The sequence below is a fragment of the Marichromatium gracile genome (assembly GCF_004343155.1).
GTDB classification, from domain to species: domain Bacteria; phylum Pseudomonadota; class Gammaproteobacteria; order Chromatiales; family Chromatiaceae; genus Marichromatium; species Marichromatium gracile.
In genome coordinates, this window is sequence record NZ_SMDC01000003.1 from 333,375 (window position 1) to 388,152 (window position 54,778).

A 54,778-nucleotide genomic window follows, 5' to 3' on the forward strand; every position below is an offset into this window, starting at 1 on the left:
GCTCACCACCGAGTCTGCGGCGCGTCTGCGCCAGCAGTTGTTGGAGGGGGCGATGCGGGTCGCCGCCGGGGACCACGAGGGGCTGTTCGCTCTCACCGAGATCGAGCAGCCGTGCAAGGGGGGCGGATCGGTACAGACGGAGGTGGTGACCTCGCTGTTGATCGATGGCTCCGGGCGGCCCTCCAAGGTGCTCGGGATCACGCGTGACATCACCGTGCGCAAGGCATTGGAGGCCAAGCTGCGGATCCGCGCCGCTGCGATCGAGGCCGCCGCCGATGCCATCATCATCACCGATGTCGAGGGCTACCTGCTCTATGCCAACCCGGCCTTCACCCGTCAGACCGGCTATCGGTTGGAACCGGGGCGACGGTTGCACTCGCGGGTGCTCAAGAGCGGTCGCCACGACAGCCATTTCTATGCCGAGATGTGGCAGACCATCCTCGCCGGTCGGGTGTGGCGCGGCGAGCTGGTCAACCGTCGTCGCGACGGCGAGTTCTACGAAGAGGAGATGACCATCTCGCCGGTGGCCAACGAGCGCGGCGAGATCGAGCGTTTCATCGCCATCAAGCGCGACATCAGCGTGCAGCGGGCGATGGAGCGGGCGTTGCGCACGGCCAACCAGCGTCTGCGCGAGAACCTCGACGAGATCAGCGAGCTGCAACAGGAGCTGGCCGAGCAGGCGGTGCGCGACCCGCTCACCGGACTCTACAACAGACGTCATCTCGACGATGCGCTGGCCCGCGAGCTGGCGCGGATGCGGCGCGAGGCATCCACGCTGGTGGTGCTGATGGCCGATATCGACCACTTCAAGCGCATCAACGATGGTTGGGGCCATCCGGTCGGCGACGGAGTGCTGCGCTCGCTCGCCGCCACGCTGCGCGATCACTTCCGCGAGTTCGATCTGATCTGTCGCTATGGTGGGGAGGAGTTCCTGGTGGTGCTGCCGGGGACCGATCTCGAGCAGGGCCTGGCCCGGGCCGAGTCGGTGCGCCGCTATTTTGCCGCGCAGCGCATCGCTCTGGGCGAGCAGCGCGAGCAGATCACCATCTCGATCGGTCTCGCCGTCTTCCCGCTCCATGCCACCGATCAGATGGCGCTGATCGCCCAGGCCGACGCCGCCCTCTATCGGGCCAAGCACGCCGGCCGCGACCGGGTGATGGTCGCCGACCCCGAGGTCGAGCCCGAGGGGCTGGTCGGCTGAGTCCCGACCACGACTCAGCCCCCGGTGTGGTTCATGTGACGCCGGATGCGCGGTGGCGCGACCAGCGAGAAGTCGTGGCCGCGCGGTTTGAGCGCCATCGCCGCGACGATCGCGCGCCTGACCGGCTGGTCGTCGTCGGGGTGGGCACGCAGTACCCGGCGCAGGTCGACCGAGTGCTCCTGGCCGAGACAGAGCAGCAGCCGGCCCTCGGTGGTGACGCGTACGCGGTTGCAGTCGGCGCAGAAGTTGTGGCTGTGCGGCGAGATGAAGCCGACCCGGGTGGCGGTGCCGGGAATGATGAAATAGCGCGCCGGACCGCCTTCGTGGGCGGTGCTGGGGATCAACTCGTGGTGTCGCGCCAGGTCGGCGCGGATCGCCTCGCTCGGATAATAGAGCGCGGCGCGATCGTGCTCGGTGATCGCGCCGAGCGGCATCTCCTCGATGAAGCGGATATCGAGGCCTCGTTCGATGGCGAAGGCGACCAGGTCGCAGACCTCGTCGTCGTTACGCCCCTTGAGGATCACGCTGTTGAGGCTCACCCGGCGAAAGCCGGCGGCAAGTGCGGCCTCGATCCCGGCCAGCGTGGGGGCGAGTTCGCCGCGCCGGGTGAGTGCGCGAAAGCGCGCCGGGCGCAGGGTGTCGAGGCTGATGTTGACCCGGTGCACCCCGGCGCCCACCAGCGCCGGGGCGAGGCGTGCGAGCTGGCTGGCGTTGGTGGTTAAGGTGAGATCGTTGAGGCCGGGCAGGGTGCCGAGACGCTCGAACAGCCACAGCGCGTTGCGTCGCATCAGCGGCTCGCCGCCGGTGATGCGCAGCCGGCTCACCCCCAGCGCGCTGAAGCAGCGTCCGAGCCGGGCGATCTCCTCGAGGGTGAGCAGCTGCGCGCGCGGCAGGAACTGCTGACGCTCGGGCATGCAGTAGACACAGCGCAGGTCGCAGCGGTCGGTGATCGAGATCCGCACATAATCGATACGTCGACCGAAGGGATCGACGAGTATGGCGCGGTCGGCAGCCTGGGGCGAGTGCGATCGGGTCATGCAGGCCCTCCTCGTGGATGCGGTCGCCCGGGTTGGGGCAGTCAACACTGTCTCAGCCCGTGGCGTGTACGGCAACCCGGCCCTTTGGGGTATTGAAAACCGGCGTGGCCTCTCGCCGGTTCTGTCGGTCGTCCCGCTGCCGTGCCCTGGCTGGGCCGGACCGCGTTGACGGCCACGCCGGCCTTACTCTAGCCTCGATCCTTTGGTGCGCCCCGGACAGGGGCCGTATCCGTCCACGATAAAGGCGCATCGATCGCGGTAGACAGGGGACCTTATGGCAGATTTCTTCAAGTCGGCGATGCAAGAGGCCGCGCGGCTCACCCAGGCCGGGCGCGTGGCCGAGGCAACCGCGCTGGTGCAGCGCGCCATGGGGTTGAGCGGGGCTGCCGACGGCGATGCCGCGGTGATCGAGGGTGAGTGCCGGCGGGTCGACCCCGCCGCCGCCTCTGGTGGCGAGATCGCGCACGGGCGCTGGATCGAGGACAGCTTTGCCAATACCGCCGGCGTGCGCCGCTATCGGCTCTATCTGCCCGAGCGTGCCGATGGGCTGGTGGTGATGCTGCACGGCTGCGGCCAGGGGCCGGAGGACTTCGCCACCGCGACGCGGATGCACCTGTGCGCCGCCGCCCAGGGACTGGCTACGCTCTATCCGGCACAGTCATCCGAGGCCAATGGCGCCAGCTGCTGGAACTGGTACGAGCCGGCCGACCAGGGACGCGATCGCGGCGAGTGCGCCATCCTCGCCGGCATGACCGAGGCGGTGATGATGGCCCATGGACTGGACGATCGGCGCATCTACATCGCCGGGCTCTCGGCCGGTGGGGCGATGGCCGCGACCCTGGCGGCGGCCTATCCCGAGCGCTATGTCGCGCTCGGGGTGCACTCAGGGCTGCCCGCCGGCTGCGCCCACGACCTGATCTCGGCGATGACGGTGATGCGCCAGGGCGCCTCGCCGCCAGCGCATGGACCGCTGCCGGCCTGTCCGACCATCGTCTTCCACGGGGATCGCGACACCCGGGTCAATCCGAGCAATGCGCTGGCGCTGATCGCCCAGGCGCGTGCCGGGGCGATGCAGGGCGCCGTCGAGATCGAACGTGGGTGCGCGCCGGCCGGACTGGCCTTCAGCCGTACCTGTTATCCCCAGGTCGCCGGGCGTGCCGAGGCCGAGCTGTGGCTGGTGCATGGTGCCGGGCACGGCTGGTCGGGTGGTGCCGCCGAGGCGAGCTATACCGAGCCGCGCGGTCCGGACGCATCCAGTGAGATGCTGCGCTTCTTTCTCCGACACGCGCGCTGAACCGTGCTCTGGCGTGATTCCATTGTGTTTGCATGGTCTCATGCCGCCGGGCGTGCCAGAATTCCTCGCGCCGGTCCCCGCCCGCGGCGGTACGCCGGTCACAGCCAGGTCGGCGCCGGCTCATCCCGGTGCTACCCCCGCAACCCCGCAAGAGGATCTCGACCTTGACCCAATCATCCGATTTCAAGCGCTATGGCCTGATTGCCCAGGCCTTCCACTGGACCATCGCCATCCTGCTGCTCGGTCTCTTTCTCAGCAATGCCATGCGCGAGATCACCCCGCGCGAGTCCGAGCTGCGGATGATGTGGCTGAACCTGCACATGTCGCTCGGCTTCCTGGTCTTCGGCCTGACCCTGGCGCGCATCGCCTGGCGTCGACTGGTGCCGCCGCCCGCGCTGCTCGATGCCCCGGCCTGGAGCCGCTTCGCCGCCAATCTCGGTCACGTGCTGCTCAACCTCGCCACCCTGCTGGTGCCGATCTCGGGCTATCTGCGCATCGCCTCCAAGGACATCCCCGCCGATTTCTTCGGCACCCAGGTGCCCTCGATCATCGGTGAGATGCCGGCGCTGCACGCGTTCGTCAAGGCGTGGCCGCACGGCGAGCCGATGGAGCTGTTCTTCTACGCCCTCATCGGCGTGCATGTGCTCGCCGCGCTCTGGCACCAGTACATCCGTCGCGACAACGGTCTGCACCGCATGCTGCCCTGGTAAGGGCGCGCGTTACGCCGACAGGAGGGACCCCGCGATGTCTCATCTCGCCGCCGTCATGGCGACGGTGCTCTTGACCGTGTCCGCGACCGTCTCCGGCGCCACACCACTCGAGCATGGTCGAACGCTCGCCGAGCAGGGCGATGCCGCGCGCGGCATCGTCGCCTGCGCCGGGTGTCATCGCGCCGACGGCGGCGGCGACGAGGCTCTGGGCGCGGCACGCCTGGCCGGTCTGGAACCGGCCTATCTCGCCACCCAGATCGAGCGCTTTCGCGCCGGCCAGCGCAGCCACCCGGTGATGAGCCCCTGGGCCGAGCGGCTGGAACCGGCCGACATCACCGCGGTGAGCGCCTATTACGGTGCGCTGGCGCCGGCCTCCAACGCCAGGGCGCCGAGCGATGTCGATGCCGTCGCCGGCCGGGCGCTGGCCGAGACCGGCGACTGGTCGGGGCGCGACCTGCCGGCCTGCGTACGCTGTCACGGCCCCGGTGGGACGGGTGCGGGCACGGTCTTCCCGCCATTGGCGGGGCAGCCCTACAGCTATCTGCTCGCCCAGCTCGAGGCCTGGGCGTCGGGGCGGCGCCACGGCGAGCCGATGGCGCTGATGGGCGCCGTCGCCGGGCGACTCGACGCCGACGAGCAGCGCGCGCTCGCGGCCTATTTCGCGACCCGCCCGCTGGCCGTCGCCGATCCCGTCGACGATCTCCCCGATCCGGCGCCGGCGCCGGCGCCCGTGACCGCCAGCGCCAGCACGCCCGCGACTGCGGTGGCTGGCGCGGACGCCGCCGTGCCCGAACACCTCGGCTCGGTGCCCGCCGGGCGCGCCGAGGCCGCGTCGCGCTTCACCCCGCCGGGCCGTGATGCGCTGCCCGAGGGGCCGTTCGGCGAGATGGTGCGACTCGGCGCGCGACTGTTCCGTCATACCAACACCGATCCGCGCTCGGCGTCCCATGTCGGCAACGACCAGACCTGCGCCGGTTGTCATCTCGACAATGGCCGTCGCGCCGACGCCTCGCCGATGTGGGCCGCCTGGGTGGCCTATCCGGCCTATCGCGGCAAGAACCAGCGGGTCGACACCATGGCCGAGCGCATCCAGGGTTGCTTCCGTTATTCGATGAACGCGCAGGACAGCGCCAGCGGCCAGGTGCCGGAGACCAACAGTGTGGTGATCGACGCCCTGCAGACCTACATCTACTGGCTCGCCACTGGCGCCCCGACCGGCGACACCGCGATGTCCGGGCGCGGCTATCCGCGTCTGCAGCCGCCCGCCGAGGGCTTCGACCGCACCCGTGGCGCGGCGCTCTACGCCGAGCACTGTGCGCTCTGTCACGGCGCCGAGGGCGAGGGGCTGCTGGTCGAGGGCGAGGTGGTGTTCCCGCCGTTGTGGGGGCCACGCTCCTACAACTGGGGTGCCGGCATGCATCGCGTCGATACCGCCGCGGCCTTCATCGCCGCCAACATGCCGCTGCTCGATACGGTGCGACTCACTCCCCAGGAGGCCTGGGACGTCGCCGCCTACATCAATGCTCACGAGCGGCCGCAGGACCCGCGCTTCGACGGCTCGGTGGAGCGGACCGCCGCGCGTTTCCACACCAGTCCCTTCGACCTCTACGGCGAGCCGCTCGGTGACGGTGGCGCCGTGCTCGGTCAGGGCACCACCGCGGACTGAGGACCGCTCGCGCGCCCGGGCGTGCGGCGGCGGGTTCGATTCCCGCGGCCGCCGTCGGTTCAGCCGCGCTCGCGCAGCAGGGCGTCGAGCGCGGCGAGACGCTCCGGGGTGCCGATGTCGAACCAGCGTCCGCGATGGTGCAGTCCGCCCACCCGGTCGTCGGCCATCGCCGCGCGCAGCAGGGGCGCGAGCCGGAAGGCGCCCTCGGGCTGCTCGGCGAACAGCGCCGGGTGATAGAGCCCGATCCCGGCGAAGGTCAGGCGCGGCGCGTCGCCATCGCGCACCCGTCCGTCATCCAGCGAGAAATCGCCCTCGGGGTGGTGCAGCGGGTTGTCGACCAGCGCGAGCTGCGCCAGATCGCCCGGGGCGAGGCGCAGTGCGCCCGGGTCGAGGTCGCACCAGACATCGCCGTTGACCACCAGGAAGGGCGCGTCGCCGAGCAGCGGCAGGGCGCGGCGGATGCCGCCGCCGGTCTCCAGCGCGCGCTCCTCGGGCGAGTAGCGGATCTCCACTCCGAGGCCCGAGCCGTCGCCGAGCGCGCGCTCGATCTGTGCGCCGAGATGGGCGTGGTTGATCACCAGCTCGCGGATACCCGCCGTGGCCAGACGCTCGATGTGATGGACGATCAGCGACCGGCCGCCGGCCTCGAGCAACGGCTTGGGGGTGTGGTCGGTCAACGGGCGCATGCGGGTGCCGCGCCCGGCGGCGAGGATCATCGCCTTCATGATGGATGACACTCCTGGAAGATACGTTGCTCGCAGCCGGCGCAGACCCGTTTGTCGAGCTTCTGGTAGATGGCGCGGATGGCCGCGGTCTTGGACTGGAAGACGTTGCGCGCCTCGGTCTCCTCGAAACAGCCGTAGCGCTCGAGCGCGTCCCACAGCCCCTGCTTGACGTGGATCAGATACATGCCGCCGCCATCGAGGCGTCGGCGCCGCTCCTCCTGCAGCAGCGCCTGGCCGCCCTGGTAGTCGACGAAGTTGATGCCGCTGCACACCAGCGCCAGATGCTTGCGCTCCGGGTGCTGGCTGCGCAGCTGGTCGAAGGCCTGCTCGACATGGGGCACCGAGCCGAAGAACAGCGAGCCATCGACCCGCATGATGTGCAGCTGCGGGCACTGCGGCAGCTCCGGGTCGCTGGAGAAGGCGCGATGGGCCAGACGCGGGTCGGGCGCGCGGGTATGGATCCGCGGCTTGGAGGTGCGATCGAGATAGAGCACCAGCGACAGCAGCACCCCGGCGAAGATCGCGAACTCCAGCTCGAGGAGGATCGCCGAGAAGAAGGTGACGGCGAGCACCGCGGTCTCGCGCTTGGAGGCGTGGAGGATATGGCGGATCTCGGCGCGATCGATCAGCCCCCAGGCGACCAGGAACAGCACCCCGGCCATCGCCGCCTTGGGCAGATAGCTCGCCAGCGGCGCGACCAGCAACACGATCACCATCAGCAGCACGCCGGCGAGGATCGCCGCCAGCGGGGTGCGGGCGCCGGCCTCGTAGTTGACCCCGCTGCGGTTGAACGAACCGGTGGCGACATAGCCCGAGAAGAAGGAGCCGGCGAGGTTCGACAGCCCCTGGCCGATGAACTCCTGGTTGCCGTCGATGCGGTAGCCGCCGCGCGCGGCCAGCGCGCGCCCGATCGACACCGCCTCGGTGAGCGCGAACAGGGTCACCGCCAGCGCCACCGGGGCGAGTTCGCGGATGTGGTCGAGGGTGAGCGAGGGCGCCGAGAGTGGCGGCAGGGTCGAGGGCAGGGCGCCGACGGTGACGATGCCGGTGCGCGCCGCCCCGAACAGCTGATCGAGCCCCAGCGCCACCAGGCTGCCACCGAGCATGGCGACGATCATGAAGGGGATGCGCGGCACCCAACGCCGACAGGCGAGTCCGATCAGCACGGTGGCGAGCCCGACCAGGGCCGCGGCCGGGTTGATCTCGGGGAGATGCTTGAGGAACTCGAAGAGGATCTCGTGGAGGTGGCCGCTGCTGTCCATCTCGACGCCGAAGAAGTGCTTGAGCTGCTTGGCGGCGATCAGTACCGCGGCGGCGGCGGTGAAGCCGACCACCACGGCATGCGAGATGAAGTTGACCAGCGCACCCATGCGCGCCAGCCCGAGCGCCAGTTCCAGCACCCCGACCATGAAGGTCAGGGTCAGCGCCAGGGCGACATAGTCCGGCGTGCCCGGCACCGCCATCACCGAGAGCGATGAGAACACCACCACCGAGGCGGCGGTGGTCGGCCCCGAGACCAGGTGGCGCGAGGAGCCGAACAGTGCGGCGATGATTGCCGGCACCATGCCGGCATAGAGCCCGTATTCGGGCGGCATCCCGGCGATGGTGGCGAAGGCCACGCCCTGGGGCAGCACGACGATGGCGCCGGTGAGCGCGGCGACGAGATCGGCGCGAAGTTCGGCGGGGCCGACGCCGGGGAGCCAGGCCATGAAGGGCGTCAACCAGGACCAGCGGGAGGGCGGGGACGACTGCATCGGCGAGACCTCGGGTGATGGTTGGCGGAGCGGGGCGGGTGCGGGCGGCCCCGTTGGCGGGCATCGAGCGCTGCATTCTAAGTGAGCGACGGGACGATGAAAAATCCTCTCCCGGCGCGGCGGGCATCGGTGCGGCGCTTGGGTGCCCGGTCGACACATGCTAGCCTCGCGGCGATGGCACCCGGCCAGCGTCTTCCGTCACCACCGATCAACGAGCGTCCCCGATCCCATGTCCAGTCCAGCCACCGCCCTGCCGCCCGATCAGCTCCTCGACCGTCTGTTGGCGTTGCTCGAACGGCTCTATCGCGACACCGCCGACTATCGCGCGCGTTGCGACGAGGCCCAGTGCTGGTACGACCGTGGCTATGCCGACGGCATGCGCGCGGCGCTCGCCGCACTCGGTCACGGTGCGGCGCTCGCCGCCCGCCCGTTGCCCGAGATCGAGCCGCTGGCGCCGACCGAGCGGGTGACGCCCTGGGGGCGGGCCCATGCCCATGGGGTCGAGGTCGGCGGGCGCGAGACCCGCGACGTGCTGGGAGGTGCCTGAGATGTTCAAGATCGTCTCCTTCAACATCAATGGTATCCGTGCTCGCCAGCATCAGCTCGAGGCGCTCAGGGAGGCGCACGACCCCGACATCGTCGGGGTGCAGGAGTGCAAGGTCGCCGACGAGCAGTTCCCGCGCGCGGCGGTCGAGGGGCTGGGGTATCACGCCCGCTTCCACGGTCAGAAGGGACACTATGGCGTCGCCCTGCTCAGCAAGGCCGAGCCGCTGGCGGTGGTCAGGGGGCTGCCGGGCGATGCGCCGGACGCCCAGCGGCGGCTCATCACCGGGCGCTATGCGCTGTCCGACGGCACGCCGATCACGGTCATCAACGGCTACTTCCCCCAGGGCGAGTCGCGCGATCACCCGCTGAAGTTCCCCGCCAAGCAGCGCTTCTATGCCGGACTGCTCGAGTATCTGCGCGGTCAGTTCTCGCCCGCCGATCTGTTGGTGGTGCTCGGCGACATGAACGTCGCCCCCTCGGACCTCGACATCGGCATCGGCGCCGACAACGCCAAGCGTTGGCTGCGCAGCGGCAAGTGCAGCTTCCTCCCCGAGGAGCGCGAGTGGCACCGCGCGCTGACCGACTGGGGGCTCTGTGACGCCCATCGCGAGCTGCATCCCGACAACGCCGAGACCTTCAGCTGGTTCGACTACCGCTCACGCGGCTTCGAGCGCGAGCCCAGGCGCGGACTGCGCATCGACCAGCTACTGGTGACCGCGCCCTTGCGCGAACGCCTGATCGAGACCGGCATCGACTACGAGATCCGCGCCATGGAGAAGCCCTCCGACCACTGCCCGGTGTGGGCGAGCTTCGAGGGCTGAGGGGGCGGTCGGGCGCTTTCAGCCGCCAGTCGGCAGCCGCCAGGAATTTGAACCGCGAAGCCGCGAAGGGCGCCAAGGGGAATAAGCCGCCAGCCGTCAGAGATCAGCCACCAGAGGGTGCGGACTCGCGCCGTCTGTGGCCTCACGCCGACATCACACAGCATTCACTTTGCGCGCTTCGCGCCTTCGCGGTTCAATCTTGGCCGCTGGCCGCTGGCCGCTGGCCGCTGGCCGCTGGCCGCTGGCCGCTGGCCGCTGGCCGCTGGCCGCTGGCCGTCCCGGCGCGGTTCAATCCCCCGGCGGCCGGCGTCGCCACCGATTGTCAGGTCGTCGGGCGCGGCCTACACTCGTGCGGGTCTCGACCTACTCTTCGCTTCCTCAGGCCACTCCAGGATGATCCGACAGCAACCGATCGGCGTATTCGACTCCGGCGTCGGCGGGCTGTCGGTGCTGCGCGAGATCCGTCGCGAGCTGCCTGGCGAGGCCCTGCTCTATGTCGCCGACTCCGCCCACGCTCCCTATGGCGACAAGCCGACCGTGACGATCGAGGCGCGCTCGCTGGCGGTTGCCGAGTTTCTGATCGCTCAAGGGGCCAAGGCGATCGTGATCGCCTGCAACACCGCTACCGGGGTGGCGGCGCGAGTGCTGCGGGCGCGTCATGCGCTGCCGGTGGTGGCGATGGAGCCGGCGGTCAAGCCCGCCGCCGCGCGCACCCGCAGTGGTCGTGTCGGCGTGCTCGCTACTCGTCAGACGCTGGCCAGCGCCAACTTCGCGCGCCTGCGTACCCGTGTCGCCGGGCAGGCCGAGGTCCTTGCCCAGCCCTGTCCCGGACTGGTCGAGCGCATCGAGCAGGGGGATCTCGACGGCCCGCTGACCCACGCTCTGCTCGAGGGTTATCTGACGCCGCTGCTCGAACGAGGGGTCGATACCCTGGTGCTCGGCTGCACCCACTACCCGCACCTGCGCCCGCTGATCGAACGGCTCGCCGGGCCGGAGGTCGCGGTGCTCGACTCCGGGGCCGGCGTCGCCCGTCAGGTGCGCCGCCGGCTCGCCGAGGCCGGTCTGCTCGCCCCGCCCGGTCGGATCGGCGGCGAGCGCTTCTGGACCAGCGGCGAGCTGGAGCGCGTCGCGCCCCTGATCGCGCGCCTGTGGCCGGGGGCGCCGTCGTTGGCCGTGCTGCCGGAGCCGATCGAGTCGGGTGTCTCGCTGCTGCGCGAGGGGGCTTGAGCGCGACGAATCAACCAACCCCTTGTTTCAATCGGGGTTGTGTCGGGTTCTTCCTTTCTGGATGTTGATTCCTGCGCTTCTGGCCCTTCAGGTCGGGCCGTGGTCGATGGCGCGATGGATCGTCTCCAACACGACGTCGGTCTCGTTCAGGGCCTGACGGCTGTCGAATCGCAGCACGGTCAGACCGATATCGGCCAGCGCCTGATCGCGTCTCGCGTCCTTGGCCCTGTGCTCGGGGACTCGGTGCTGACCGCCGTCGATCCCGATCACCAGTGCGGCCTTGGGGCAGTAGAAATCGACGATGAAGCCGAGCAGCGGTTTTTGTCGGTAGAGCCGCGGACCGTGGACCTGTTTGCGACGCAACCGCTGCCAGAGCGCCTGTTCGGCCTCGGTCATGTTGCTGCGGAGGTGACGGGAGAAGGGCTTGAGCGACTTGTTGTAGGGTTGCAAGTTCGACCTTCCTGCCCCTTGGCTGAATCGGGCGTCAGTTCATGGCCTGTGGAGAAGGTGGTTGCTCGTCGCGTGAAGTCCGGTTTTGTGTTGATGCTCGAAGGCTGGGGGATGGTCGGGGGTCTCCTTTTACCTTGCTTTTTTGATGGGAAATCCCCCCTAGCCCCCCTTTTCCAAAGGGGGGTACCTCAGGGTGTTCAAAGGGGAAGCCTCAGGGGGGTGTCCCCGCAGTTGCTGCACTGGCTCATCGCGCAACGCATGGCGTAGCGGCGCAGGTTGCTGGAAGGCGCGGCTGGCGTACTGGTGAGTAACGTCTCCAACCCAGATCTTCCTCTGACGCAGGAGGGAGCATCCCCTCATTGACGTCTCCAACCCAGCTCCCCCTCCGGCGCAGGGGGCATCCCTCATTAAACGTGTCCAACGCAGTTCCCCTTTGACAAAGGGGGGTAGGGGGCTCGCTGAGCTGGGCGTCACCCGTCTGATCAACGCGCCCGGATCGCCCGCCCGAGCAGATGTTCTCCATCGTCGTCGACGCCGGTGATCTCGACCTCGACCAGGGTGTTGGTGTCGATCGGGTCGGGCAGGGCAGTGAAGCGGACCGGTAGGTAGTTGGGGGTGTAGCCCTGGCCCGGCAGGGCGCGTGCCGGGTCGGGGGGCTGCTCGCAGAGCACCTCGAGACGGGCGCTGCGCTGTTCGTGCAGCAGCTGGGCGCGGCTGGCGGCGGCCAACTGCTGCAGCGCCTGGCTGCGCGCGCGCTTGGTGGCGGTATCGACGCGTCCGGGCAGGGTGGCGGCCAGGGTGCCGGCGCGGGGCGAGTAGGCGAAGGCGTGGATGTGGCCGAAGCCGACGGTCTCGACCAGCGACAGGGTCTCGCGCCAGTCCTCCTCGTCCTCGCCGGGGAAGCCGACGATGACGTCGGTGGTGACGTTGAGCTCGGGGCGCGCCGCACGGCCCGCGGCGACCAGTTCGATGAAGGCCTCGCGCTTGCAGCGTCGGGCCATGCGGCGCAGCACCCGGTCCGAACCGCTCTGTACCGGCAGGTGCAGGTGCGGCATCAGTCGTGAATCGGCGAACAATTCCCAGAAGCCTTCCGGCAGGTCCCAGGGTTCGAGCGAGCCGAGCCGCAGGCGCTCGATGCCGGTATCGGCGAGCACTGCGGCGATCAGCTCGCCGAGGTCACTGCCCTGGTCATGACCGTAGCCGCCGAGGTGGACGCCGGTGAGCGCGACCTCGCGCACCCCCTGGCGCGTCAGACGGTTGATCACACTCACCACCTGAGCGATCGGACGGCTGCGCTCCTCGCCACGGGCGCGGGTGGTGATGCAGAAGGTGCAGTTGTAGCGACAGCCGTCCTGCACCTTGACGAAGGCGCGTTGGCGCCCACGCGCGAACAGCGCCTCGGCGCCGCCGGCGGTAGCGCTCTCGGGCATCAGCGGCAGCGTCAGGGTGGCGCGCGCGATCTCCACCAGCCGGTCCTTGTCGGCGTTGCTCACCACCAGATCGACGCCGGACTCGCCGGCCAGCGCCTCGGCCTCGAGCGCGGCCAGACAGCCGCTGACGATCAGCCGCGCGCGCGGGTTGTCGCGCTGGGCGCGACGCAGCAGCTTGCGCGACTTGCGCACCGCCTCCTGGGTGACGGCGCAGGTGTTGATCACCACCAGGTCGGCGCCCTGGTCGTCGTCGGCGAGCTGGATTCCGGCGCGGCGGAACTGCTCGGCCCATTCCTCGAGTTCGGCCTCGTTGAGACGGCAGCCGAGGCTGTGTAGGCGGATGGTGGGAGCGGGGGCATTGGTGCGGTGCATGATCGGCCGGGACTGCGGTGGAGCTGGTGTTGCGCGGAGCGGCAAGTATTATAGGGGGTTGTCGGGACGAGGGCATCCGCTCGGTCGTGCGCTGGGCCAGGATGCGACGAATCCCGGGCAGGGCGTAGCGCCGGCCTTCGGTCGATGATGCTGGGATTGGGGGTCTTGCGCGGATCGGACGATCCAGAAGGGAAGATGGCGGAGAGGGTGGGATTCGAACCCACGGACCCGCAAGCGAGTCACTTGATTTCGAGTCAAGCCCGTTCGACCACTCCGGCACCTCTCCAAGTGCTGGCGGTCCGCGCATGGCGCGGCAGCGAGTCGGCAATATTAATGGTGTCGTCCCGGCTTGTCTACCCCTGTTTTGCGGGTTGGTGTCTCCGTCCCGCGTCTCGGGGCGCGCCGGGACCGCTCAGGGCAGGATCTCGATCGGGGTGCCGTCGGCCACCAGCGACCAGATCTGCTCGATCGCGGCGTTGTCGACGGCGATGCAGCCGGCGGTCCAGTCGCCGTTGCGGCGGGTGTCGGGACCGGTGCCGTGGACCATGATGGCGCCGCCGGGGTCATCACCGTGGAGACGCGCGCGCAACCGGTCGCCGGGACCGGGGTAGGAGATGTGCAGGGCGCGGTGGAAACGGCTGGCGGGGTTGCGCCAGTCGATGCGATAGCGTCCCTCGGGGGTGCGCCCATCGCCCTCGCGGCGTTTGTGGCCGAGCGGCTGGAAGCCGAGCGCGATGGCGTAGCTTTGCAACACCGCGCCGTCACGCAGCAGATAGAGTCGGCGCTCGGCCTTGCGCACGAGGACGCGGTCGGCCATGTCGGGGCGCGGGGGGCGGAAGTCGTCGGGCGCGCTGGTCGGGCGCAGTGGCTGGGGGAGGGCGAGCAGCGACATCGCGCGAGCCGATGGCAGGAGCGTCAGCCCGAGCAGCGTGCCGAGCAGCGCCCGGCGCCCGGGGGTGGGCGATGGGCGTTGCTCGGCGGTGTGGATGACGCGGGACATGCGCGCATCCTCGCGATCGGATCAGCTCTTGCGATAGATGCGCAGGGTGTCGCCGATGTCGAGACGCGAGTCGGAGAGGGCGTTCCAGCGCTGGAGGTCGTCGACGGTGACGCCGTAGCGGCGGGCGATCACGCTCATCGAGTCGCCGCTGCGCACCCGATAGGTGACCAGCGCGTTGCTGCCGGGGATGCGCAGCTTCTGCCCCGGGCGCAGGGTGTCGTCGAGATCGAGATGATTGCTCTCGGCGAGTGCGCGTACCCCGAGGTCGTGACGGCGGGCGATGGCGCTGAGGGTCTCGCCGCGCTTGACCACGTGGACCAGTGCCTTGGGCGTCGTGCGCACGGGCTTGGCAACGGCGACCGCCGGGCGTGCCTGCGGGGTGGTGCGCTCGCGGATATGGACGCGGCTCGAGGCGCTGTAGGCCGCGGGCGTGACCACCTCGGCCTGGGCCAGCGCCTTGCGCAGCAGCGCACCGCTGCCGGCCGGCACCAGCAGGTTGGCCTGGGCGCCGGGGGCGGTACGCGCGCGCTTGAGACCGGGGTTGAGTCGCTTGAGGGTGGCCAGTTCGACGCCGCTGGCGCTGGCGAGCTTGGCCAGCTCAACCGCGCCCGGGGTGCGGATCAGCTCGAGCTGGGGGCGATCGGGGAGCGGCGGCAGGGCCAGGCCGTATTGCCCGGGGGTTGCCACCAGACGCGCGGTGGCGAGGATCTGCGGCACATAGTCGCGGGTCTCGGTGGGCAGTTGCAGCGACCAGAAGTCGGTCGGCTTGCCCTGGCGGCGATTGCGCTCAACGGCGTTGGCCACGCAGCCGGGGCCACAGTTGTAGGCGGCCATGGTGAGCGCCCAGTCGCCGTCGAACTGGGCGTTGAGCTGTTCGAGATAGTCGAGCGCGGCGCGGGTCGAGGCGAGCACGTCGCGCCGCTCGTCGTACCACTGGTCCTGGCGCAGTCCCATCGCACGTCCGGTATAGGGCATGAACTGCCAGATCCCGGCGGCGGCCTTGGACGAGGTGGCACCGGGGTTGTAGCGGCTCTCGACCTGGGGCAGCAGCGCCAGCTCCATCGGCAGGCCGCGCCGTGCGATCTCGTCGACGATCAGGCGCAGATAGGGGCGGGCGCGGTCATTGAGTCGGGTGAGATAGCGCGGATCGCGCTTGAAGCGTGCGATGACCGCCTCGACCCGCGGGTTGTGCTGGTCTTGCAGCCGCATGCCGGCGCGCACCCGCGTCCACAGGTTGCCACCGCCGCCGGTGGTCGCGAGACCCTTGCCGCTGTCGGTGGCCTCGAGGCTGCTGATATCGACCGCGGGTCGGACGAAGCCGTATTCGCGGGCCGAGACGATCTGGGGGCGTGCGTCCGAGTCCTGTTCGGCGCGGGTGAGTGGTGAGTCCTTGACGCAGCCCGAGAGGACGGGCGCGAGCAACAGGGGCAGCGCGCACAGCGTGCGTGCCAGACGTGAAACATCAGGCATTGAATCCCCGGGAGGCGTTAAGTGTTTGTAAAGAAGGATTTTTTGAATTTTCGCGCGTCATCATAAGCCAAACCCGGGGGGGATTTCCAGACCCGAGGTCGGGAATTGGGTGCGCCTGAGGAGACGACAGCGCGGGGCCGCTGCGGTTACCATGGCCGCCTCGAAGAGGCTGCCGCATGACTGCTTGCAAGGGGCCAGACTCCCCGCTCGCCCAACTCCAGCGCTGGTATCGCTCGCCGCTCGGCACCGAGCTGGCGCGGCTCGAGTGCGCCTGCGTACAGCAGTTGCTGCATGACACCTTCGGCTATTATCTGGTGCAGGTCGGCGTCACCGAGAGCTTCCGCGACGCACTCGCCACCAGCCGGATCCGGCATCGCATCGCCATGCCCTGCGATCCGCCGCCGCTGGCCCGGGCCCCGGCGATCGTCGGACTGGCCTCGCAGTTGCCGTTGGCCTCCGACAGCATCGACGCGCTCTTCCTGCCCCATACCCTCGATTTCTCGCCCGACCCGCAGGCGGTGCTGCGCGAGGCCGAGCGCACCCTGATCCCCGAGGGACGACTCATTGTCATCGGTTTCAACGCCCTCAGCACCTGGGGTCTGCGCGCTCTGCTGCGTGGCGCGCGAGGGCCGGCACCCTGGTGCGGTCGCTTTCGTACCCATTATCAGATGGAGGCCTGGTTGTCCGATCTCGGTTTTGCGCTCGAACGGCGCGAGTTCCTGATGTTCCGTCCGCCGCTGACCCGGGCGCTTGGCCCCGGCGGGCCGCGTATCGAGACCCTGGGGCGGCGTCTGCTGCCGGCGCTCGGCGGGGTCTATGTGCTGCGCGCGGTCAAGCGGGTGTCGACGCTCACCCCGCTGCGTCCGTCGTGGCGGGGTCGCCGACAATTGTTGCCGGGACGGGTTGAACCGACCGCACGGAGGAATCCACATGTCTGAGGCGGTGCACGCCTATACCGATGGCGCCTGCAAGGGCAATCCCGGCCCCGGCGGCTGGGGGGTGCTGCTGTGCTGGGGCGAGGCCGAGAAGAGCCTTTGCGGCGGCGAACGCGAGACCACCAACAACCGCATGGAGTTGATGGCGGTGATCATGGCGCTGGAGTCGCTCAAGCGGTCGAGCGAGATCGAGATCACCACCGACTCGCAGTACGTCAAGCGCGGGGTGGGCGAGTGGATGCCGCGTTGGAAGCGCAACGGCTGGCGGACCGCCAGTCGCCAGCCGGTGAAGAACCGTGACCTGTGGGAGCGGCTCGATGCCGCGCTCGCCGACCATCAGGTGCGTTGGCACTGGGTCAAGGGGCATGCCGGCCACCCCGGCAACGAACGCGCCGATCAGCTCGCCAATCAGGGTATCCCGAGGTAGATGGCCATGCAGCAGACACGTCAGATCGTGCTCGATACCGAGACCACGGGTCTCGACCCGCAGGACGGGCATCGCATCATCGAGATCGGCTGTGTGGAGCTGGTCGACCGACGCCTGACCCGCAACAACTTCCATTGCTATATCCAGCCCGATCGCGAGATCGATGCCGGCGCGGTCGAGGTGCACGGCATCACCAACGACTTTCTCGCCGACAAGCCGCGCTTCGGCGAGCTGGCCGAGGCCTTTCTCGACTATGTGCGCGGCGCCGAGCTGATCATCCATAACGCCGCGTTCGATGTCGGGTTCCTCGACCACGAGCTGCGGCTGTGGCAGCCGGAGGCGCCGCGTATCGAAGCGCTGTGCTCGGTCACCGATACCCTGATGATGGCGCGCCGCCTCCATCCGGGACAGCGCAACAGCCTCGATGCGCTGTGCAAGCGCTACGACGTCGACAACTCGCAGCGCGACCTGCACGGCGCCCTGCTCGACGCCGAGATCCTCGCCGATGTTTATCTGGCGATGACCGGTGGGCAGGTGAAGCTCGGGCTCGGCGAGGTCGAGACGGCGGGCGAGGGCGCTCAGGGCGCGACCGGGGAGCACGGCCGGATCAGCGCCGAGCGCCCGCCGTTGCGGGTGGTGCGGGCCGATGAGCGCGCGCTCGGGGCGCATGCGGCGCGGCTCGAGGCGATCGACAAGGCGAGTGCCGAGGGCTGTCTGTGGTTGCGCGAGCCGGGTTGAGCGGCGGTGTTCCGTGTGCCGGGGCGTGAGTTGCGCTCACCCCCGCTCGCGTCTCAGTGGAGCGGTCCGCGCGCGCCTGAGGGTAGGCGGACTCGGTCGCTCCAGTGCGCTCAGCGCTGCTGGTTCTGGCGTCGGCCCTGACCGTTGCCGCCGACCAGCGCCTCGAGCGCGGGCAGGTCGAGCAGTTCGATGTGCTTGCGGTCGACGCGCATCAGGCCGTCGTCCTGGAAGCGGGTGAACAGCCGGCTGACGGTCTCCACCGCGAGCCCGAGATAGTTGCCGATCTCGTGGCGCGACATGCTGAGATAGAAGTCGGAGGGCGAGAGCCCGCGTTTGTGCAGGCGCTGCGAGAGGCTGAGCAGGAAGGCGGCGAGACGCTCCTCGGCGTTCTTCTTGCCGAGCAGCAGCAGCATGTCGGTGTCGTGACCGATCTCCTTGCTCAGCAGCCGGTACATCTGATGCTGCAGACTGGGGATGGAGCAGGTGAGCTCCTCGAGTCGCTGGAAGGGGATCTCGCAGATCGCCGAGGTCTCGAGCACCTTGGCCGAACAGGCGTGCTCATCCTTGTCGATGGCGTCGAGACCGATGATCTCGCCGGGCAGGTGAAAACCGAGTACCTGCTCGCCGCCCTCGGGGCTGGGGGCGAAGGTCTTCACCGAGCCGGTCTTGACCACGTAGAGCGAACGGAAACGATCTCCGTCGCGAAACAGGAAATCCCCCCGATGGAGCGGTCGGGTGCGCTTGACGATGTCGTCGAGGCGCTCGACGTCCTCCTGTGTCAGCCCCATGGGCAGACACAGGGATGAGAGCGTGCAATTCTTGCATGCGACCCGAATCGTCTCTAACGAAACCACTTTTCGCTGGCTCACGACAACACACCTTTCCGCCGACTCACCCGGAATGAGTGGTCGTATTGATCTGGATCAAATATCTTCTTTTTTAACCGGAACCATCCTGGATTACAAGCCGGTTAACGTGTCGGCGTACTCGTCATGGCGACGATTACCCACAAAAAAACCGCGCCAGGACTGGCGCGGCTTCTTGTCGGCGCTGCGCTGAGCGCAGCTGCGGATTACTTGGAGCCGCTCTCCGCAGGGGCTGCCGGCGCGGCCGGTGCGCCGTAGGGCGCATAGGGGACGCCACCGTAGTAAGGCGCGCCGTAGCCGTAGGGTGCGCCGTAGCCGTAAGGTGCGCCATAGCCGTAGGGGCCGTAACCGCCGTAGTAGGGGTAGTCGTAGCCATAGCCGTAGCCACGGCCCCAGCCGCGCCCGCGGCCCCAGCCGCGCCCGCCGCCGCTCATGTTCATGTTGAAGTCGCCCCAGCCGTCTCCGAACATGTCGTTGAACCAGTCACCCCAGCCGGAGCCGTAGCCGGGGCCGTAGCCACCCCAGCCGGGGCCGCCCCACCATGCCTGGGCGGTGTTCATCGAGAAGGCAGCGGTACCGGTGATGGCAGCGATACCGATCACTTTCGCAAGCTTATGCATATTGCCACTCCTGACTATTGAAATGCTTCAGCCGTTGTGGTCCGCCCGCCGGGGCGGAGGGGCGCGTCGGTCTGCGAGACGAGGCGCAAGCGGAATATACGCGGCACGCCTGGCTTTGTGAAGGCGACGGGGTGGCGAATCGTGTACGTCGGGTCGGACTCGGCAACCCATGATGCGCCGCGGATTGAGCCGAGCACGCGATTTTGGTAGTTTGTCCGGGCATTCGGGCGACCGCCCTCGACTCCCTCCTGCTTCCATATGACAAAGTATATTTTCATCACCGGCGGTGTTGTCTCATCGCTGGGAAAAGGCATTTCCTCGGCATCGCTCGGCGCACTCCTCGAGGCGCGTGGCCTGAAGGTCACGATGATCAAGCTCGACCCCTACATCAACGTCGATCCGGGCACCATGAGCCCGTTTCAGCACGGTGAGGTCTACGTGACCGATGATGGGGCCGAGACCGATCTCGATCTGGGCCACTATGAGCGTTTCCTGCGCACCCGCATGGGTCGCAACAACAACTTCACCACCGGCCAGATCTACGAGAGCGTGCTGCGCAAGGAGCGCCGCGGCGAGTATCTGGGCCGCACCGTGCAGGTCATCCCGCACATCACCGACGAGATCAAGCAGAGCATCCGGCTCGGCGCCGAGGGCGCCGATATCGCGATGGTCGAGATCGGCGGCACCGTCGGCGACATCGAGTCGCTGCCCTTCCTCGAGGCGATCCGTCAGATGCGCGTCGAGGAGGGTCGCGAGAACGCGATGTTCATGCATCTCACCCTGGTGCCCTATATCCGCACCGCCGGCGAGATCAAGACCAAGCCGACCCAACACTCGGTCAAGGAGCTGCGCTCGATCGGCATCCAGCCCGACATCCTGCTGTGTCGCGCCGAGCATCTGCTGCCGGAGGACGAGCGGCGCAAGATCGCGCTGTTCACCAATGTCGACGTGGCGGCGGTGATCTCGGCGATCGACGCCGACAACATCTACCGCATCCCGCGTCTGCTCCACGCCCAGGAACTCGACGCCCTGGTGGTGCGCCAGTTCCAGCTCGACGTGCCCGAGGCCGACCTCAGCGAGTGGGATCGGGTACTCGACGGCTTCGACAAGCCCGAGCACGCGGTGCGCATCGGCATGGTCGGCAAGTACATGGACCTGACCGAGGCCTACAAGTCGCTCTCCGAGTCGCTGGCCCACGCCGGAGTGCACACCTCGACCAAGGTCGAGGTGGTCTATGTCGACTCCGAGCAGGTCGAGCGCGAGGGCACCGCCTGTCTCGAGGGGCTCGACGCCATCCTCGTCCCGGGCGGCTTCGGCGAGCGCGGCGTCGAGGGCAAGATCGCCACGGTGCGCTATGCCCGCGAGAACCGCGTGCCCTATCTCGGCATCTGTCTCGGCATGCAGGTGGCGGTGATCGAGTACGCCCGCGATCTGGTCGGTCTCGAGGGCGCGCACAGCACCGAGTTCGATCCCAAGACCCCGCATCCGGTGATCGGCCTGATCACCGAGTGGCGCGACGACCAGGGGCGGGTCGAGACCCGCGACGCCGACGGCGACCTCGGCGGTACCATGCGTCTCGGCGGTCAGAACTGCCGGCTCGAGCCGGGCAGCCTGGCGCGCAGCGTCTACGGCGAGCCGCAGGTGCGCGAGCGTCATCGTCACCGCTACGAGTTCAACAACCGCTACCTCAACCAGATGAAGGACGCGGGGATGCGTTTCTCCGGCTGGTCGCTCGACAACCGGCTGGTCGAGATCGTCGAGATCCCCGACCACCCCTGGTTCATCGCCTGCCAGTTCCACCCCGAGTTCACCTCGACCCCGCGTGACGGCCACCCGCTGTTCCGTGGCTTCGTCGAGGCGGCGCTCAAGCAGCGCCAGCTCACCGGCGGGCAGGACGACTGATGCGCCTGGCGCACTTCGAGGTCGGACTCGACCGGCCACTGTTCCTCATCGCCGGCCCCTGCGTGATCGAGAGCGCGGGGCTGGCCGAGGAGACGGCCGGACGGCTCAAGGAGATCACCGACGCGCTCGGCATCCCCTTCGTCTACAAGTCCTCCTTCGACAAGGCCAACCGCTCCTCGCTCGGCAGCTTCCGCGGCCCGGGCATCGAGCGTGGTCTGCAGATCCTCGAGGCGGTGCGCCAGCGCATCGGCGTGGCGGTGCTCACCGACGTGCACGAGGACACCCCGCTCGACGAGGTCGCGGCGGTGGTCGACGTGCTCCAGACCCCCGCCTTCCTCTGCCGTCAGACCAACTTCATCCGCGCCGTGGCCGCGCAGGGCAAGCCGGTCAATCTCAAGAAGGGGCAGTTCCTCGCCCCCTGGGACATGAAGCACGTGGTCGACAAGGCCCGTGACACCGGCAACCAGCAGATCATGGTCTGCGAGCGCGGCGTCTCCTTCGGCTACAACAACCTGGTCTCGGACATGCGCGCGCTGGCGGTGATGCGCGAGACCGGGTGCCCGGTGGTGTTCGACGCCACTCACTCGGTGCAGCTGCCCGGCGGCCAGGGCACGAGTTCGGGCGGTCAGCGCGAGTTCGTGCCGGTGCTGGCGCGCGCGGCGGTCGCCGCCGGCGTCTCCGGGCTGTTCATGGAGACCCACCCGGACCCCGATCAGGCGCTCAGTGACGGTCCCAACGCCTGGCCGCTGGGACGGATGCAGGCGCTGCTCGAGACCCTGGTCGAGCTCGACCGCACGGTCAAGCGCAGTGGTCTGATCGAGCAGAGCGGGTCCGAGTCGTCGAGTTGAAGGGGCCCGCGTCAGACCTGGCGCGCGCCAGACATCCCAGAATTCATCATCGACCCTAATTTCTGAGGAGAATCGAAGCATGTCCGAGATCGTCGACGTCCGTGCCCGCGAGGTACTGGACTCCCGGGGTAACCCGACCGTCGAGGCCGATGTGATCACCGCCGATGGTGCCATCGGTCGCGCCATCGTGCCCTCGGGCGCCTCCACCGGCTCGCGCGAGGCGCTGGAGCTGCGCGACGGCGAGGCCGAGCGCTTCTGCGGCAAGGGTGTGCGCACCGCGGTGGCCAACATCCAGGGCGAGTTGCGCGAGGCGCTGATCGGCATGGACGTGCTCGACCAGCAGGCGCTCGATCGCCGCATGATCGAGCTCGACGGTACCGACAACAAGGGCCGGCTCGGCGCCAACGCCCTGCTCGGGGTGTCGCTGGCCAACGCCCATGCCGCCGCGCAGGAGAAGGCCGTGGCGCTGTTCCGCTCGATCTCGAGCGGTCCCTACCGCCTGCCGGTGCCTATGATGAACATCATCAACGGCGGCGAGCACGCCGACAACAGCGTCGACTTCCAGGAGTTCATGATCATGCCGGTGGGTGCCACGAGCATCCGCGAGGCGGTGCGCTACGGCGCCGAGGTCTTCCACGCGCTCAAGTCGGTGCTGCACGCCCGTGGCCTGGCCACCAGCGTTGGCGACGAGGGTGGTTTCGCCCCCGACCTGGAGTCCAACGAGGCGGCCATCGAGGTCATCCTCGAGGCGATCGAGAAGGCCGGCTACAAGGCCGGTGAGGACATCTTCCTGGCGCTCGACGTCGCCGCCTCCGAGTTCTACGAGGACGGCCAGTACCACCTCAAGGGCGAGGGCCGCACCCTCGACGCCGAGGGCATGGTCGACCTGCTCGAGTCCTGGGTCGATCGCTACCCGATCCTCAGCATCGAGGACGGCCTGGCCGAGGGTGACTGGGACGGCTGGAAGACGCTCACCGAGCGTCTCGGTGCGCGGGTGCAGATCGTCGGCGACGACCTCTTCGTCACCAACACCAAGATCCTGCGCGAGGGCATCGACAAGGGCATCGCCAACTCGATCCTGATCAAGGTCAACCAGATCGGCACCCTCACCGAGACCCTCGAGGCGATCGCCATGGCGCACGCCGCCGGTTATACCGCGGTGGTCTCGCACCGCTCCGGCGAGACCGAGGACACCACCATCGCCGACCTGGTGGTCGCCGCCGGCACCGGTCAGATCAAGACCGGCTCGCTGTCGCGCTCCGATCGCATCGCCAAGTACAACCAGCTGATGCGCATCGAGGACCAGCTCGGCGACGAGGCCGTCTACGCCGGTCGCGACGCCTTCAAGTGGCTGTGAGCGACGATCCTGGTCGTCGCTGAGCCTGCTCCGGGCCACCGTTCTCGAGCACCTCATCCATGCGCCTGCTGATCGCGTTGCTGGTGTTCGTGCTGTTGGCGCTCCACTACCGGCTGTGGGTCGGTGAGGGGAGTCAGGCCGAACTCGCCGCGCTGCGCCAGGAGATCGCCGCGCAGCGCGGCGAGCTCGAGCGTCTCGGTGCGCGCAACGCCAAGCTGCGCGCCGAGGTGGTCGATCTCGGCAGCGGGCTCGAGGCGCTCGAGGAGCGTGCCCGCGCCGAGCTCGGCATGATCCGGCCCGGAGAGACCTTCCTGCAGGTGATCGAACCTCGCCGCTCCGAGGAGCCCCCGCATTGACCGCCACACCCGCCTTCTGGGCGGTGATCCCCGCCGCCGGCGTCGGCCGACGGATGGGGAGCGCCATCCCCAAGCAATACCTCGAACTCGCCGGCCGACCGGTGATCGAGCACACCCTCGAGTGCTTCATCGACCACCCCGCCATCGCCGGGGTGGTGGTCGCCGTCGACCCCGCCGACCCCTATTGGCCGGAGACCCGCTACGCCACCCATCCCCGGGTGATCCGCGCGCCGGGCGGCGCCGAACGCTGCAACTCGGTACTCAACGGGCTCGAGGCGCTGAGCGCGCACGCCGCCGCCGACGACTGGGCGTTGGTGCACGATGCCGCGCGCCCCTGCCTGCGTCGCTCGGATCTCGACGCCATGCTCGACGAGCTGGCCGATGATCCGGTCGGCGGCATCCTCGCGGTGCAGGTGCGCGACACCATGAAGCGTGCCGGGACCGAGGGACGGATCGAGACCACCGTCGAGCGCAGCGCCCTGTGGCACGCCTTCACCCCGCAGATGTTCCGCCTCGGGACGCTGCGTCAGGCGCTGCGCCAGGCGCTCGCCGAGGGCGCGCTGGTCACCGACGAGGCCTCGGCGATCGAGCGTCTGGGGCAGGCCCCGCGGCTGCTCGAGGGGCAGTCGGACAACCTCAAGATCACCCGTCCCGAGGATCTGGCGCTCGCCCGCTTCCATCTGCAGCAGCAGGGTCGCCTCGACTGAGGCCCGCCGCTGCACCGGGGCGAGGGACGCGTCCCGGTTTCCTTCAATCTGCCTTCGGAGAATGCGCTCCATGTTGATTGGTCAGGGTTTCGATGCCCATCGTTTCGCCCCCGGATGCCGACTGGTGCTCGGCGGTGTGGAGATCCCCCACGAGCTGGGACTGACCGCCCACTCCGACGGCGACGTGCTGATCCACGCGCTGTGCGACGCCCTGCTCGGCGCCGCCGGGCTCGGCGACATCGGCCGTCACTTCCCCGACAACGATCAGGCCTATGCCGGGATCGACAGCCGCATCCTGCTGCGTCGGGTGATCGCCAGCCTGCACGAGCGCGGCCTGCGGGTGCACAACGCCGACATGACGCTGATCGCCCAGCAGCCCAAGCTCGCCCCCTATATCGACACCATGCGCGAGGTGCTCGCCGGGGACCTGCAGTGCGATCCGGCGCGGGTCAACGTCAAGGCCACCACCATGGAACAGATGGGCTTCACCGGTCGCGGCGAGGGCATCGCCGCCTCGGCCTCGGTGCTGTTGGTCGAATGAACCAGCCGCCGCTGCCCGGGCACATCCCCTTCGCGCGGTTGCCGCGCGCCCATGGCGCGCCGCTCGGGCGCGGCCGGCTGCGGGTCGAGCCGGAGGACTTCCAGGTCGAGGAGCGGCTCGCCTTCGACCCCGACGACGACGGCGAGCACCTGCTGCTGTGGGTGCGCAAGCGCGAGGCCAATACCGAGTGGGCGGCGCGGCGGCTGGCCGCTTGCGCCGGGGTGGCGGTCTCGGCGGTCGGCTATGCCGGGCTCAAGGACCGTCACGCGGTCACCTGGCAGTGGTTCTCGCTGCCGCGCCCGCGTGCCGGCGAGCCCGACTGGTCGGTGCTCGCCGCCGACGGCATCGAGGTGCTTGAGGTCCACGCCCATCGGCGCAAGCTGCGTCGCGGCGCGCTGATCGGCAATCGCTTCCGTCTCCTGGTGCGCGACCTCGCCCCCGCCCCCGAGGCCCTGGCCGAGCGGATCGCGGTGATCGGTGCGCGCGGCGTGCCCAACTATTTCGGCGAGCAGCGCTTCGGGCGCGATGGCGGCAACCTCGTTCAGGCCCATGCGCTGTTCAGCGGGGCGCCGGTGCCCCGGGTCTCGCGTCATGTCCGCGGTCTGTGGCTGTCGGCGGCGCGCTCGCAGCTGTTCAACGAGGTGCTCGCCGGACGGGTGGCCGACGCCTGCTGGGATCGGCCGCTCGCCGGGGATCGCATGCAGCTCGACGGCTGTAACTCGCACTTCGCCGTCGAGGCCGTCGATGAAACGCTGCTGACGCGCTGTGCCCGACTCGACGTACACCCCACCGGCCCGCTGTGGGGCGAGGGTGCGCCGCCGAGCCGGGACGCGGTGCTGGCACGTGAGCAGGCGGTGGCCGCGGCCTTCCCCGGCTGGCCCGAGGGGCTGGCCGCGGCGGGGCTGGCGCAGGAGCGGCGCGCGCTGCGTCTGCCGGTGTTCGATCTCGTCGCCGAACAGGTCGACGGCGGCGTGCGCCTTGCCTTCGAGTTGCCCGCCGGGGCCTATGCCACCGCGGTGCTGCGCGAGCTGCTCGATGACTGGAACGACGCCGCTTAGCGCGGCCCGAAGCGTGCGACGAAGGCCTCCGGGGTGAGCGGCGGCGCGCACAGATAGCCTTGATAGGCCTCGCATCCCCGCTCGCGCAGGAACTCCAGCTGCGCCTCGGTCTCGACGCCCTCGGCGACCACGCGCAGTTTCAGGTTGCGCGCCATCGCGATGATGGTGGCGGCGATCTCCATGTCGTCGCGCTGTGCCGGGATGTCGCGCACGAAGCTGCGGTCGATCTTGAGTTCGTCGATGGCGAAGCGACGCAGATAGGCCAGCGACGAGTAGCCGGTGCCGAAGTCGTCGATCGACAGACGGATGCCGAGCGCGCGCAGTGCCTGGAGGCACTGCTCGGTCTCGTCGCCTCCCATCAGCATGCTCTCGGTGAGTTCGAGCTTGAGCCGGTGCGCCGGCCAGCCGGTCGCGCTGAGCGCCTGCTCGATGCGACCGACACAGTCGGGCTGCAGCAGCTGGCGCGCCGAGAGGTTGACCGCGATGGTCTCGAGCACCAGCCCGGCGTCGAGCCAGCGCATCCCCTGACGGCAGGCGGTGTGCAGCACCCAGTCGCCGAGTTGCAGGATCAGTCCGGTCTCCTCGGCCAGGGGGATGAAGCGCGTCGGCGCGATCAGCCCCTGGTCGGGCGTGTTCCACCGCACCAGTGCCTCGCAGCCGACCAGCGCGCCGCTGACACAGTCGAGCTGCGGCTGGAAGTGCAGCAGGAACTCCTCGTTTCCCAGTGCATGGTGCAGTCGCGCCTCCAACTCGAGTCGCTCGGCGGCCTGGGCGCTCAACTCCGGGGTATGGAAGCCATAGCTGCCGCGTCCCTGCGCCTTGACCTGATAGAGCGCGACCTCGGCGTGCTGGATCAGCTCGCTGGCCGAGCAGCCGTCCTGTGGATAGACCCCGATGCCGATGCTGGCGCCGACATGGACCTCGTGGTTGCCGGGCAGGGTGAGCGGCCGTCGCAACAGCTCGAGCAGGTCGCGGGCGACGCTCGCCGCCTGGCGCGGCTGGTGCAGCCGTTCGAGCACCAGCAGGAACTCGTCGCCGCCGAGCCGCCCGAGGGTGTCGCCCTCGCGCAGCCGGGTCGCGAAGCGTTGCGCCAGGCGTTCGAGCAGGTTGTCGCCGGCGGGATGGCCGAGGCTGTTGTTGATGTGCTTGAAGCGGTCGAGATCGATCAGCAGCACGGCGATGTGGTGACGATGACGCTGCGCGCGCTCGAGGGCGTGGCTGAGTCGTGATTGCAGCAGCAGCCGGTTGGGGAGCCCGGTGAGCGGGTCGAAGTGCGCCAGGCGTTCGCGTGCCGCCTCCGAGTGCCTGAGCTGGCTGAGATCGGTCATCACCCCGACATACCGCTCGGGGTTGCCGGCGGTGTCGGTGACCAGGCTGATCGACAGCAGCACGGGGCGCACCTCGCCGCTCTTGGTGCGGTTCCAGATCTCGCCTTGCCAGTGTCCGTGTTCGAGCAGGCTGGCCCACAGTTGTTGGTAGAAGGCGCGTCCCTGACGCTCGGAGCGCAACAGGCTGGGATTGCGACCGATGACCTCCGCGGCGCTGTAGCCGGTGATCTGGGTATAGGCCGGGTTGATCGACAGGATCCGGGGGCTGAGATCGGTGATCACCACGCCCTCGTGGGCGCTCGCCAGGACCGCGGCCGATTGGCGTAGCGCGTTGGCGGTGCGCGCACGGGTGACCGCCAGCGCGGCGAGCTGGGCGAACTCGGCGATATGCACCTGGGTGGCGGCATCGGGCAGGCCGGGGGTGGAGCGATAGACGGCGAGTATGCCCAGCGCCTCGCCGGTGTCGTCGTGAAAGGGGAAGGACCAGCAGGCGCGCAGCCCCGCCGCCTGGGCCTGTTCGAGGCAGCTTCGCCAACTGGGGTGCGTGCTGATGTCGGCGACCAGCGTCGGATGGGCGTCGTGGAGTGCCGTGGCGAAAGGCGCCTGCTCCGGGGCGCAGTCGTCGAGTGCTGCGTTGAACTGGGGGGCGAGCCGCGGCGCGGCACAGGTACGCAGGCGCGTGTCGAGCGGAGCGCGAACCAGTACCGAGACCCGCAGCCGGTGGTCGACCTGCTCGAGCCGGGTGGCGATCTCGCCGAGCAGCTCGGGCAGGCCGCGCTCGTTGAGCAGGCCATCGAGTACCGTCATGCGGGTCTCGCGGAAGTGTTCGGCGCGTTTGCTGTCGCTGATATCACGCCAGGCGCCGATCACCTCGGTGCGGGCTTCGTTGTCATGGCGTAGTACGCGCAGCTCATCCTCGATCCAGTGTACGTCTCCGGCATGATCGAAGAACCGGTACTGGTGCCGCAACTGCCCCAGGGTGACGAGTTGGTCCATCGCGCGACAGGCCTGCTCCCGGTCGTCGGGGTGGAGCTGGCCACGCCACCAGGCGGGGTGCAAGGCCTGGTGGCGGGTGAAGCCGAGCAGTGCGGTGACGTTGTCGCTGACCCAGGTCGGCTGTATCTGGTGCTGGTCGATGCCCAGGGTGTAGAGCACCACCGGACTGGCCTCGAGCATCAGCCCGAGATGGGTCGAGGTCTGGCGCAGTGCGGCACGCTCGCGGGCCAGTTCGGCCTGGTGGGCGATGCGTTCGAGCGTGGCGGTGAGCTGGTGGAGGTAGCCGGGCTGCTTGAGGACATAGGCGTCGACCCCGAGCTGGAGCGCGCGCGCGACCACGCGTTCGCCCCCTTGCCCGGAGACGATCACCACCGGCAGTGCGAAGTCGCGGTCGTCGCGCAGCTGCTTGAGCGCCTCCAGCGCATCCAGACCGGGGAGGCGGTAGTCGAGCAGCAGCACGTCGAAGATCGAGGTGTCCTCGGTGGTGCTCGGTAGCTGGTCGAGCGCCTCCTCGGCGCTGCCGACCAGGGTGAGGTGGATGTGGGGGGCGTGACGGGCGAGGTGGCGGGCGGTGAGGTCGGCGTCGTCGGCGTTGCGCTCGGCATAGAGGACGCGCAGCCTGAGTCCGTGACGCGCCTCGGCGTTGCGGAAGCGTCGCAAGGCGCGGGCGAGCCGACCGGGGAGTTCACGGGCCTCGATCTCATCCTTGATCAGGTAGTCGTCGGCGCCGGCCTGGAGCGCGCCGGCCGCACTGTCGGTATCACCCGCGCCGGTGAGCACGACCACGGCCAGGGGGAGGTGCTGCTCACGGATCCAGTCGAGTAGCTCCAGCCCCGAGCCATCCGGCAGCCCCAGATCGAGCAGCACCAGCTGGTAGCGCTCCGGGTGGCGCAGTCGCGCCCTGGCCTCGGCGAGCGTTGCCGCATGATCGACGCCGATCCGGGGTGCCGAATGGGCCAGCCGCTGGCGTGTCAGCTCGAGGTCGGTGACGTCGTCTTCGACGTAGAGGATGTCCATGGTCCTAGCTTGGGGGCCTGTTGATGCAGCACCAATAGCGATTGATCTGATGCAGACCTTCGAGAAAGCGCTCGTAGTTGATCGGCTTGACGACATAGGAATTGGCGCCGAGGTCATAGGCGGCCTGGATGTCGCGTGGCTCGTCCGACGAGGTCAGCACCACCACCGGGATCAGGCGCCCGGGCTCGCTGCGCCGCAGTCGTCTCAGAACCTCGAGCCCGTCGATCCCCGGCAGCTTGAGGTCGAGCAGGATCAGTTGCGGCGGGGGCTGGGTGCCGCGCTCCCAGTGCTCGACCCTGGCCAGGACCTCCTCGCCGTCGCGTGCGACGCTGATCCAGTCGGGGTCGATGTGGGGGGTGAGCGCGCGCAGTATGAAGTCGAGATCGACCGGGTCGTCCTCGACCAGCAGCATCGAGCAGTGCGGTCCGGCACTCATCGTGATAGCTCCAGATAGAAGGTTGCACCATGCCCGGGAGCGCTCTCGGCCCAGACCCGCGCCCCCATGCGTTGGGCGGCCTTGTGTACGATTCCCAGGCCGACTCCGGTGCCCGGATAGTCCTCGGCGCGGTGCAGGCGCTGGAAGACCTCGAACAGGCGGTCGTGGAAACGCATGTCGAAGCCGATACCGTTGTCCGAGATCGCCATCACCACCCGCCTGCCCTGATCCCGGGCGAGGATCCGGATGCGTGGTCGTGGGGTCGCGTCGCGGCTGAACTTGATGGCGTTGTCGACGAGGTTGCGGAGGATGATCTGCAGTCCGTCGGGGTCGGCCCTGACGGTGAGTTCGGAGACATCGACCTCGAGTTCGATGTCGCGCTCGACGATCAGCGCGTGTCGCTCGGCGAGCACCATCTCGATCACCCCGCCGAGTTCGACCCGGCGTCCGGTCAGCACCTGGCGCTCCATCCGCGAGTAGGTCAACAGGTCGTCGATCAGCGCGCGCATCTGCTCGACGCCACGGCGGATGTTGGCGATGAAGGTGGCGGCCTCGGGCGAGAGTTCGGCGCCATGCTGTTCAAGGAGTAGCTGGCTGTAGCCGTCGATGCCGCGCAGCGGCGCCTTGAGGTCGTGGGAGACGGAGTAGGTGAAGGTCTCGAGTTCGCGGTTGAGCGCGGCCAACTCCTCGGTGCGGGTCGCCACCCGTGACTCGAGCTCGGCGTTGAGCCGCCGGATCTCGTCCTGCTGGCGTTGGCGCTCGGTGATGTTGCGGGCGATGCCGAGGACGCCGGTGAGACGCCCGGCGCCATCGTAGACCGGGGTCTTGATGGTCTCGGCAAGCTCTTGGTGACCGTCGCTGGCGAAGGTGATCCACTCGTCGTTGCGTCTGGCGCGACCGGCGGCGAGTGCGGCCTGATCCTTCTCGCGGAAGAACCTTGCCTGTTCCGGGGCGACGAAATCGGCGTCGGTACGGCCGACGATCTCGTGCTCGGGGGCACCGAAGAAGGACTCGAAGCGCGGGTTGCAGATCAGATAGACGCCGTGCGGATCCTTCAGCCACACCAGGTCGGGGAGGTTGTCGAGCAGGGCGCGCAGTTGCGCCTCGCTGTTGGCACGTCGCTGACGGCTATTTAGCAGCAGGTGCAGTAGTCCCCCGGTCACGAGCGCGGTGATGATGCCGCCGAGTCGAATCAGCCAGCTCGGCCAGGACGAGGAGTGCCAACCCTCGGTGGGAATGGCGGCAAGCTCCCAGGTGACCCCTGGTAGAGCTACCGTCGCGGTCACCGGGGCGAGCCGAAAGACCTCGGGATCGCCGAATACCATCCGTGGTGGGGCGATGTGTTCGTGTCGAGCGCGCAGCCCGAGACGTAACTCGGTATTGGCTGCGGTCAAGCCGCTGACGCGGTAGAGTCGCTCGACATCGATCACCGCTGAAACCACTCCCCAGGTCCCCGGTCCTTGCGCGGTGGCGACGAACACCGGGGTGCGGGCGATCAGCCCGACGCCCCCCTGGATCAAGGGCAGTGGGCCGTCGACCACGGTCTGGCCGCTCTCGATCGCCTGTAGCGCAGCGAATCGCTGCTGCGGGTGGTTGCGGTAGTCGAGTCCGAGCGCCGCTTCGTTGCCGTTGAGCGGGTGGATCATCCTCACCACCAGGTCGGGGGCTGCGGCGACATTGCGCAGCAACTGTTGGTGCTTGGTGAGGTCGGTGACGATCTCGGTGAAGGCGGTCTGGTCGAGATCGGGCTGGGAGGCGATCAGGGCGCTCAGTGCGCGGGTGAGTAGCAGGTCGCTCTGCAGCATGCCCTCGAGTCGGCCGCGCAGCGCCGAGACGCGATCGACGACGGAGTGACGGAGGAGCTCCTGCCGGTGGGCCGTGGCGAAGTGATCGAGCAACCCCGTGGTCGCCAGAATCGGCGCCATCACCAACACGACCGCCAGCGGATGTTGCCAGCGGTGGGGTGCGCCGTGGGGGGCAGGGGGGGGCGGCGACTCCATGAGTCAGGTGTTGTTGATGTGTGCTGGGCCACCAATTGATTTGGCTCGGTGGTGCTGATGAGCCCTGGTTGGTGGTGAGACTCGAAGATCGTTGCTGAGCTTGGTACGCATGGCTTCCTCGGGACAGGAGTGCTATCGACTAGCATAATCCACACCTTGCACAGGGCGCCGGTGGACTGGCGCGCTGACGGGGTGATACCGTCGACACTATTTTCATCCATTGCAATCGCTCAACGGGGCTGCCAGCCTCTCATGCATATCGTCGATGGTGTCCTCTCCATGCCGGTCCTGCTCGGCTCCGGTGTCCTGGCGCTCGCCGGGGTCGGTCTCGGGCTGCGCGCGCTCGACGAGTCGAGCATCCCGCGCGCCGGGCTGCTCACCGCTGCCTTCTTCTCCGTCTCCCTGATTCATATCCCGTTGGGACCGACCAGTGCGCACCTGTTGCTGACCGGGCTGATGGGCGTGCTGCTCGGCTGGGCGGTGTTCCCCGCGATCTGTGTCGGCCTGCTGCTGCAGGCGCTGTTCTTCGGCTATGGCGGGGTGACGGTGCTCGGCGCCAATACCCTCAATCTGGCGCTGCCGGCGTTGCTCTTCGGTCTGGCCGGCCGCGCCGTGTTGGCGCGGCTGCGCCCCGCTGCCCTGTCCTGGTGGGTGATGCCGCTCGGTGCCTTGGTCGGGGCCGGCGCCTTCGCCGGCTCGGCGTTGCTGGTGGCCGGGTCGCTGGCGGCCAGCGGCGAGGGGTTCTGGGCGGCGGCCCGTCTGGCGCTGATCGCGCAGCTGCCGGTGGCGCTGATCGAGGCGGTGGTGACGGCCGCGGCACTGCGACTGCTGTGGACGGTTCGGCCCGAGCTGCTGGCGCGACCGGCGCGCGCCTGCTGAGGCGATGCCGGGGAGCCGTGCCGGTGCCGCGTCGCGCGGGCCCGATCCTCGGGTGCGGCTGCTCTGCTGTCTGGGCTGGGCGCTGGTGGTGGTGGGGCTGGAGGGCTGGGCGGCGCTGTCTGCTGCCTTGCTCGCCGGCGTGCTGCTGACACGGTGGGCGGGCATCGCGCCGCGCCGTCTGGTGCGCCTGGTGCTGGTCTTCGAGGGCTTGATGCTGCTCACCCTCGGGCTGTTGCCCTTCACCGTTCCGGGGCAGCCGCTGTGGCAGGGCGGTGGGTTGGTGCTCAGCGAGCAGGGACTGACCCTCGCCGGGGTGATCGCCGCGCGCGCCAGCGCGGTGGCGCTGGTGACGTTGGCGCTGCTCGCCGGGGTCGGCGCGGACGGGCTCGGCGCGGCGCTGCGCGCCCTGCGGGTGCCCGGTGCGCTGATCGAGTTGCTGCTGCTCAGCGCGCGCTATCTCGATGTGCTCGCGCGCGAGCAGACGCGGTTGCGCGCGGCGATGCGCGCCCGTGCCTTTCGTCCACGCAGCGATCTTCATACTTTGACCAGCTATGGTTTCCTCGTCGGGATGCTGTTGGTGCGCGCGCTCGAGCGCGCCGAGCGGGTGGGAGCGGCGATGCGCTGTCGAGGTTATGCCGGGCGCATGCCGCTACCCGAACTGGCGCCGCTGCGTGGCGCTGATCTCGGGTTCGCGGTCGGGTTTGCGCTGCTGCTGGCGGTGTTGATGGTGCTGGAGCATGGTTGAAGGGGATGGCGTGAGCGCGCGCGCCGGCTCGCCGCCGGCACGCGCCGAGCTGGTGGGAACGGGCGCGCGCGCGGTGTTGCGTCTCTCCGGCGAGTGGCGGCTGGCCGGCGCCCCGCCAGCGGCCGAGGTGGTGGTGGCGCGTCTTGCGCGCGCGCAGGTGAGTGAGCTGGCCTTCGACACCACTGGTCTCGGGGGCTGGGACTCGAGCCTGCCGAGTCTGCTGCTGGCGGTGCGCGCGCACTGCCGGGCGCACGACATCGAACTGGCGCCTGCAGGACTACCCGAGGGGGTCGGCGCGCTGCTGACGCTGGCCGAGGCGGTGCCCCTGCAGTCCGCGCCTCCCATCGATGCGCGCCCGCGCGTGCGCCCGCTGGCCCGGCTCGGCAGGCGGGTGATCGACGCGTCGCGTGCGAGCGGGGCGCTCTTCGCCTTCGTCGGCGAGGTGGTGCTGGCGCTGGGGCGACTGGCGCGGGGGCGGGCGCGCTTCAGACGCGCCGAGTTCTGGCTGATCGTCCAGCAGGTCGGCGCCGAGGCGCTGCCGATCGTCAGCCTGGTGAGCTTCCTGGTCGGGCTGATCCTCGGGTATATCGGCGATCAGCAGCTGGCGCGCTTCGGCGCGCGCATCTATGTCGCCGACCTGGTGGGGCTGGCGGTGGTGATGCAGATCGGCGCCCTGGTCACCGCCATCGTGCTCGCCGGACGTACCGGCGCGGCCTTCGCCGCCCAGCTCGGCAGCATGCAGGCCAACGAGGAGATCGACGCGCTGCGCACCCTGGGGATCGACCCGGTCGAGTTCCTGGTGCTGCCCAGGCTGCTCGCGCTGATCGCGATGACCCCGCTGCTCGCGCTCTATGCCGATCTCATGGGCATCCTCGGCGGCGCCTTCGCCGCCGCCGTGGTCGGTGGCATCAACCCCACCGAGTACGCGGTGCAGACCGTCCAGGCGGTGGGCTGGAACCACTTCGTCCAGGGTCTGATCAGCGCCGGGGTCTATGGCGCGGTGGTCGCCGTCTCCGGCTGTCTGCGGGGGATGCAGAGCGGGCGCGACGCGGCGGCGGTGGGCGCCACCACCACCTCGGCGGTGGTCACCGCGATCCTCCACATCGTCATCGCCGCGGCGGTGCTGACGGTGCTGTTCGACGCGGTGGGGCTGTGAGCGCGCGGGCGCAGATCCGTCTCGAGGGGCTGAGCGTCGGCTATGGCGGGCGCGCGGTGCAGCGTGATCTCGACCTGGAGATCCGGCGCGGCGACATCTTCGTGATCATGGGCGGGAGCGGTTGCGGCAAGAGTACGCTGATGCGCGCCATGACCGGGCTGTTGGCGCCGCTGGCCGGGCGTATCCTGTTCGACGGCGAGTCGTTCTGGGAGGTCTTGCCGGCGGCGCGCGCGCGTCGCATCCGCCGTCACGGGGTGATGTATCAGGGCGGGGCGCTGTGGAGTTCGATGACGCTGGAGGAGAATGTGGCCTTGCCGTTGCAGCAGTACACCGACCTCGGACCGCGCCAGGTCCGTGAGCTGGTCGACTACAAGCTCGCGCTGGTCGGGCTGGGCGGGTGCGGGGCGCTCTATCCGGCCGAGATCAGCGGCGGCATGCGCAAGCGCGCCGGGGTGGCGCGGGCGATGGCGCTCGACCCCGAGGTGCTGTTCTTCGACGAGCCCTCGGCGGGGCTCGATCCACTGAGCGCACGCCTGCTCGACGAGCTGATCGTCGAACTCAAGCACAGTCTCGGCACCACCATGGTGGTGGTCACCCATGACCTGGCGAGCATCTTCGCCATCGCCGACGAGGCGGTCTTCCTCGATGTCGAGCGCGGCACCATGCTCACCACCGGTGACCCGCGCTGGTTGCGCGATCATGCCGCCGATGCGCGGGTGCGCGCCTTCCTGCGCCGGGGGGTGGCATGAGTCGTCGCGCCAGCCCCACCCTGATCGGCGCCTTCGTGCTCGGCGCGCTGGCGCTGTTGGTGTTGGCGCTGATCCTCTTCGGCGGCGGCGCGCTGTTCCGTGAGCGGGTCGGCCTGCTGACCTATTTCCCCGGCTCGGTGCAGGGGCTGTCGGTCGGCGCCGAGGTGCAGTTCCAGGGGGTGACGGTGGGGCAGGTGACCGCCATCGAGCTGGACTTCTCACCCAGCGACGGTGCGGTGCGCATCCCGGTGCGCTACGAGGTCTGGCCCGAGCGGGTGCGTATCAGTCAGGGTACCGAGCCGCGTGATGCGCGCGTGGTGCTGCGCGAGCTGGTGGCGCGGCGCGGGCTGCATGCCCGGCTCGAGTCGCTGAGCTTCGTCACCGGTCAGTACGTGGTCGCGTTGAACCTCGATCCGGCGCTGGTCGACGAGGTTCCCGCGGTGGCTGCCGCCGCGGGCGGGGACGATGTGGTGGTGCCGGCGCTGCCGGCAATCCGCGATCAACTCGGCGAGATGCTGGGGAACCTGCGTCTGGACGAGCTGGTCGATGAGGCGAGCGCTGCCTTGCGCGGTCTCGGCACCTTGCTCGGCTCGGACGAGGCCGGCGCACTGATGGGCAATCTCGACGCCACCCTGACCAGAATCCGCGCCCTGGCCGAGACCCTGGAGCGGCGGCTGCCGCCGCTCGTCGGACGGCTCGACCAGACCCTGGTCGCCTATGAGCGCCTGGCGCGGCGTATCGATGGCGAGGTGGTGCCGGTGGCCACCCGTATCGGTGAGACCAGCGCGGCCCTGACCCGGCTGGCCGAGACGCTCGAGGCCGAGGTCGGACCGCTCTCCGGTGCCGTGCGCAGCACCCTGGGGCAGGCCAGCCAGACGTTGCGTCATCTCGATGGACTGGTCGAGGATGGGCGTGGCACCCGCGTGCGACTCGACCGCGCGCTCGCCGAGCTGACGCGCTCGGCGCGTGCGCTGCGCGAGCTGGCCGACTATCTGGAGCGCCACCCCGAGGCGTTGCTGCGCGGCAAGTGAGTGCTCAGTCCGGTGACGCGGGCGTGGTGACGGCCTGCGCCTGGATGTCCTGGGTCTGGGGTGACTGGGGCGCGAGTGTGGTCTGGACCCCGCCGAAGAGGACGGCGGCGAGTGCCAAGGCTCCGAGAATACCCATGTTACGGCTCCTGGGTTGGTGGTGGATCGCATCGAAGAATCTCACCGTCCCTGGCGTGGATCGGTCGAGTCAATAATATAAGAATGCACTAATATTTTGAACCCATCTCGATGGAGGCTTGCCATGACCGACTCCGGGGGGACCAGGGATGGACGCCGGCGCGCCCGCCCGATCCTGATCTGGACGATCGTCGCGGTGCTGGTCGCGCTGCCGGCCGCCTGGCTGGGGGGGCGTGGACTGCTGAGTGGTCTCGGTGCCGATGCACGCTGGGCCGATCCCGATCCGCGTTGCGATCTCGCCAGCCGCGACTGCACGCAGGCCCTTCCCGGCGGTGGCGAGGTCCGTCTGGCGGTAGCACCGCGCGACCCCATCCCACTGGTCACGCCCTTGCGGCTGCGGGTGGAGGTCGAGGGGCGCGAGGTCGGCGCGGTAGCGGTCGACTTCGTCGGCGTCGACATGGAGATGGGCTATAACCGCGCGCAACTCGACCCCATCGGCGCGTCGCGTTTCGCTGGCGAGGCCATGCTCCCGGTCTGTGCGCGCACCCTGATGCGCTGGGAGGCGCGGGTGCTGCTCGAGACCGCGGACGGCCTGCTCGTCGCCCCCTTCCGCTTCGAGACCCGGCGTTAGCCTTCAGCCGCCAGCCGCCAGCCGCCAGCCGCCAGCCGCCAGCCGCCAGCCGCCAGCCGCCAGCCGCCAGGATTCAACCGCAAAGCCGCGAAGCACGCAAAGTGAGTGACGTGTGATGTCGGCGTGAGGCCACAGGCGGCGCGGGTCCGCACCCACTGGCGGCTGATCGCTGACGGCTGGCGGCTTATTCCCCTTTGCCCCCTTCGCGCCTTTGCGGTTCCGTTCCTCTGATAGCTGATAGCTGGTAGCTGGTAGCTGGTAGCTGGTAGCTGCAAAAGGAACGCCGCCCGACCCCGAGGGATGCGAGCGGCGCAGGGAGAACTCGGGGGCCTGGTGGTGGCCAGGCCCGGTGCGGTCGCCACGTCCCTGTGGCGGTCGACCGCGGGTGGTCAGGTCGGGTTCAGCCGACCCATTCGTAGAGTTCGATCGCGGTCGGGTCGCAGCTGCAGCAGCCGCTGCAGGGGGTGCCGCCGGGCAGCTTGCGCACCCGGCCCTTGCGTTCGAGCAGCTCGAGCATGCCGCGCAGCGCCTCGGGGTCGGTATCGAACCGGTAGGAGAGGTCGCGCAGCGCGGCGCGCCCCTGGGTGCGCAGATGACTGGTGAGATCGGACATGATCATGGGTGTCCCTCCGTCGGTTCAGGCCGGGTCGCGCGCCGGCGTGGCGAGTGCCGGGTCACGTCGCGACCACCAGCGCATCCCCAGCACGGTGGCGAGGAAGAGCGCGGTCATGATGCCGATCCAGATCGACGAGCTGACCGGGTCGCGGGCGAAGATGGCTGCCTGGTAGAAGATGGTCGCGCTCACATACCCCAGGCCGGTGGTCCAGAGGGCGGCGAACAGCGCCCAGCCGCCACTGGTCTCGCGGGCGATGGCGCCGATGGCGGCCACGCAGGGGAAATAGAGCAGGATGAACAGCAGATAGGCGAAGGCCCCGGCGGCGCCGTCGAAACGCTCGTGCATGGCGCCGAAGGTGGCGCTGGTGACCTCCTGCTCGGCAGCGGCCAGTTCGGGGTCGCTGACCTCGCCGATGCCGACGCCGAGCGGGTCGGACCAGGTGCCGAGCGCATCGCCCAGTGCCGCCGGGATGGTGGCGAGCGCCTCGGTGAGACCGGCGCCGAGGTCGTAGGGCGCGGCCTCCTCGTCGCTCGCCTCGGGGTCGGCGCCGAGCGCCGAGTAGGTGGCGTCCAGGGTGCCGACCACCGCTTCCTTGGCGAGCACGCCGGTGAAGATGCCGACGGTGGCCGGCCAGTTCTCGGCGTCGAGACCCATCGGCGAGAAGGCCGGAGCGATGGTGCGACCGATCTCGGCGAGCATCGAGCTGTCGCTGTCCTCGTTGCCGACGCTGCCGTCGGTGCCGAGGCTGTTGAGCACGTTGAGCACCAGCACCATCGGCACGATCACCTTGCCGGCGCGGAACATGAAACCGCTGGTGCGCTCCCAGGTGCGGCGCAGCACGCCGCCGAGGGTCGGCAGGTGATAGGGCGGCAGCTCCATCACGAAGGGCATCGCCTGGCCCTCGAGCAGGGTGCGCTTGAGCAGGAAGCCGGTGAGCACGGCGGCGAGGATGCCGATCAGATAGAGTCCGAAGACGACGTTCTGACCGCCGACCGGGAAGAAGGCGGCGGCGAACAGGGCATAGACCGGCAGCCGCGCGCCGCAGGACATGAAGGGTGCCATCAGTACGGTGAGGATGCGGTCGCGCGGCTGCTCCAGGGTGCGCGCGGCCATGATCGCCGGCACGTTGCAGCCGAAGCCGACGAGCAGCGGCACGAAGGACTTGCCGGGCAGTCCGATCGAGCGCATGAAGCGGTCCATGACGAAGGCCGCCCGCGCCATGTAGCCCGAGTCCTCCAGCACCGACATGAACAGATAGAGGAAGGCGATCACCGGGATGAAGGTGGCCACCACCTGGATACCGCCGCCGATGCCGTCGGCCAGCCCGAGGACCGCCCACTCCGGAGTGCCGAGACCGGCGAGCAGGTGCGCCACGCCGTCGACGAAGAGGGTGCCGGCGGCGATGTCGAAGAAGTCGATGAAGGCCCCGCCGATGTTGATGGTGAACATGAACATCAGGTACATCACCGCGAGGAAGATCGGGATGCCCAGGGCGCGGTTGAGGATCACCCGGTCGATGCGGTCGGAGAGGCTGCGCGGCATCTCGCCGCTCTGTGTCAGCGAGGCCTGGGTGACGGCGTGGGCGAAGCCGTAGCGGGCGTCGGCGATGAGGATGTCGATCTGCTCGGCGTCCTCGCCGAGCAGCGCGGCGACCTCGTGCGCGGGCACGGTGTCGCCGATCAGCTCGCGGGCGAGGTCATCGCCTTCGAGCAGACGGGTGGTCAACCAGCGCGCCGGATCGCCGTGCCTGCTGGCGATCGGCTCGATGCGCTCGTGCAACTGCTCGATCACGCGCTCGAGCGCCGGGGCGTAGTCGATCCGCGCCTGCGGGATCGGCGGGTGCTCGACGGCCTGTTGCAGCGCCGCACGCAGGGCGTTGAGCCCGTCGCCGGTGGTCGCCACGATCGGCACCACCGGACAGCCGAGGCGCTCGGCCAGTGCGGCGGCGTCGACCCGCAGCCCGCGTTCGGCGGCGACGTCCATCATGTTGAGCGCGACCACCATCGGTCGCTCCATCTCCAGCAGTTGGGTGGTGAGATAGAGGTTACGCTCGAGGCTGGCGACGTCGACGATGTTGAGGATCAGGTCGGCCTCGCGGGCGTGGACGAAGTCGCGGGCGATGCGCTCGTCGAGCGAGACCGCGCCCTCGCTGACATCCAGCGAGTAGGTGCCGGGCAGGTCGATGAGGGTGTAGTCGGCCCCCTCGAAACGGAAGTGACCGGTCTTGCGTTCGACCGTCACCCCGGGCCAGTTGCCGACGCGCTGACGCGAGCCGGTCAGCGCGTTGAACAGGGTGGTCTTGCCGCAGTTGGGATTGCCGATGACCCCGATGCTGTGCGTCGTTGATGTCGTCATGCCCGCTCGACCTCCAGGATGGCTGCCTCCTCGCGGCGCAGGGTCACGCGGGTGCCGCGCACCCGCACCTCCACGGGATCGCCCATCGGGGCCACCCGGACCACCTCCAGGGCGGCCCCCGGGGTCAGTCCCATCGACAGCAGCTTGCGGCGGTAGGCATCGGCGCCCGGGCGATAGCCGCGGACGGCCCCGTGGTCTCCGACGACGAGGTCTTTCAGGGTCGTGTTCATGGTGACGTCTTGAGCGGTTGCAGTGGAGTGCGGACGGCGTGAGGGGTCGAGGCTCAGGCGGTGGCGGCGTCGGTGACCAGGATCTTGGCGGCCATGCCGCCGCCGAGTGCGATCCGGGTCTCGCCGCGGGCGACGATCAGACCGCCGCCCTGGCGCTGGACGACACGCAGTTCGGCACCCTGGTTGAGCCCGAGCTCGGTGAGTCGGCGCACCAACTGGCGACCGCCCAGTAGGTTGCAGACCCGCACCAGGGTGTCGTTGTCGGCCATGGTGAGCGGATAGGAGGGGTGCGGGGACTGCTGCTGAAGGGGGAGCGAAGTCGGTGCCATGTGCATGCGGGTGCCGCCTCGTGCGTCAATAAGAATGATTCGCAGCATATTCCTCCGGCTGCTTTATTGCAAATCGTTCTCAATGACGGGGTTCGGACGGTCTCCGCGCCGATCAGCCGAGCAGCCGGGCGAGATAGAAGCCGGCGGCGCCGACCAGGGTGCACAGCACCACGCCCCACAGGGTGTCGACCAGCACCAGGCGTAGCGGCCAATCGGGCAGCGTGGCCATGTTGGTCAGCTCGTAGGTGATGTAGGTGAAGAAGCCGAAGCCGGCGGCCAGCAACAGGGTCCTGTCGAGCGAGCCCGCCTCCACGCCGGGGAGGATCGCCATCACCAGGATGCCGGCGACATAGATGAGATAGAAGGCGATGGCCGCCGGCCAGCGGGTGGTGTCGGCGAGCAGATGAGCGAGCTGAGCGCGGTAGAAGCCGCGCGCGACCACCCCCAGCCACAGCAGGTCGATGGCCATGAAGACCGTGAAGGTGAGCAGATAGAGCTTGATGACGAACCACGGACCCATGACGCGCTCCCGGGGTGATGATGGGCCTTCGTCGATGCCGGGAGGCAGCCCCCGGCCTCGGCCTCGATCAGTGTTCCGGCAGTGTCTGCAGGAAGTCGGTGAGGGTCGCGACGAAGGCCTGTGGCGACTCCTCGTGTGGCAGGTGGCCGCTGTCGGCGATGACTTCAAGCCGGGCGCCGGGGATGGCCGCGGCGATGCGCTCGCTCTCGGCGACCTTGACCGTCTGGTCGTGGGCGCCGGTGACCACGAGCGTGGGCGGCGTGACCCCGGCGAGTCGGGGTTCGAGCCCGAGCTTGCGGGTGGCGAGGAACAGCTCCCAGAAGGCGCGCGGCCAGGGGCCCTGCATCATGTCGGCGCGGAAGGCGGCGAGCACCTCGGGGTCGAGCCGCTCGGGGCGGTACCAGAAGGCGCGGATCGCCTTGTCGTAGAGCCGTGCGATCAGTCGGCCCATCAGCCAGGAGAAGAAGGGCGTGAGGGCGCGCATCAGCGGCTTGACGAAGCCGGGGATCTCGCTGGTGGCGTAACCGCTGAGGATCATCGCGTCGACCAGCGCCAGCGCCTCGACCCGCTCGGGGTGTTCGAGCGCGGTCATCAGCGCCAGGGTGCCGCCGGTGGAGTTGCCCACCAGCACCGCGCGCTCGAAGCCGAGCGCCGGGATCAGCGCAGCGATCAGCGCGCTCTGGTCGTGGGCACTGTAGCCGGGTTGGCCGTCGGCGCCGGGCAGCGGTTTGGAGCTGGCGCCGAAGGCGGGGCGGTCGAAGGCGACCACGGTGTAGCCGGCCTCGGCCAGCGGCGCCATCACCGCGCGCCAGGAGCGCAGGCTGAGGAAGCTGCCGTGCAACAGCAGCAACAGCCGGGGGCCGTCGCCGAGACGGCGGTAGTGGAGACGGAAGCCGTTGCAGTCGATGAACCGGGCGGTGTCGGCGGCCGGGTCGGTGGGGGCGATTGGATCCATGACGATGATGCTCTCGCTCTCGGGGTTGCGGGCGGCGCCGTGGCCGCTCGGGGGGTCAGGGGGCGGGCGCCGGGGTGCGGCCGAGATAGGCGCGCGCGGCGTCCGCGTCGAGCTGGATCTGGTGCTTGAGCGCCTCGAAGGAGGCGAAGCGCTGCTCGTCGCGCAGCTTGAGACAGAACTCGACCTCGACCTGACGCCCGTAGATGTCGGCGGCGAAGTCGAACAGATGGACCTCGAGCTGATGGGCGCGCCCGTCGACCGTGGGGCGGGTGCCGATGTTGGCGACCCCGGGGCGGGGCGCGGGGCCGAGTCCGTGCATCCGCACCGCGTAGACGCCGTGCAGCGGGCTGACCCGGCGGTGCAGGTCGATGTTGGCGGTGGGGAAGCCGATGGTGCGTCCGCGCTTGTCGCCGTGCCCGACCCGTCCGGCGATGCGATAGGGCCGCCCGAGCAGGTGCTCGGCCTGCTCGAGATCGCCTCGGGCGAGCGCCTCGCGTACCCGGGTGCTGCTGATGCGCTCCTCGGCGTGGGTCACGGTATGGAGGTTCTCCAGGCTGAAGCCGTGTGCCGCGCCCATGCGCCGGAGCAGCGCGAAGTCGCCCGCGCGACCGTGACCGAAGCGGAAGTCGTCGCCGACGAGCAGGTGATTGACCCCCAGCCCCTCGATCAGCAGCTCGTGCACGAAGCGCTCGGCCGGCATCGCCGCGAGCCTGGGGCCGAAGCCGAGCACCATCACCCGCTCGATGCCGCAGTGGGCGATCGCCGCGAGCTTCTCGCGCAGCCGGGTGAGCCGCGCCGGCGCGGTCTCCGGCGCGAAGCACTCGAGCGGCTGCGGCTCGAAGGTGATCACGGTCGCCGGCAGCCCGAGCGCGCGCCCCTGTTCGAGCAGACGCTGGAAGATGCTGCGGTGTCCGAGGTGGACGCCGTCGAAGTTGCCGATGGTGGCGACACAGCCCCGGTCGCCGGGACGCAGGTTGTGAAGACCGCGGATAAGCCTCATGGCAGCAGTGCAGGGAACAATGGGCAAAGGTGCTGAGTATACGCGTCGTGGGACGACGATGGGGCGTGAGAGGCTCAGCCGCCAGCCGCCAGCCGCCAGCCGCCAGCCGCCAGCCGCCAGCCGCCAGCCGCCAGCCGCCAGCCGCCAGCCGCCAGCCGCCAGCTGCCAGCTGCCAGCTGCCAGCCGCCAGCGAAGGATCGAACCACAAAGGCGCCAAGGACGCCAAGGGGGTGAGACGTAGGCTGGGATGAGTGACCAAGCGAAGACCGCGCGCATCGGCATCCGGCCTGTCGGTTATAGCCGCCAGCGATCAGCCCCCAGCCCCCAGCCGCCGGAGGGGAAGGGTGACCGCCATGATCATCGATTGATCCTTCCTCTCCCTTCGCGTGCTTTGCGGCTTTGCGGCTTTGCGGTTCAATCCGCTGGCCGCTGGTGTCAGCGCCGTCGCTCGGGGGCGGCGAGGTGGCGCGGACGCACGCCGGCGAGGAGGACGAGGGCGGCGTAGAGGGTGGCGCCGGCGAGGATGGCGCCGCCGAGGTGCCAGGCCCGGTCCCAGGGGGCGAGCGCGCCCCAGTCGAGTGTGCCGAGCGCCCAGTGCAACATCCCGGCCATCGCCAGGCTGGCGCCGAGCACCGCGGCGCCGAGCGCGGGCCAGCCCGGGCGCGGGCGGTAACTGCCGTCGCGTCTCAGCGCGCGCAGCAGCAGCAGGGCGTTGAGCAGGGCCGCTAGGGTGGTGGCCAGCGCCAGTCCGGCGTGTCCGAGCGGCCCCATCAGCGCGAGGTCGAGCACCAGGTTGATCCCGAGGGCGATCAACGCGATCCGTACCGGGGTGCGGGTGTCGTGGCGGGCATAGCAGCCGGGGGCGAGCACCTTGATCGCGATGAAGGCGAGCAGGCCGAGTGCATAGGCGCTCAGCGCCCTGGCGGCGTGGGTGACATCGGTGTCGCCGAAGGCGCCGGACTGGAACAGGGTGGCGATCAGCCCCTCGGCGAGCACCGCGAGCCCCACCGCCGCCGGCAGTCCGAGCAGCAGCGTCCAGCGCAGTCCCCAGTCGAGGGTGGCGGAGAAGCGTCGTGCGCTTGCCGCGCCGCTGCCACGGGTGAGTCGGGGCAGGATGACCACCCCGAGCGCGGCGGCGAGCAGCCCGAGCGGGAACTCCATCAGCCGTTCGGCGTAATAGAGCCAGGAGATGCTGCCCGGGGTGAGGAAGGAGGCGAGCAGGGTGTCGAGCAGCAGGCTGAGCTGGACCACCGAGACGCCGAGCAGCGCCGGTCCCAGGCGGCGCAGGATGCGCCGCACCACCGGCGAGTCGAGGGCGAGACGCGGGCGTGGCAGCAGGCCGAGCCGGGCGAGCGCGGGGAGCTGCAGCGCGAGCTGTGCGGCACCGCCGAGCAAGACCCCCCAGGCCAGCGCGAGCACCGGACGCTCGAGTCGGGGGGCGAGCAACAGCGCCGCGCCGATCAGCGCCAGGTTGAGCAGCACCGGGGTGAAGGCGGGTACGGCGAAGCGCTCGTGACAGTTGAGCACCGCACCGGCCAGCGCGGTGAGGCTGATCAGCAGCACATAGGGCAGGGTCAGGCGCAGCAGCTCGGCGGCGAGGGCGAGCTGGTCGGTGTCCGCGCCGAAGCCGGGGGCGAAGAGCAGGATCAACAGCGGCGCGACGAGGGTACCGAGCGCGGTGAAGAGCACCAGCAGCAGCCCCAGGGTGCCGGCGAGTTCGTCGACGAGTCGTGTCAGGCCGGCGCGCCCGCCGTGGCGACGGCGTTCCTCCAGTGCCGGTACCAGGGCTGCGGCGAAGGCGCCCTCGGCGAACAGCCGGCGGAGGAAGTTGGGGATCTTGAAGGCGACGAAGAAGGCATCGGTGGTGGCGTCGGCGCCGAAGGCACGGGCGATCACCAGATCGCGGACGAAGCCGAGGATGCGCGAGAGCAGGGTGTTGCCGCCGACCACGAGTGCTGAACCGGAGAGCGATGACACCTGGCGGGACTCCTCGTGAAATCGCACATTATAATGGCGCAAGAAGCATTTAGCGCATCAAGGTCCTTGACAATGGACAGAGATGGCGGAAGAATGCTCGGTCTTTATCCGCTCTTAAGATCAATTCGCCGGATTTCCAGGAGACCCCCGTTGGCCAACTCAGCACAAGCCCGCAAGCGCGCCCGTCAGGCCGAAACCCGCCGCCAGAGCAACATGGCGCAGCGCAGCACGTTGCGCACCTTCGTCAAGAAGGTGATCAAGGCCATCAAGGCGGGCGACAAGGAAGCAGCCGTCCAGGCCTTCCAAGACGCCGCTCCCCGTATCGATCGTGCCGCCCGCAAGGGTCTGATCCACGCCAACAAGGCCGCTCGTCACAAGAGCCGCCTGAACGCACACATCAAGGCGATGGGCTGATCCGTCGAAGCAACCGCTTCCGGCACCGAAAAAACCGGCCACTGGCCGGTTTTTTTGTGTCCGCGTCCCGGCGCTCCGGCGCCCGCTCCGGGCGCGCAGTCCGGACCTCGGGCGTACCCCATCAGGCCCGCTCGCCGGTCGGGCGCCGATAGGCAAGCGCCAGCAGCAAGGCCCCGGCGAGGATCATCGGCAGGGTGAGCAGCTGGCCCATGGTCAACCAGCCGAAGGCGAGATAGCCGAGATGGGCGTCTGGCAAGCGCACGAACTCGACACTGAAGCGCGCCGCCCCGTAGCCGACCAGAAACAGCCCGGAGACGGCCATGGTCGGGCGCGGCCGGCTGGAGAACAGCCACAGCACGACGAATAGCACCAGCCCCTCGAGCAGCGCCTCGTAGAGCTGCGAGGCGTGCACCGCCGGGCTCAACAGCGTGGTGGCCGGCTGATCGAGGCACTGGCGGGGGAACTGCTCGCAGGGCAGCTGAATCCCCCAGGGCAGATTGGTGCGGTGTCCCCAGAGTTCGCCGTTGATGAAGTTGCCGATCCGCCCGGCGAGTAGTCCCAGCGGCACCAGCGGGGCGAGGAAGTCGGTGGCCTGGAAGAAGGTCAGGCCCTGGCGGCGCGAGAACAGCGCGGTGGCGATCAGCACCCCGAGCAGCCCGCCGTGGAAGGACATGCCGCCCTCCCAGACCCGGAGCAGGGCCAGCGGGTCGGCGGCTACCTGGTCGAGCCCGTAGAACAGCATGTAGCCGAGCCGCCCGCCGAGGATCACTCCGATCACCCCGTAGAAGATCAGGTCGTCGACCATGACCCCGCTCCAGCCGCTGCCGGGACGGGCGGCACGCCAGCGTCCCAGCCCCCAGGCGGCGGCGAAGCCGAGCAGGTACATCAGGCCGTACCAGTGGATCTGGAGCGGGCCGAGGGCGAGGGCGACGGGATCGATGTCGGGGTAGGTCAGCATGAGGGCGATGGTCTCACTCGGGGATGGCGGTTGGATGAATGCTCAGCGGCGCTGCTGACGGCGCGACTTGTCGGGGTTGCGCAGCAGCACGTAGAGCGCGCCGGTACCGCCGTCGCGTCGCGTCGCCGAGCAGAAGGCGAGGACCTGATCGTAGAGCCGCAGCCAGTAGTTGAGCTTCTGCTTGAGCACCGGCTGGTTGCCCGATGAACGGTAGCCCTTGCCGTGGATGATGCGCGCGCAACGGATCCGGCGATGTCCGCACTCGGCGAGGAAGTCGCCGAGCAGCGCCTTGGCGTAGGTGGCGTTGAGGCCGTGCAGGTCGACCTCGAGCCCGACCTCGATGGCGCCGCGCTGCAGCTCGCCGAGCACCCTGCGCTGGATTCCGGGGCGCGAGAACAGCAGGTACTCCGGGGTCTCGAGATTGACCTCGGAGAGTCCCGCGATGGGTTCCGGATCATCGAGCTCGGGTTCGCGCGGGCGCGGCACGGGCGGCGGTCGGCGCCGCTCGCTCGGTGGTGGCGTCTCGATCTCCAGCCGGGTGACCTCGCCGACCGTTTGCAGGAACAGCTCCACATCGGCTTGCTCGATCTGTCTCTTCATGCGGGGGTCCGGGCTGTGGGTTGTCCTGGGCATTGAATGAGGATGGCCGTGGCCAGGCGCGGGGCAGTATATCAGGGGCACGCGCCGGGGCACGGGTGTCGGCGCCGCGCCTTTTGCGTATGATCTGCGCTCATCCTGCCGCTCTGTCACCCGGTCCCTGTCCGCGTCTCCGGGGGCGTCGGCGCCGACGCTGGCGTGCCCCGTCAGCCTGTCCGCATCCATCTCAGTAATCGACAGACAACCAACGCATGAAGATCCTGGTCAGCAACGACGATGGTTATCAGTCACCCGGACTGGTGGCATTGGCCGAGGGGCTGCGCGCGCTCGGCACCGTGCACGTGGTGGCGCCCGAACGCGATCGCAGCGGCGCCAGCAATTCGCTGACGCTCGACGTCCCGCTGCGCGTCAGGCGCCGGCCCAACGGCTACATGAGTGTCGACGGCACGCCGACCGACTGCGTGCATCTGGCGCTCACCGGGCTGCCCGAGATCGAGCCCGATATCGTGGTTGCCGGGATCAATCACGGCCCCAACCTGGGTGACGACGTGATCTACTCCGGCACCGTCGCCGCCGCGACCGAGGGACGCTTCCTCGGGCTGCCGGCGATCGCGGTGTCGAGCGCGGTGCATGCGCCGCGTCATCTCGACAGCGCCGCGCGGGTCGCCGTCGAGCTGGTGTCGCGACTGCGCGAGCGGCCGCTCGAACCGAACCTGATCCTCAACGTCAATGTGCCGGATCTGCCCTATGAGTCGCTCGCCGGCTTTCGCGCGACGCGTCTGGGGCAGCGTCACAAGGCCGAGCCGGTGGTCGCCGCGCAGGATCCGCGCGGACGGACCATCTACTGGGTGGGGCCGGCCGGCCCGGAGCAGGACGCGGGCGTCGGCACCGATTTCCATGCCGTGCGCAATGGCTTCGTCTCGATCACGCCGCTGCAGGTCGACCTGACCCGACACAGTGCGCTCGAGACCCTTGATCGATGGCTGGACGGCGAACGCCGTTGAGCGTCTGTCGCCCCACCCCTTGTCTATCGCGCGTCGACACCCATTGAAGGATGACTGGAGGCGACACTGTGGTGACTTGTCCCCGAGGAATGGCCCCCGACCGTACCCCGAGCAGGCGCTCCGGGGTCGGGTGGCTGGTGCTGCTGGCGCTGGTCTCGGCGCTCGGGCTCGGTGGTTGCGGCTCGACCGGGCCGGCGCCGGTCTATGACTGGGACTGGCAGGGTCCGGTTCCCGACGGCTTCTATCTGGTGCGCCCCGGCGACACCCTCGGCGAGATCGCCGCGCGACGCGGCCAGCGGCTGCGCGCCCTGGCCGAGTGGAACCGACTCGAGGCGCCTTACACCATCTATGCCGGGACCCTGTTGCGGATCGACCCCCCAACCGGTGCACGGGCCCGTTCCGGTCCTCCGGCACGCGCCGTGACGCAGCACGCCGGCGCCGACAAGGCGACGACACCGCCCCGTCGGCCGTCGTCGTCCAGGCCGGTGGTCGCGCGCGTCGACACCAGCCCGGCGGGCGCGCCGGGGAGTCGTCGGGCCGCTTCCGGGGTGGACTGGGAGTGGCCGATCGACGGTCCCGTGGTGCAGGACTTCCGCAACGCCGACCGCACCCGCCAGGGGATCCGCATCGGTGGTCGCGTGGGTCTGCAGGTGCGTGCCGCGGCACCCGGCAAGGTGGTCTACAGCGGTAGTGGACTCAAGGGATACGGCAACCTTATCATCGTCAAGCACAGCGAGAAGTATCTGAGCGCGTACGGATTCAACCGCAAGCTGTTCGTCAAGGAAGGGGCGCAGGTCAAGCGCGGCCAGCCCCTGGCCGAGATCGGACAGTCCCCGGATGGCGCCTATCTGTTGCATTTCGAGATTCGCCGCCACGGCACGGCTGTCGATCCGGTACTCTACTTGCCCGTGCGTAAACAACCCCGTTGATTCAACGGAGGGAGAGGTGGATGCCAACCGCCAAAGGTCGACAGGCCCACGACAACCCCAACGCGACCGAGGACGATGTCCCGGTCTCGGGCTATGAGCGTGACGACGAGGATGGTCAGGAAGAGGGTCGCGACTCTGACACTGTCGATCAGAGCGACGCTGAAAACGATGGTGACAGCGACGGGGCGGGCGAACGGGCGCGCAGTGCGACGACCGCCCGCCTGCCATCGAGTGACGCCGACTTCGACGCCACCCGGCTCTATCTGAACGAGATCGGCGGCTCGAAGCTGCTCACCGCCGAGGAAGAGGTGCACTACGCGCGCCTGGCGCAGGCCGGAGACAATGCCGCGCGTCAGCGGATGATCGTGAGCAACCTGCGGCTGGTGGTGAAGATCGCCCGGCGCTATCTCAATCGCGGTCTGCCGCTGCTCGACCTCATCGAGGAGGGCAACCTCGGGTTGATCCGCGCGGTCGAGAAGTTCGACCCCGAGCGTGGCTTTCGCTTCTCGACCTACGCGACCTGGTGGATCCGTCAGACCATCGAGCGGGCGATCATGAATCAAACCCGCACCGTGCGCCTGCCGATTCATGTGGTCAAGGAGATCAACGTCTATCTCAAGGCCGCACGCCAGCTCGCCCAGCAGCTCGATCACGAGCCGACCACCGAGGACATCGCCGAGCTGCTCGATCGTCCGATCACCGAGGTCAAGCGCATGCTCGGGCTCAACGAGCGCATCGCCTCGGTCGATACCCCCTTCAGCAAGGATGCCGACAAACCGCTCGTCGACATGCTCCAGGACGAGGGCGCCGACGACCCCACCGAACGCATCCAGGACACCGATATCCAGACCAATCTGGAGCACTGGCTGGGCAAGCTCAACGACAAGCAGCGCGAGGTCGTCGAGCGCCGTTTCGGGCTGCACGGCTATGAGCACTCGACCCTGGAGAGCGTCGCCCAGGAGCTCGGTGTGACCCGTGAGCGGGTGCGTCAGATCCAGATGGACGCGTTGCGCCGGCTGCGTGACATCCTCGAGAAGGAAGGGTTCTCGGTCGACGCGTTTTTCAAATAGTGTTCCTCGTGCATTGAGCACTTTTCGTGACGGTTGCGACATGCCCTGCGTCTTGTCGCATGCCTTTGTGTTTGCTGCACCGATGTGGAATATTGGGCCTTGGCGCTGCGTGGCCACTGCGTGAACGGACGATCTTCGTTGTCGCCGCGTCGTTGATTCGTGTTGCTCCCGCTCCAGTTTCTCCCGGTGTCGTCGTCATGGAACAGTGTCCGCAGTGTGGAAGCTACAACACCCGCAAGTCGCGCTTGCAGTCCGGTGGGCGGAGGGCACGCCCCTGGTTTCGATCCTGGTTTCGCTGCTGTGACTGTGGTGCGCGCTTCCTGAGTACCGACTACCTGCTCATCCAGCAGTGGGCGATGGCTGGCATCGCCCTGGCGGTGATCGGGGGCGCGGGGGTGTGGGCGGCGCTGCGCCAGCCCGATGGCGGCGCGGTCGAACGTGAGCGCCCCGCGTCGGAGGACCCGGTGCTGGCCGTCCTGGCGCCCGAGCCCTATGGTTTTTCGCTTCCCTACGCCAATCCCGAACTGCTGGCAGCGGCCGAGTCCGGCGATGCCGAGGCGCAGTACCAGCTGGGGTTGGCGATCGTGCAGCGGCACTGGGAGCGTGGCGAGCAGCGTCGTCTCGGCGAGGCCGCCGAGTGGGTCGCCAAGGCCGCCGAACAGGGGCACGTGCGCGCCCAGTTGGTGATGGGCGGACTCTACGAGAAGGGACGCGGGGTGATCCAGGACTACGAGTTGGCGCTCGCCTGGTATCGGCGCGCCGCCGCCCAGGGTAATCCCCAGGCGATGGCGCGACTGGGGCGGATGCTGCGTACCGGTCGTGGTGTCGAGAAGAACCTGGTCGAGGCCTATGTCTGGCTGAATCTCGCCTCGGCGCGCGGCGATCCCCATGCCGAGATCGATCGTGACCGGCTGCGCCGCATGCTCTCGACCGAGGAGGTCAATCGCGCCCAGGATCGTTCGCGCCATATCGATCGCGACCTGCCACACCCCACCGGCCCCGTCCAGCCACTGCCGCTCGGCTTCTAGTCCTCGGCGCCATCGCTTGCGCCCTTGCCGACGAGCGGTGCTCCCCGATCCGTCGCGCCGCCCTTGTGCGCATGCCGGGATGGACGCAACTTCTCCGTGTGTGATCCCGCTCCCGCCCGGTTCGCGGCGGCAGTCTTGCAACCGCGCTCGCCGCTGCCAGCGCTTGGAGGACGGCGGTGGGAATTACCTGAGCGTTTTGGTTGACTTTGGGGCGCGGATCCAGTGTTATTTGCCCGGCGGTGTCGGGGCCGACGGCAGCGGATGGATCGGTTTCGAGTCGACCGTCGGGGCGTGATCGGTGGCATCGCCGGGACGCCCGAGCAGGGTGGTGCGCGTTCGCACCTCGGGAGTCGTCACGGATGCGGCGCTTCCCGGCTCATCCATCGTCGTGTCCAGAGGAGCCGTTATGGATGCCAATCTGGAGCAGAAATACGACCTCGACGTCGTACGCTGGTTCACGGTCATGGCCGTGGTCTATCTGGTCGTCGGTGCCGCCGTCGGGGTCTACATCGCCTCCGAGCTCGCCTGGCCGGCGCTGAACTTCGACTCCCCCTATCTCTCCTTCGGGCGGCTGCGCCCGCTCCACACCAACGCCGTCATCTTCGCCTTCGGCGGCTGTACCCTGATGGCCACCGCCTTCTACACCGTGCAACGCACCTGCGGGGTGCGGTTGTGGAGTCCGCGGCTGGCGCGCTTCACCTTCTGGGGCTGGAACCTGGTGATCCTGCTGGCGGTGATCACCCTGCCGCTGGGGCTGACCCAGTCGAAGGAGTACGCCGAGCTGGAGTGGCCGATCGACATCCTCATCGCGGTGGTGTGGCTGGCCTTCACCATCAACTTCATCATGACCATCGCCCGGCGCAAGACCTCGCACATCTATGTGTCGAACTGGTTCTTCCTCGGCATGATGGTGATGATCGTCTATCTCCACGTGGTCAACAGCCTCGCCATCCCGGTCGGGCTGTTCAAGTCCTACTCCATCTTCTCCGGGGTGCAGGACGCGATGATCCAGTGGTGGTGGGGGCACAACGCCGTCGGCTTCTATCTCACCGCCGGCTTCCTCGGCATCATGTATTACTTCGTGCCCAAGCAGGCCGGTCGTCCGGTCTACTCCTATCGCCTCTCGGTGATCCACTTCTGGTCGCTGATGTTCGGCTACGTCTGGCTCGGCGCCCATCATCTGCAGTACACCGCGCTGCCCGACTGGACCGGCTCGCTCGGTGCGGCGGTCTCGATCGCCATGATCATCCCCTCCTGGGGCGGGGCGGTGAACGGCATGATGACCCTCTCCGGGGCCTGGGACCGGTTGCGCACCGACTATGTGCTGCGCTTCCTGATCATCGCCCTGGCCTTCTACGCGATGTCGACCTTCGAGGGACCGGTGATGTCGCTGAAGACCGTCAACGCGCTCTCGCACTACACCGACTGGACCATCGGTCACGTCCACTCCGGGGCGCTCGGCTGGGTCGCCGGTATCTCCATCGGCGCCATCTACCACCTGATGACCCGGCTCTATCACACCGAGATGTACTCGATACGGCTGATCAACCTGCACTTCTGGACCGCCACCATCGGCACCGTGATCTATATCGTCGCGATGTGGGTCTCGGGGATCATGCAGGGGCTGATGTGGCGCGCCTATGACGAGTACGGGACCCTCGCCTACACCTTCGTCGAGTCGGTCGACGCCATGCATCCCTATTACGCGATGCGCGCCACCGGCGGCATGATCTTCCTGTTCGGTGCCGTGATCATGCTGTTCAACGTGCTGATGACCGTGCGCAAGTCGCTCGCCGAGGGCAATCTCGATCGTGCCCGCGCGCTGCCGGCGCCGGCCTGAACCGGAGTTGTCCCATGAGCAGGCAGAAGACCAAGCCGAAGAGCTTCCAGGAGTGGATGGAAGTCAATATCTGGGGGCTGCTGATCGTGCTCGCCCTGGTGCTGTCGGTCGGCGGGCTGGTGGAGATCGTGCCGCTGTTCTACATGAAGAACACCATGGAGCACGCGCGCTTCCCCGAGATCGTCTGGGCCAAGGCCGGCGAGGCGCCGATCGTCACCGTCGATGCCGACGGGCGCGAGCAGTGGAACTGGACCGCGGGCGAGGGGGTGCGACCCTACACCCCGCTGGAGCTGGTCGGGCGTGATATCTACCAGCGCGAGGGCTGCTACACCTGTCACTCGCAGATGGTGCGCCCCTTCCGCGACGAGAAGGAGCGCTACGGTCACTACTCGCTCGCCTCCGAGTCGATGTTCGACCACCCCTTCCAGTGGGGCTCCAAGCGCACCGGGCCGGACCTGGCGCGGGTCGGCGGCAAGTACTCCGACGCCTGGCACCGCCAGCACCTGCGCGACCCGCGTGCGGTGGTGCCCGAGTCGGTGATGCCCGGCTATCCCTGGCTCGATACCCGCTACCCCAGCGGCTGGCGGATCCAGTGGCACATGCGCGGGCTGCGCTCGCTCGGCGTGCCCTACACCGAGGCCGACATCGAGGCCGCCCCGGCGCTGCTCGAGGGCAAGACCGAGATGGACGCCCTGGTGGCCTATCTGCAGGTGCTCGGCACCATGGTCGCACTCGACGAGGCCAAGACCTACCGTGAATAGCCTCAGCGATTACTTCCACACCGACTGGCAGGCGATGACGGTCAACGACTGGATCGGCACCATCCTCACCGTGGTGGTCTTCGTGCTGATGGTGGTGGCCTACTTCCTGGTCTTCCGCCCGAAGAACCGCGACCGTCTCGAGTCCATGAAGCACATCCCCTTCGATGACGACGACGACGACGACGAAGGCACGGGAGCGCGCGATGGCCGACCATAACCCCTTCCCCGGCGAGAACAACACCGGTCATATCTGGGACAGCGACCTGCGCGAGCTGCAGAACCCGCCGCCGCGCTGGTGGATGATCGGCTTCTGGACCTCGATCCTGTGGGTGATCGGCTACACCATCCTCTACCCGAGCTGGCCGGTGGGCGAGGAGCCCACCCCCGGCATCCTCGGCTGGACCCAGATCGAGGAGTACGAGCGGGGGGTGGCGCAGATCGAGGCGCGGCGCGCCGAGTTCGAGTCACGCATCGGCGCGCTCGGGGTCGAGGAGATCCTCGCCGACCCCGGGCTCACCCAGTACACCCTGGCCTCGGCCAAGGTGCTGTTCGGCGACAACTGCGCCGCCTGTCACGGCAGCGGCGGTCAGGGCAACCCCGGCTATCCGGTGCTCGCCGACGACGACTGGCTCTATGGCGGCAGCACCGCCAAGCTCACCGAGACCATCACCCAGGGGCGCAAGGGCAACATGCTGGCGCATCAGGACATCCTCAGCGCCGAGGAGGTCGACACCCTGGCGCGCTGGACGGTCGAGATGAGTCAGGGCGAGCCGGGCAGCGAGGCCGGTTGGCAGCTGTTCTCGACCAAGGGCTGCAGCGGCTGTCACGGACCGACGGCCAACGGCGTGCTCGCCGAGCTGCCCGGCGGCGAGGTGATCACCGTCGGCGCGGCCGATCTCACCGACCGCATCTGGCGCTTCGAGCCCGGCGGCTACGAGAGCGCGCGTCATACCATCCTCTACGGCGTCAACCAGTCCGGGGTGGAGCAGACCCGCGAGGCGGTGATGCCCGCCTTCGGCCCGACCGCGCGGGTC

At 68.9% G+C, this 54,778-nt stretch carries 56 protein-coding genes and 1 tRNA gene (2 of these 57 only partly in view); 33 read left to right on the top strand and 24 right to left on the bottom strand.

The genetic code is table 11. The features are described 5' to 3' along the window. Positions 1-1,201, top strand: partial view of a diguanylate cyclase gene (locus EDC29_RS07150; protein ID WP_132229145.1) — the end only. It extends 1,214 nt beyond the left edge of the window; the window shows 1,201 of its 2,415 coding nt (coding positions 1,215-2,415); the start codon falls outside the window, past its left edge; it ends in the stop codon at positions 1,199-1,201. 14 nt (positions 1,202-1,215) lie between these two features. On the opposite strand, the gene moaA is transcribed toward EDC29_RS07150, so the two are convergent. Beyond that, on the bottom strand, positions 1,216-2,238 hold the full coding sequence (gene moaA, locus EDC29_RS07155; protein WP_132229147.1) for a GTP 3',8-cyclase MoaA: 1,023 nt from the start codon (positions 2,236-2,238) through the stop codon (positions 1,216-1,218). Positions 2,239-2,512: 274 nt separating this feature from the next. On the opposite strand from moaA, the gene EDC29_RS07160 reads away from it, so the two are divergent. From EDC29_RS07160 to EDC29_RS07170, 3 genes are all read left to right on the top strand, one after another. Continuing rightward, positions 2,513-3,532, top strand: a complete 1,020-nt coding sequence (locus EDC29_RS07160; RefSeq protein WP_123140060.1) for an extracellular catalytic domain type 1 short-chain-length polyhydroxyalkanoate depolymerase — start codon at positions 2,513-2,515, stop codon at positions 3,530-3,532. A gap of 164 nt (positions 3,533-3,696) precedes the next feature. Then, the gene (locus tag EDC29_RS07165) at positions 3,697-4,242 is read left to right on the top strand and encodes a cytochrome b (protein WP_123142239.1); all 546 of its coding nucleotides are present in this window, start codon (positions 3,697-3,699) and stop codon (positions 4,240-4,242) included. 34 nt (positions 4,243-4,276) lie between these two features. Beyond that, a complete protein-coding gene (locus EDC29_RS07170) occupies positions 4,277-5,908 on the top strand; it encodes a c-type cytochrome (RefSeq protein WP_132229149.1) in 1,632 nt (543 codons plus the stop codon). A gap of 59 nt (positions 5,909-5,967) precedes the next feature. On the opposite strand, the gene murU is transcribed toward EDC29_RS07170, so the two are convergent. Continuing rightward, positions 5,968-6,633, bottom strand: coding sequence for an N-acetylmuramate alpha-1-phosphate uridylyltransferase MurU (murU, locus tag EDC29_RS07175; protein WP_123140063.1), 666 nt, complete (start codon positions 6,631-6,633; stop codon positions 5,968-5,970). Further along, positions 6,630-8,387 (bottom strand): SulP family inorganic anion transporter, encoded by a 1,758-nt coding sequence (locus EDC29_RS07180; protein WP_132229151.1) that lies wholly within the window; start codon positions 8,385-8,387, stop codon positions 6,630-6,632. Before EDC29_RS07180 ends, murU begins: the two co-directional genes overlap by 4 nt. Positions 8,388-8,616: 229 nt before the next feature. On the opposite strand from EDC29_RS07180, the gene EDC29_RS07185 reads away from it, so the two are divergent. From EDC29_RS07185 to murI, 3 genes are all read left to right on the top strand, one after another. Continuing rightward, complete coding sequence (locus EDC29_RS07185; protein ID WP_123140065.1) at positions 8,617-8,934, top strand: hypothetical protein; 318 nt, start codon at positions 8,617-8,619, stop codon at positions 8,932-8,934. Position 8,935: 1 nt separating this feature from the next. Next, complete coding sequence (gene xthA, locus EDC29_RS07190; protein ID WP_132229153.1) at positions 8,936-9,754, top strand: exodeoxyribonuclease III; 819 nt, start codon at positions 8,936-8,938, stop codon at positions 9,752-9,754. A gap of 393 nt (positions 9,755-10,147) precedes the next feature. Further along, the gene (gene murI / locus EDC29_RS07195) at positions 10,148-10,981 is read left to right on the top strand and encodes a glutamate racemase (protein ID WP_123140067.1); all 834 of its coding nucleotides are present in this window, start codon (positions 10,148-10,150) and stop codon (positions 10,979-10,981) included. A gap of 87 nt (positions 10,982-11,068) precedes the next feature. Here murI and EDC29_RS07200 read toward each other — a convergent pair whose 3' ends face one another. From EDC29_RS07200 to EDC29_RS07220, 5 genes are all read right to left on the bottom strand, one after another. Then, positions 11,069-11,431, bottom strand: a complete 363-nt coding sequence (locus tag EDC29_RS07200; protein WP_123142234.1) for an endonuclease domain-containing protein — start codon at positions 11,429-11,431, stop codon at positions 11,069-11,071. Between the two features lie 482 nt (positions 11,432-11,913). Further along, the gene (gene mtaB / locus EDC29_RS07205; RefSeq protein ID WP_132229155.1) at positions 11,914-13,233 is read right to left on the bottom strand and encodes a tRNA (N(6)-L-threonylcarbamoyladenosine(37)-C(2))-methylthiotransferase MtaB; all 1,320 of its coding nucleotides are present in this window, start codon (positions 13,231-13,233) and stop codon (positions 11,914-11,916) included. Positions 13,234-13,429: 196 nt separating this feature from the next. Beyond that, positions 13,430-13,519 (bottom strand) — tRNA-Ser (locus tag EDC29_RS07210). A gap of 126 nt (positions 13,520-13,645) precedes the next feature. Next, on the bottom strand, positions 13,646-14,233 hold the full coding sequence (locus tag EDC29_RS07215) for a L,D-transpeptidase family protein (RefSeq protein WP_132229157.1): 588 nt from the start codon (positions 14,231-14,233) through the stop codon (positions 13,646-13,648). Positions 14,234-14,254: 21 nt separating this feature from the next. Next, on the bottom strand, positions 14,255-15,703 hold the full coding sequence (locus tag EDC29_RS07220; protein ID WP_123140070.1) for a LysM peptidoglycan-binding domain-containing protein: 1,449 nt from the start codon (positions 15,701-15,703) through the stop codon (positions 14,255-14,257). Positions 15,704-15,879: 176 nt separating this feature from the next. On the opposite strand from EDC29_RS07220, the gene EDC29_RS07225 reads away from it, so the two are divergent. Genes EDC29_RS07225 through dnaQ form a run of 3 tightly spaced genes read left to right on the top strand, consistent with a single transcriptional unit; the run spans position 15,880 to position 17,803 of the window. Then, positions 15,880-16,641: a class I SAM-dependent methyltransferase gene (locus tag EDC29_RS07225; protein ID WP_132229159.1), complete on the top strand. Its 762-nt coding sequence runs from the start codon at positions 15,880-15,882 to the stop codon at positions 16,639-16,641. After that, entirely contained in the window at positions 16,634-17,065 is a 432-nt protein-coding gene (gene rnhA / locus EDC29_RS07230) for a ribonuclease HI (RefSeq protein ID WP_005222591.1), read from the top strand. The genes EDC29_RS07225 and rnhA overlap by 8 nt, the downstream gene beginning before the upstream one ends. Before the next feature lie 6 nt (positions 17,066-17,071). Beyond that, positions 17,072-17,803, top strand: coding sequence for a DNA polymerase III subunit epsilon (gene dnaQ / locus EDC29_RS07235; RefSeq protein WP_132229161.1), 732 nt, complete (start codon positions 17,072-17,074; stop codon positions 17,801-17,803). 110 nt (positions 17,804-17,913) lie between these two features. Here the strand turns inward: dnaQ and fnr are convergent, their stop codons facing one another. Next, complete coding sequence (fnr, locus tag EDC29_RS07240) at positions 17,914-18,672, bottom strand: fumarate/nitrate reduction transcriptional regulator Fnr (RefSeq protein WP_062275660.1); 759 nt, start codon at positions 18,670-18,672, stop codon at positions 17,914-17,916. On the opposite strand from fnr, the gene EDC29_RS17265 reads away from it, so the two are divergent. Further along, entirely contained in the window at positions 18,614-18,862 is a 249-nt protein-coding gene (locus EDC29_RS17265; protein WP_165913445.1) for a hypothetical protein, read from the top strand. The genes fnr and EDC29_RS17265 overlap by 59 nt on opposite strands. 13 nt (positions 18,863-18,875) lie before the next feature. Here EDC29_RS17265 and EDC29_RS07245 read toward each other — a convergent pair whose 3' ends face one another. After that, positions 18,876-19,289, bottom strand: a complete 414-nt coding sequence (locus tag EDC29_RS07245; protein ID WP_123140073.1) for a sulfur globule family protein — start codon at positions 19,287-19,289, stop codon at positions 18,876-18,878. A 258-nt stretch (positions 19,290-19,547) separates the two neighbouring features. Here EDC29_RS07245 and EDC29_RS07250 point away from each other — a divergent pair, with 258 nt between their 5' ends. The 7 genes from EDC29_RS07250 (at position 19,548) to truD (ending at position 26,058) form a co-directional block, all read left to right on the top strand. After that, positions 19,548-21,191: a CTP synthase gene (locus tag EDC29_RS07250; RefSeq protein ID WP_190287899.1), complete on the top strand. Its 1,644-nt coding sequence runs from the start codon at positions 19,548-19,550 to the stop codon at positions 21,189-21,191. Beyond that, complete coding sequence (gene kdsA / locus EDC29_RS07255) at positions 21,191-22,039, top strand: 3-deoxy-8-phosphooctulonate synthase (RefSeq protein WP_123140074.1); 849 nt, start codon at positions 21,191-21,193, stop codon at positions 22,037-22,039. The genes EDC29_RS07250 and kdsA overlap by 1 nt, the downstream gene beginning before the upstream one ends. 79 nt (positions 22,040-22,118) lie before the next feature. Continuing rightward, complete coding sequence (eno, locus tag EDC29_RS07260) at positions 22,119-23,396, top strand: phosphopyruvate hydratase (protein ID WP_062275654.1); 1,278 nt, start codon at positions 22,119-22,121, stop codon at positions 23,394-23,396. A gap of 59 nt (positions 23,397-23,455) precedes the next feature. Further along, positions 23,456-23,752, top strand: a complete 297-nt coding sequence (gene ftsB / locus EDC29_RS07265) for a cell division protein FtsB (protein WP_123140075.1) — start codon at positions 23,456-23,458, stop codon at positions 23,750-23,752. Next, positions 23,749-24,459: a 2-C-methyl-D-erythritol 4-phosphate cytidylyltransferase gene (ispD, locus tag EDC29_RS07270; protein WP_132229163.1), complete on the top strand. Its 711-nt coding sequence runs from the start codon at positions 23,749-23,751 to the stop codon at positions 24,457-24,459. Before ftsB ends, ispD begins: the two co-directional genes overlap by 4 nt. A 70-nt stretch (positions 24,460-24,529) precedes the next feature. Then, positions 24,530-25,000, top strand: a complete 471-nt coding sequence (gene ispF / locus EDC29_RS07275; protein ID WP_062275677.1) for a 2-C-methyl-D-erythritol 2,4-cyclodiphosphate synthase — start codon at positions 24,530-24,532, stop codon at positions 24,998-25,000. Next, on the top strand, positions 24,997-26,058 hold the full coding sequence (gene truD, locus EDC29_RS07280; protein WP_123140077.1) for a tRNA pseudouridine(13) synthase TruD: 1,062 nt from the start codon (positions 24,997-24,999) through the stop codon (positions 26,056-26,058). Before ispF ends, truD begins: the two co-directional genes overlap by 4 nt. Here the strand turns inward: truD and EDC29_RS07285 are convergent. Genes EDC29_RS07285 through EDC29_RS07295 form a run of 3 tightly spaced genes read right to left on the bottom strand, consistent with a single transcriptional unit; the run spans position 26,055 to position 31,760 of the window. Further along, positions 26,055-29,399, bottom strand: coding sequence for an EAL domain-containing protein (locus EDC29_RS07285; RefSeq protein ID WP_132229165.1), 3,345 nt, complete (start codon positions 29,397-29,399; stop codon positions 26,055-26,057). The genes truD and EDC29_RS07285 overlap by 4 nt on opposite strands. Before the next feature lie 4 nt (positions 29,400-29,403). After that, a complete protein-coding gene (locus EDC29_RS07290) occupies positions 29,404-29,835 on the bottom strand; it encodes a response regulator (RefSeq protein ID WP_123140079.1) in 432 nt (143 codons plus the stop codon). Beyond that, positions 29,832-31,760: an ATP-binding protein gene (locus tag EDC29_RS07295; RefSeq protein WP_207301332.1), complete on the bottom strand. Its 1,929-nt coding sequence runs from the start codon at positions 31,758-31,760 to the stop codon at positions 29,832-29,834. Before EDC29_RS07295 ends, EDC29_RS07290 begins: the two co-directional genes overlap by 4 nt. Positions 31,761-32,087: 327 nt before the next feature. Here EDC29_RS07295 and cbiM point away from each other — a divergent pair, with 327 nt between their 5' ends. Genes cbiM through EDC29_RS07320 form a run of 5 tightly spaced genes read left to right on the top strand, consistent with a single transcriptional unit; the run spans position 32,088 to position 36,395 of the window. Further along, on the top strand, positions 32,088-32,714 hold the full coding sequence (cbiM, locus tag EDC29_RS07300) for a cobalt transporter CbiM (RefSeq protein WP_132229169.1): 627 nt from the start codon (positions 32,088-32,090) through the stop codon (positions 32,712-32,714). 4 nt (positions 32,715-32,718) lie between these two features. Beyond that, on the top strand, positions 32,719-33,459 hold the full coding sequence (gene cbiQ, locus EDC29_RS07305) for a cobalt ECF transporter T component CbiQ (RefSeq protein ID WP_123140081.1): 741 nt from the start codon (positions 32,719-32,721) through the stop codon (positions 33,457-33,459). Next, the gene (locus EDC29_RS07310) at positions 33,452-34,615 is read left to right on the top strand and encodes an ABC transporter permease (RefSeq protein WP_123140082.1); all 1,164 of its coding nucleotides are present in this window, start codon (positions 33,452-33,454) and stop codon (positions 34,613-34,615) included. The genes cbiQ and EDC29_RS07310 overlap by 8 nt, the downstream gene beginning before the upstream one ends. Next, entirely contained in the window at positions 34,612-35,364 is a 753-nt protein-coding gene (locus EDC29_RS07315) for an ABC transporter ATP-binding protein (RefSeq protein WP_132229171.1), read from the top strand. The genes EDC29_RS07310 and EDC29_RS07315 overlap by 4 nt, the downstream gene beginning before the upstream one ends. Further along, entirely contained in the window at positions 35,361-36,395 is a 1,035-nt protein-coding gene (locus EDC29_RS07320) for an MlaD family protein (RefSeq protein ID WP_132229173.1), read from the top strand. Before EDC29_RS07315 ends, EDC29_RS07320 begins: the two co-directional genes overlap by 4 nt. Before the next feature lie 4 nt (positions 36,396-36,399). Here EDC29_RS07320 and EDC29_RS17620 read toward each other — a convergent pair whose 3' ends face one another. After that, complete coding sequence (locus tag EDC29_RS17620; protein ID WP_255419368.1) at positions 36,400-36,531, bottom strand: hypothetical protein; 132 nt, start codon at positions 36,529-36,531, stop codon at positions 36,400-36,402. Positions 36,532-36,654: 123 nt separating this feature from the next. Between EDC29_RS17620 and EDC29_RS07325 the strand changes: the two genes are divergently transcribed. Further along, positions 36,655-37,161, top strand: coding sequence for a hypothetical protein (locus EDC29_RS07325; protein ID WP_242466070.1), 507 nt, complete (start codon positions 36,655-36,657; stop codon positions 37,159-37,161). 400 nt (positions 37,162-37,561) lie between these two features. Here the strand turns inward: EDC29_RS07325 and EDC29_RS07330 are convergent, their stop codons facing one another. The 8 genes from EDC29_RS07330 to murJ form a co-directional block, all read right to left on the bottom strand. After that, the gene (locus EDC29_RS07330; RefSeq protein ID WP_062274077.1) at positions 37,562-37,780 is read right to left on the bottom strand and encodes a FeoC-like transcriptional regulator; all 219 of its coding nucleotides are present in this window, start codon (positions 37,778-37,780) and stop codon (positions 37,562-37,564) included. Between the two features lie 18 nt (positions 37,781-37,798). Beyond that, on the bottom strand, positions 37,799-40,132 hold the full coding sequence (gene feoB / locus EDC29_RS07335; protein ID WP_123140085.1) for a Fe(2+) transporter permease subunit FeoB: 2,334 nt from the start codon (positions 40,130-40,132) through the stop codon (positions 37,799-37,801). Beyond that, positions 40,129-40,362 carry a FeoA family protein gene (locus EDC29_RS07340; RefSeq protein ID WP_005222635.1) on the bottom strand — a complete coding sequence of 78 codons (234 nt, stop codon included), beginning with the start codon at positions 40,360-40,362 and terminating at the stop codon, positions 40,129-40,131. The genes feoB and EDC29_RS07340 overlap by 4 nt, the downstream gene beginning before the upstream one ends. Before the next feature lie 53 nt (positions 40,363-40,415). Continuing rightward, positions 40,416-40,697 (bottom strand): FeoA family protein, encoded by a 282-nt coding sequence (locus tag EDC29_RS07345; RefSeq protein ID WP_123140086.1) that lies wholly within the window; start codon positions 40,695-40,697, stop codon positions 40,416-40,418. Between the two features lie 106 nt (positions 40,698-40,803). Then, the gene (locus EDC29_RS07350; protein ID WP_123142224.1) at positions 40,804-41,211 is read right to left on the bottom strand and encodes a DUF2177 family protein; all 408 of its coding nucleotides are present in this window, start codon (positions 41,209-41,211) and stop codon (positions 40,804-40,806) included. A gap of 67 nt (positions 41,212-41,278) precedes the next feature. Continuing rightward, positions 41,279-42,166 (bottom strand): alpha/beta fold hydrolase, encoded by an 888-nt coding sequence (locus EDC29_RS07355; protein ID WP_123140088.1) that lies wholly within the window; start codon positions 42,164-42,166, stop codon positions 41,279-41,281. 55 nt (positions 42,167-42,221) lie between these two features. Then, the gene (ribF, locus tag EDC29_RS07360; protein ID WP_132229175.1) at positions 42,222-43,166 is read right to left on the bottom strand and encodes a bifunctional riboflavin kinase/FAD synthetase; all 945 of its coding nucleotides are present in this window, start codon (positions 43,164-43,166) and stop codon (positions 42,222-42,224) included. A gap of 435 nt (positions 43,167-43,601) precedes the next feature. Further along, the gene (gene murJ, locus EDC29_RS07370; protein ID WP_123140090.1) at positions 43,602-45,143 is read right to left on the bottom strand and encodes a murein biosynthesis integral membrane protein MurJ; all 1,542 of its coding nucleotides are present in this window, start codon (positions 45,141-45,143) and stop codon (positions 43,602-43,604) included. Positions 45,144-45,293: 150 nt separating this feature from the next. On the opposite strand from murJ, the gene rpsT reads away from it, so the two are divergent. Further along, positions 45,294-45,557, top strand: a complete 264-nt coding sequence (gene rpsT / locus EDC29_RS07375) for a 30S ribosomal protein S20 (protein WP_123140091.1) — start codon at positions 45,294-45,296, stop codon at positions 45,555-45,557. A gap of 121 nt (positions 45,558-45,678) precedes the next feature. Here rpsT and lgt read toward each other — a convergent pair whose 3' ends face one another. Further along, positions 45,679-46,515, bottom strand: a complete 837-nt coding sequence (gene lgt / locus EDC29_RS07380) for a prolipoprotein diacylglyceryl transferase (RefSeq protein ID WP_132229177.1) — start codon at positions 46,513-46,515, stop codon at positions 45,679-45,681. 42 nt (positions 46,516-46,557) lie between these two features. Beyond that, positions 46,558-47,115, bottom strand: coding sequence for a Smr/MutS family protein (locus tag EDC29_RS07385; RefSeq protein ID WP_132229179.1), 558 nt, complete (start codon positions 47,113-47,115; stop codon positions 46,558-46,560). A gap of 248 nt (positions 47,116-47,363) precedes the next feature. Here EDC29_RS07385 and surE point away from each other — a divergent pair, with 248 nt between their 5' ends. The 8 genes from surE to ccoP form a co-directional block, all read left to right on the top strand. Continuing rightward, a complete protein-coding gene (gene surE / locus EDC29_RS07390) occupies positions 47,364-48,116 on the top strand; it encodes a 5'/3'-nucleotidase SurE (protein ID WP_123140094.1) in 753 nt (250 codons plus the stop codon). A 71-nt stretch (positions 48,117-48,187) separates the two neighbouring features. Next, positions 48,188-49,045: a peptidoglycan DD-metalloendopeptidase family protein gene (locus EDC29_RS07395; RefSeq protein ID WP_243695634.1), complete on the top strand. Its 858-nt coding sequence runs from the start codon at positions 48,188-48,190 to the stop codon at positions 49,043-49,045. 20 nt (positions 49,046-49,065) lie between these two features. Further along, positions 49,066-50,115: an RNA polymerase sigma factor RpoS gene (rpoS, locus tag EDC29_RS07400; protein ID WP_123140096.1), complete on the top strand. Its 1,050-nt coding sequence runs from the start codon at positions 49,066-49,068 to the stop codon at positions 50,113-50,115. A 197-nt stretch (positions 50,116-50,312) separates the two neighbouring features. Next, positions 50,313-51,143, top strand: coding sequence for an SEL1-like repeat protein (locus tag EDC29_RS07405; protein WP_165913453.1), 831 nt, complete (start codon positions 50,313-50,315; stop codon positions 51,141-51,143). Between the two features lie 406 nt (positions 51,144-51,549). Next, a complete protein-coding gene (gene ccoN / locus EDC29_RS07410; RefSeq protein WP_005222653.1) occupies positions 51,550-52,983 on the top strand; it encodes a cytochrome-c oxidase, cbb3-type subunit I in 1,434 nt (477 codons plus the stop codon). Positions 52,984-52,997: 14 nt separating this feature from the next. Next, positions 52,998-53,744, top strand: a complete 747-nt coding sequence (gene ccoO / locus EDC29_RS07415; protein WP_123140099.1) for a cytochrome-c oxidase, cbb3-type subunit II — start codon at positions 52,998-53,000, stop codon at positions 53,742-53,744. Beyond that, entirely contained in the window at positions 53,737-53,961 is a 225-nt protein-coding gene (locus EDC29_RS07420; protein ID WP_132229181.1) for a CcoQ/FixQ family Cbb3-type cytochrome c oxidase assembly chaperone, read from the top strand. Before ccoO ends, EDC29_RS07420 begins: the two co-directional genes overlap by 8 nt. Next, on the top strand, positions 53,948-54,778 hold the 5' portion of the coding sequence (gene ccoP, locus EDC29_RS07425; RefSeq protein ID WP_123140101.1) for a cytochrome-c oxidase, cbb3-type subunit III. It continues 84 nt past the right edge of the window; 831 of the gene's 915 nt are visible here — the first part of the coding sequence; it begins with the start codon at positions 53,948-53,950; its stop codon lies beyond the right edge, outside the window. Before EDC29_RS07420 ends, ccoP begins: the two co-directional genes overlap by 14 nt.

Excerpts from the sequence above, each read along its gene's own strand:
- moaA (WP_132229147.1), bottom strand. The coding sequence starts at position 2,238 with ATGACCCGATCGCACTCGCCCCAGGCTGCCGACCGCGCCATACTCGTC.
- EDC29_RS07160 (WP_123140060.1), top strand. The coding sequence starts at position 2,513 with ATGGCAGATTTCTTCAAGTCGGCGATGCAAGAGGCCGCGCGGCTCACC.
- EDC29_RS07170 (WP_132229149.1), top strand. The coding sequence starts at position 4,277 with ATGTCTCATCTCGCCGCCGTCATGGCGACGGTGCTCTTGACCGTGTCC.
- murU (WP_123140063.1), bottom strand. The coding sequence starts at position 6,633 with ATGAAGGCGATGATCCTCGCCGCCGGGCGCGGCACCCGCATGCGCCCG.
- EDC29_RS07180 (WP_132229151.1), bottom strand. The coding sequence starts at position 8,387 with ATGCAGTCGTCCCCGCCCTCCCGCTGGTCCTGGTTGACGCCCTTCATG.
- EDC29_RS07185 (WP_123140065.1), top strand. The coding sequence starts at position 8,617 with ATGTCCAGTCCAGCCACCGCCCTGCCGCCCGATCAGCTCCTCGACCGT.
- xthA (WP_132229153.1), top strand. The coding sequence starts at position 8,936 with ATGTTCAAGATCGTCTCCTTCAACATCAATGGTATCCGTGCTCGCCAG.
- murI (WP_123140067.1), top strand. The coding sequence starts at position 10,148 with ATGATCCGACAGCAACCGATCGGCGTATTCGACTCCGGCGTCGGCGGG.
- mtaB (WP_132229155.1), bottom strand. The coding sequence starts at position 13,233 with ATGCACCGCACCAATGCCCCCGCTCCCACCATCCGCCTACACAGCCTC.
- EDC29_RS07215 (WP_132229157.1), bottom strand. The coding sequence starts at position 14,233 with ATGTCCCGCGTCATCCACACCGCCGAGCAACGCCCATCGCCCACCCCC.
- EDC29_RS07220 (WP_123140070.1), bottom strand. The coding sequence starts at position 15,703 with ATGCCTGATGTTTCACGTCTGGCACGCACGCTGTGCGCGCTGCCCCTG.
- EDC29_RS07225 (WP_132229159.1), top strand. The coding sequence starts at position 15,880 with ATGACTGCTTGCAAGGGGCCAGACTCCCCGCTCGCCCAACTCCAGCGC.
- rnhA (WP_005222591.1), top strand. The coding sequence starts at position 16,634 with ATGTCTGAGGCGGTGCACGCCTATACCGATGGCGCCTGCAAGGGCAAT.
- dnaQ (WP_132229161.1), top strand. The coding sequence starts at position 17,072 with ATGCAGCAGACACGTCAGATCGTGCTCGATACCGAGACCACGGGTCTC.
- EDC29_RS07245 (WP_123140073.1), bottom strand. The coding sequence starts at position 19,289 with ATGCATAAGCTTGCGAAAGTGATCGGTATCGCTGCCATCACCGGTACC.
- EDC29_RS07250 (WP_190287899.1), top strand. The coding sequence starts at position 19,548 with ATGACAAAGTATATTTTCATCACCGGCGGTGTTGTCTCATCGCTGGGA.
- kdsA (WP_123140074.1), top strand. The coding sequence starts at position 21,191 with ATGCGCCTGGCGCACTTCGAGGTCGGACTCGACCGGCCACTGTTCCTC.
- eno (WP_062275654.1), top strand. The coding sequence starts at position 22,119 with ATGTCCGAGATCGTCGACGTCCGTGCCCGCGAGGTACTGGACTCCCGG.
- ftsB (WP_123140075.1), top strand. The coding sequence starts at position 23,456 with ATGCGCCTGCTGATCGCGTTGCTGGTGTTCGTGCTGTTGGCGCTCCAC.
- ispF (WP_062275677.1), top strand. The coding sequence starts at position 24,530 with ATGTTGATTGGTCAGGGTTTCGATGCCCATCGTTTCGCCCCCGGATGC.
- truD (WP_123140077.1), top strand. The coding sequence starts at position 24,997 with ATGAACCAGCCGCCGCTGCCCGGGCACATCCCCTTCGCGCGGTTGCCG.
- EDC29_RS07285 (WP_132229165.1), bottom strand. The coding sequence starts at position 29,399 with ATGGACATCCTCTACGTCGAAGACGACGTCACCGACCTCGAGCTGACA.
- EDC29_RS07290 (WP_123140079.1), bottom strand. The coding sequence starts at position 29,835 with ATGAGTGCCGGACCGCACTGCTCGATGCTGCTGGTCGAGGACGACCCG.
- EDC29_RS07295 (WP_207301332.1), bottom strand. The coding sequence starts at position 31,760 with ATGGCGCCGATTCTGGCGACCACGGGGTTGCTCGATCACTTCGCCACG.
- cbiM (WP_132229169.1), top strand. The coding sequence starts at position 32,088 with ATGCATATCGTCGATGGTGTCCTCTCCATGCCGGTCCTGCTCGGCTCC.
- cbiQ (WP_123140081.1), top strand. The coding sequence starts at position 32,719 with ATGCCGGGGAGCCGTGCCGGTGCCGCGTCGCGCGGGCCCGATCCTCGG.
- EDC29_RS07310 (WP_123140082.1), top strand. The coding sequence starts at position 33,452 with ATGGTTGAAGGGGATGGCGTGAGCGCGCGCGCCGGCTCGCCGCCGGCA.
- EDC29_RS07320 (WP_132229173.1), top strand. The coding sequence starts at position 35,361 with ATGAGTCGTCGCGCCAGCCCCACCCTGATCGGCGCCTTCGTGCTCGGC.
- EDC29_RS17620 (WP_255419368.1), bottom strand. The coding sequence starts at position 36,531 with ATGGGTATTCTCGGAGCCTTGGCACTCGCCGCCGTCCTCTTCGGCGGG.
- EDC29_RS07325 (WP_242466070.1), top strand. The coding sequence starts at position 36,655 with ATGACCGACTCCGGGGGGACCAGGGATGGACGCCGGCGCGCCCGCCCG.
- EDC29_RS07330 (WP_062274077.1), bottom strand. The coding sequence starts at position 37,780 with ATGATCATGTCCGATCTCACCAGTCATCTGCGCACCCAGGGGCGCGCC.
- feoB (WP_123140085.1), bottom strand. The coding sequence starts at position 40,132 with ATGACGACATCAACGACGCACAGCATCGGGGTCATCGGCAATCCCAAC.
- EDC29_RS07340 (WP_005222635.1), bottom strand. The coding sequence starts at position 40,362 with ATGAACACGACCCTGAAAGACCTCGTCGTCGGAGACCACGGGGCCGTC.
- EDC29_RS07345 (WP_123140086.1), bottom strand. The coding sequence starts at position 40,697 with ATGCACATGGCACCGACTTCGCTCCCCCTTCAGCAGCAGTCCCCGCAC.
- EDC29_RS07350 (WP_123142224.1), bottom strand. The coding sequence starts at position 41,211 with ATGGGTCCGTGGTTCGTCATCAAGCTCTATCTGCTCACCTTCACGGTC.
- EDC29_RS07355 (WP_123140088.1), bottom strand. The coding sequence starts at position 42,166 with ATGGATCCAATCGCCCCCACCGACCCGGCCGCCGACACCGCCCGGTTC.
- ribF (WP_132229175.1), bottom strand. The coding sequence starts at position 43,166 with ATGAGGCTTATCCGCGGTCTTCACAACCTGCGTCCCGGCGACCGGGGC.
- lgt (WP_132229177.1), bottom strand. The coding sequence starts at position 46,515 with ATGCTGACCTACCCCGACATCGATCCCGTCGCCCTCGCCCTCGGCCCG.
- EDC29_RS07385 (WP_132229179.1), bottom strand. The coding sequence starts at position 47,115 with ATGAAGAGACAGATCGAGCAAGCCGATGTGGAGCTGTTCCTGCAAACG.
- surE (WP_123140094.1), top strand. The coding sequence starts at position 47,364 with ATGAAGATCCTGGTCAGCAACGACGATGGTTATCAGTCACCCGGACTG.
- rpoS (WP_123140096.1), top strand. The coding sequence starts at position 49,066 with ATGCCAACCGCCAAAGGTCGACAGGCCCACGACAACCCCAACGCGACC.
- EDC29_RS07405 (WP_165913453.1), top strand. The coding sequence starts at position 50,313 with ATGGAACAGTGTCCGCAGTGTGGAAGCTACAACACCCGCAAGTCGCGC.
- ccoN (WP_005222653.1), top strand. The coding sequence starts at position 51,550 with ATGGATGCCAATCTGGAGCAGAAATACGACCTCGACGTCGTACGCTGG.
- ccoO (WP_123140099.1), top strand. The coding sequence starts at position 52,998 with ATGAGCAGGCAGAAGACCAAGCCGAAGAGCTTCCAGGAGTGGATGGAA.